Source organism: Providencia alcalifaciens (assembly GCF_020271745.1).
GTDB lineage: Bacteria > Pseudomonadota > Gammaproteobacteria > Enterobacterales > Enterobacteriaceae > Providencia > Providencia alcalifaciens_B.
Genome location: NZ_CP084296.1, coordinates 575,173 through 632,843 on the forward strand (window position 1 = coordinate 575,173; position 57,671 = coordinate 632,843).

Below are 57,671 nucleotides of genomic sequence, written 5' to 3' on the forward strand. Positions count from 1 at the left end.
CAATAGCCAGTATTACCCCAATAATTTTACCCCAATAGTGCATATATCCCTCAATTCTTCAATGCTCAGAATGCAATTTTGCATTATCATACTATCCATTCTGCTTTTGTGCATAACGATAAAGAGCCTAACAAGTTGCTAACCACGTTTATGCCAGTTTTGATATTATACTGGCGAAAACAGGTTGGCTAAGATAGTCTTTGAGCGTTTGCCGACTGTGCCCATTTGACGGACTCCCTATTTAATGATGAAGAAAAGTTATCCCACAATAATCGCCACCATGGTATGGGCGGCTATTTATAGCCAGCAAGCACATGCTGATCTTGCAGCACAATGTATGCTTGGGGTGCCTGTTTATGACAAACCTATTATCTCTGGCGATCCAAATAGCTTACCAATTGAGATTCAAGCTGACGACGTCGTAGGGGAATACCCTAATTTTGTCGAATATACTGGTAACGTTGATATTCAGCAGGGCAACCAGACTCTCACAGCAGATAACGTTAAACTGACACAAACCCAAAAAGAGGGTGAAGAACCAGTTCGTGAAGTGACGGCGACGGGGAATGTTCATTACGATGACCCTCAAATTATCCTGAAAGGCCCTTCCGCGTGGTCAAACTTAGATAATAAAAATACTGACGTTGATGACGGTAACTACATGATGGTAGGTCGTCAAGGTCGCGGTGACGCGAAAAAAATGAAAATGCGCGGCCAAAACCGCTATTCCATCATGGAAAACGGGACTTTCACCAGTTGCTTACCGGGCAGTAATACATGGAGCGTTGCAGGCTCTGAAGTGATTATTGACCGTGAAGAAGAAGTCGCAGAAATTTGGCATGCTCGTTTCCGTATCGCAGATGTACCTGTGTTCTATAGCCCATATATGCAGTTGCCGATTGGTAGCAAACGCCGTTCTGGTTTCTTAATCCCAATGGGAAGCTATTCAAGCAATGACGGGTTAGAGTTTACGCTACCGTATTATTGGAACATCGCGCCAAATTACGATGCGACGATTACGCCACAATTTATGACCCACCGAGGCGTTAAATTAAACAACGAATTCCGTTATTTAATCACCCCTGGTACGGGCACTATGGCATTTGACTTTATTAACCACGATCGTGCTTATATTAAAGATAAAGAAAATGGTAAGCGTGATGCTCGTGACAGCGATGACCGTTGGTTATTCTACTGGCGTCATTCAGGTACCTTTGCTCAGCACTGGAACTTTGGTGCCGACTACACCAAGGTAAGTGACCGCCAATATTTTACTGACTTTAGCTCTCAGTACGGTAGTACCACTGATGGTTATGCTACCCAGAAATTTAACGTCGGCTATTCTGATACCAATTGGAACATGAAAGTATCTCACAAACAGTTCCAAATCTTTGTTGATGACCCGAACCGTCGTGCTTATAAAGCTGAACCACAAATCGATTTTAACTATTACCAAAATAACATTGGTATGTTGGATTTCCATACCTACGCACAAGCCGCCCGTTTTACCAGCGTTGGCGAGAATAACCCAGATGCGACCCGTTTGCATATTGAGCCAGAAGTCAGCATGCCGCTGTCTAACGGTTGGGCGCAAATGAACAATAGCATCAAGCTGATGGCGACGCATTACGACCAAGATATTCCTGATGTAAAACAAAATAGTGGCTTAGATAAAAATGTCACCCGCGTGCTACCAATGTTTAAGAGCGATGCGAAAGTGGTATTTGAGCGCGACTTATTCCAAGGCAGTGATTTTGTTCAAACATTAGAGCCGCGAGTTCAGTATTTATATATTCCATATAAAGATCAGGACAATATCAATAACTACGACTCATCATTATTACAATCTGATTATACTGGTCTATTCCGCGACCGTATTTACAGTGGGTTAGACCGTATCGCTTCGGCGAACCAGTTCACAACCGGTTTAACCACCCGTATTTATGATGATAATTTAGCTGAGCGCTTCAATTTCTCCGTCGGACAAATTTACTATTTTGAGCGCCCACGTGCGGGTAACTCAAACCTGAAAATCGATGATAAGAGTGATACAGGCTCATTAATGTGGGCAACCGATGCCATGTGGCACATTGATGAAAACTGGGGTGTTCGCGGTGGATTACAATATGACCGTCGCCTAGGTAGTGTCACCATGGGGAATGCGGTTACTGAATATCGCTTTGATGCGGATAGACTGATTCAACTGAATTACCGTTTTGTTGACCGTGACTATATTCAAGCAACATTCCGCCGCGAAGATACTGCTGGTGGTTATACCTACACATTACCAGAGTACCAACAAGGTATTTCACAAGTAGGTACCGTAGTAAGTTGGCCATTAAGTGATAACTGGGGCTTTGTCGGCTCGTATTATTACGATACCAAACAGCAACAATCCGCCAGCCAGCTTGTCGGATTACAGTACAATGCCTGCTGTTGGGCGGTGAATTTAGGGTATGAACGTAAGATTGTGGGTTGGCAAAAAGAGAAGTTCAACAGCGAATATGACAATAAATGGTCTATCAACGTGGAACTTAGAGGCCTAAATAACAATCATAGTTTAGGTAGTCAGGAGATGTTGAAACAGGGTATTATTCCTTATCAACGTGCTTTCTGATAACAAACAACATAACGATCACGATTAGCCCGCATATGCGGAATAAAAGTCAATTTTATAGGACCATTATGAAGAATTGGAGAACGCTTATTCTGGGACTGATGTTCGCAAGCTCTGCAAGTTTAGCTGCGCCACAGCAAATGGATAAAGTGGCTGCGGTTGTCAACAACGGAGTTGTACTTGAAAGCGACGTCCAGAATATGATCAATACAGTGAAGTTGAATGCACGTAATGCAAATCAACAAGTTCCTGATGATCAAACCCTGCGCCAGCAAATCATCGACCGTTTGGTTATGGATAACATCATGTTGCAGATGGCTAACCAAATGCAGATTAATATCCCTGAAGAAGCCGTGAATGCGACTATCGCGGATATTGCTAGCCAAAACAATTTAACCTTACCGCAGATGGAAAAACGCCTGACTGCGGATGGCATCAATATGGGTAAATATCGCAGCGAAATCCGTAAGGAAATGCTGTTAGCGGAAGTGCGTAACAACGAAGTTCGCCGCCGTATCACCATTTTGCCTCAAGAAGTTGATGCATTAGCTGAGCAAATGGATTCGCAAATGAGCGCTCAAAAAGGCGTAAATTTAAGCCATATTCTGATCCCACTTCCAGAGAACCCAACGCCAGAACAGCTATCAAAAGCAGAATCGTTAGTTGATAAAATCTTAACTGACCTGAAAAAAGGCTCTGATTTCGGTAAATTAGCAATTGCTTACTCTGCTGACCCTCAAGCACTGAAAGGTGGAAACATGGGTTGGTCACGTCTACAAGAGCTGCCAGTGGTCTTTTCTGACCAACTGAAAAACTCGAAGAAAGGCGATATCGTTGGTCCAATTCGTTCTGGTGTAGGCTTCCATATTTTACGTGTCAATGACGTTACTGGTGATACTCACCAGCCAATTTCCGTCACCGAAGTGAAAGCGCGTCATATCTTACTGAAATCATCACCAATTATGGATGATACAACAGCAAGACAAAAACTGACTCAACTTGCTCAAGAGATCCGTAACGGCCGAATTTCATTTGAAGAAGCCGCTAAAGAGAACTCCGAAGATCCAGGTAGCGCATTAAAAGGTGGGGAATTAGGCTGGAATATGCCTGATGTTTACGACCCAGCATTCCGTGATGCTCTGATGAAACTGAAAAAAGGTGAAATCAGCCAACCTGTGCCTTCAAGTTTCGGCTGGCACTTAATTCAGTTAGAAGATACTCGCAGTGTCGATAAAACTGATGCCGCGAAGAAAGATCAAGCGTACCGTTTACTGTTCAATCGTAAGTTTAACGAAGAAGCGCAGACTTGGATGCAAGAACAACGCGCTGCCGCTTATGTGAATATCGTTGATGGTCACCAAAGCCAATCTAATGATGAACAAGCAAAATAAGCCAATCGTCATCACCCCCGGCGAACCTGCCGGGGTAGGTCCAGATCTTCTGATCCAACTTGCTCAGCAGGCATGGCCTGTCGAGCTTGTGGCTTGCGCAGATCCAGACCTGCTGCTTCAACGCGCTAAAACACTCAATTTACCGCTAACATTACGTGAATATGATGCAAACCAGCCACAGACGTCTGTGGCTGGACAATTATCGATTGTTCCCGTTTCACTAAGTGCATCGGTAGAAGCAGGAAAACTCGATGTCCGTAATGGTGAATATGTTACCGAAACGTTAGCACGCGCTTGTGATGGCTGTTTGAATGGTGAATTTTCTGCCATCGTAACGGGGCCTGTTCACAAAGGCATTATTAATGACGCAGGTATTCCATTTAGTGGACATACCGAATTTTTCGCAGATAGAAGCCACTGCGACCGCGTTGTGATGATGCTCGCAACACAAGAATTGCGTGTCGCTTTAGCGACTACCCACCTGCCGCTAAAAGATGTCTCTGAGGCAATTACCCAACAAAGCTTGCATGAAGTGATCACCATTTTGCATCATGACCTGCAAACCAAGTTTGGTATTGAAAACCCGCACATTTATGTTTGTGGGCTTAACCCTCATGCCGGAGAAGGCGGACATATGGGAATGGAAGAGATTGAAACCATCATTCCAGCCCTAGAAACCTTGCGTAAACAAGGCATTACCTTAATCGGTCCTTTACCCGCAGACACGCTTTTCCAACCTAAGTATTTAACCGATGCAGACGCAGTATTAGCGATGTATCACGATCAGGGGCTACCTGTGTTAAAATACCAAGGTTTCGGCAGAGCGGTAAATATTACCCTTGGTCTGCCATTTATCCGTACTTCCGTCGATCACGGCACAGCGCTTGAATTAGCAGGTACGGGTCAAGCCGATGCGGGCAGTTTCATCACCGCATTGAAATTAGCTATCCAAATGACACAAAAGAATTCATGAATAATCGAGTCCATCAGGGGCACCTTGCCCGCAAACGTTTCGGGCAGAACTTTTTAACTGACCAATTTATTATCGACAGTATTGTAGATGCAATGCACCCACAACCAGGACAAGCCATTGTAGAAATTGGTCCGGGTCTTGGTGCATTAACTGAACCTGTTGGTAGCCGCATGGATAAAATGACGGTTGTCGAACTTGACCGCGACCTTGCCGCTCGTCTGCATGTCCATCCACAACTGAAAGACAAACTGACCATCATCCAGCAAGATGCGATGACTGTCGATTTTGGTGAGCTGGCAAAACAAGCTGGACAGCCAATACGCGTATTTGGTAATTTGCCTTATAACATCTCAACACCGTTGATGTTCCACCTGTTTACATTCACCAACCAAATTTCTGACATGAATTTCATGTTGCAAAAAGAGGTCGTTAATCGGTTAGTGGCAGGTCCTGGAAGCAAAGCTTTCGGTCGTTTAAGCGTAATGGCGCAATATTACTGCAATGTTGTTCCTGTGCTTGAAGTTCCCCCTACTGCCTTTGCGCCACCACCAAAAGTGGACTCTGCGGTAGTAAGATTGATCCCTCACAAGGAAAATCCATACCCAGTGAAGGATATTAAAGTATTGAGCCGTATTACGACTCAAGCATTTAACCAACGTCGTAAAACTATCCGCAATAGTCTTGGGGATCTATTCAGCGTTGAGCAGTTAACCGAACTGGGTATCGACCCGGGAACGCGCGCTGAAAATATCTCTGTTGAGCACTATTGTAAGATGGCAAACTATCTGTGTAATTTATCGGAATAGAGAATCTGAGGAGGCACTATGTTGAATGATCCCAATGTGAGCATCCAAGTTCAAAGTGTCTACATAGAAAGCCAATCCCAGCCCGACATTGCCCGTTTTGTCTTTGCATATACTATTTGTATCCGCAATTTAGGGCGAATTCCTATACAGCTAATGAGCCGTTACTGGCTCATTACCAATAGTGATGGCCGTAAAACTGAAGTGCAAGGTGAAGGCGTGGTGGGTGAACAGCCCGTGATCCTACCAGGCAAAGAATATCGCTATACCAGTGGTGCTATCTTAGAAACACCAATGGGTACGATGGAAGGCTATTACGTTATGCTGAGCGATCAAGGAAATCACTTTCATGTTGATATTCCTGCATTTCGTCTCGCTATCCCAACACTGATTAATTAATTATGTCCACATATATTGTAGGTGATATACACGGTTGTTATCGTGAGCTGCGGGAACTTCTCGATAGCGTGAATTTCGATCCACAGCAAGATACATTGTGGCTAACGGGTGACCTTGTTGCTCGTGGACCCGATTCATTGAAAGTCTTACGCTATGTGAAAAGTTTAGGCTCATCAGCACGCTTAGTGTTAGGCAACCATGACCTACATTTGATTGGGATCTACTGCAAAATCAGTCGCAATAAGCCTAAAGACCATCTTGATGAGCTACTCAATGCGCCCGATATCGATGAGCTAATCAATTGGTTACGTCGTCAGCCTCTTTTGCAAGTCGATGAAGAGCAAAAAATGGTCATGGCCCACGCCGGTATTACGCCGCAGTGGGATCTAGAAACTGCAAAAATGTGCGCTCGCGAAGTGGAAGCTGTGCTTTCTAGCGATGCATACCCACTGTTTATTGACTCTATGTATGGCGACATGCCAAACAATTGGTCTGAAAGTTTGATGGGGCTGGCGCGTTTACGCTACAGTACTAATGCCCTCACCCGACTGCGTTATTGTTTTCCAAATGGGCAACTGGATATGATCTGCAAAGAGAGCCCAGCTAAAGCCCCTGCACCACTGAAACCATGGTTTTCTCTGCCAAGTCAATTCCCTGAAGATTACGCCATTTTCTTTGGTCATTGGGCATCACTGGAAGGCAAATTTACACCAGAACATGTGTATGCGATGGATACGGGTTGCTGCTGGGGAGGGGATTTAACACTACTTCACTGGGAAACTAAAACATTCCATAGACAGAAATCTCACCAGAAACATCGTAAAGAGTGAGCGTTTTCTCTAGACACCCGTGATAGATAGCAAAATGGCACCTAACAGTGCCATTTTTATTGACTAGACCAATGACGGTTAAACGCGACGGGTCAGAACTTCAATGCAGAAACCGTGGCTATTCGCTTCGTCTGCTTCATGATATTCAGTGAAAATAGAGTCCCATTCATCAGGCTCATAAGCTGGGAAATGTGTATCCCCAATCACTTCGGCATCCACGTGGGTCAAATAGAGTTTATTCGCGATTGGTAGGAATTGTTGGTAAACCTTTCCACCACCAATTACCATAATCTCATCAGCACCTTCAACTGCCTTCGCGGCTTCTAATGCTTCTTCGACTGATTTAACCCAGATAACGCCAGTTTCTGTGCCTGCTTGGCTGCTTAGAACAATGTTGACACGCTGTGGTAAAGGACGACCTAAAGATTCATAAGTCACGCGCCCCATAATCACAGGTTTATTCAATGTTTGACGCTTAAACCACGCTAAATCACCTGGTAAATTCCAAGGCATCGCATTTTCCATGCCGATAACCTGATCGAACGCCATTGCTGCGATTAAGCTAATATTCATCTAACCACCTTAGAAACGAAATATAAAAATTGTGCACACTATACGGAAACAGACATACTTCGTCGACTAAATTTAATCTTCCTTAAATACCACTCAATCCCTTATACTCAAACGACTCAAGTCAATACACTAAACGATGTTAACAACGCTTTTAGTCCCTTATTACTCAGTTTAGTTCAACCTAAAATAAAGAGATTATATTATGTATCAGACCAGTATCATGGTCGCGACGATTGCCGCTCTTGGCATGATCTCACCGGGTCCAGATTTCTTTTTGATTATCAAGAATGCAACACGTTACCAACGTTCCGCAGCCATGATGACCGCCTTCGGTATTATCGTTGCTATCGCCCTCCATATGTCTTACTGCGTGGCAGGACTCGCCGTGTTGATCACCACAACCCCATGGTTATTTAATATTCTCAAGTATGCAGGGGCTGCTTATTTAATCTGGATTGGCTTGAAAAGCCTAATGCCGCAAAAGGCTAAGAGTATTGATTTAATGAACAATCAACATGAACATGTCACGTTCAAACAAGCGTTCATGCAAGGTTTCTTATGTAACGTCTTAAATCCTAAGGCAACTTTATTCTTCTTAGCGATTTTTACTCAAGTGCTTAATGTGGATTCAACATTTTCCGAAAAACTCTGGTTCGCCTTTATTATTTGGGGTCTTGCGGTGATTTACTGGCCAATTTTAGTGTGCTTAATTCAAAGTGCGCCCGTTAGAAAAGGGCTCGCGAAAGTACAAAAATATGTGGATAAAATCCTTGGCGTAGTGCTAGTGGCATTCGGTATACGCGTAGCGTTAAGCTAGTCTTTAAAGTAAAAAAGCCCGCTAATTGCGGGCTTTTCTCAAACTTTCAATTAGTTACTACTATCTTCAGGTGTAATAACCAACTGTCCCGCCGAGCCTAAATCTGCTTTTTCGAGGTTTTGACTATAAAACAGGAATGGGAAATGGTTGTAAGACGGTTGCAGCATCTGCACAAGTAGCTCACAACGCCCATCAATCCAAACGGTGTCTTTCCATCCAAAGTTATCTGGCTGAGCTGGCTGCCCATTACAGTTGATCACTTTGAAGCGAACACCTTCAATGTGGAAAGATTGAGGCTGTTCGCTGCTCACATTCCAACGCTCCCAACTACCTTGACGAGAAGTAATATCCACACGCCCCGTGTCCAATTTCACACCATTGATACCAACAGGGTCATTTAGCTGGATATCACGGTTCGTAATCGAGGAGGTAATTTGTGTGGTATCCAAAGCTAATTGTTTTGGGACATCATCCGTCACCAGTGACATTAATCCCGTCGCTTTGATGGTTAGCACGTTGGTAGAAATTAAGTTATTCGACGGTTCAAACAACCCTTTAACGCGATCCATCAACGAGGCCGACTCCCCTGCTGTAATGGTCAGTTCAGCAGTTTTCGCCATATCAATCAGAACTTCACGACGTTCTCCCGGCGCAAGTGAAAGTTCTTGAACGCTGGCAGGCACCGTGAGCAATCCTTGGTCTGACGCTATCATCACGAAAGGACGCCCATCACTGATTTTCATCACATAGCGTCTGGAGTTAGAAGCGTTTAGTAATCTTAAACGAACCCAACCGCGAGAAACTTCGATATAGGGATCTTGTACTCCGTTAACCACTAATGTATCCCCGAGGAATCCATTCTCATCCGTGTGATATTCAGGTACACCAAAGTTATCTAAACGTTTGTCTTGAATAATAATCGGGAAATCATCTACGCCGTAATGTTTTGGCAAACGTAACTCTTTTGTGGAATCATCATCAATGATCCACATTCCCAGTAAACCATTGTAGATTTGCTCCCCCATCTTGCCTTGGGTATTCGCGTGATACCAAAGCGTTGCCGCATTTTGGCGAATAGGGATCACGGGTGACCAATCTGCGTTTGGCGAAATTTGTCTCGCTGCACCGCCAATTTGTGTGCCGGGGATCTGCAACCCGCTAATCGTCATTGAAACGGCATCAGGTAATCTATTGCTATAGATTAGTTTGAGATCATCTCCATTTTTTACGCGAATAGTGGGTCCTGGGTAAAAACCATTAATCCCTAAAACTTCTGCAGAATATTTACCATCAAAAGACCAATGGATTTTTTGTAATGTTAAAAAGAGTGGCTGTCCCGAACGGGATTCTAGTAAGGGTGGAACAGGGAGTGCGGTCGTTCCTTCTGCACTCGCATAAGTTGATACCTGTAATAAGCACACAGCCAACCCGCTAATCAGCAATGATCGGCAACGACTGAATAACATAGATTCTCCGCTAAATAAAAAACCAGCAAATTATTTTAATAAATCATTATAAATTAGTGATTTATACGAGTATTTTTAGGTATATGCTGGTGATACCACTATTGGGAATTCAATAATTTATCTTGCGACAAATTTGCGAGCCATCATATCGCGAAAGGACACGGAATTCTAAAAATATATGTATCAATAATTGAAATATAATAATATTTGAACGGTAATAATTATGGATGGGATTAAATAATCCGCGGGAATAGCGTAGTAAATGCCTCACCGTGAAAATGTCATAGCCAAAATAACACAGTGGGAAGTTTTGAATGAACTTCCCACTGTCGATACCAATTAACTTAGTAAAATCATTGAACTTAGTAAAATTATTGAGATTAACGTTTATTCAACTCTTCAACTTCTTTATCTAACTCTTTGATTTTATTTTCCATCAAGTCATGACAATATTCCGCCAGCTCACGAACCTGATCTTTAGAGTATTTCGAGGTATCAATCGGCTCTAACATCTCAATGATCACATGACCATTATTCCAACGGTTCAAGCTGATTTTGTTCTGTGTGGTAGATACACACACAGGTACAATTGGCACACCAGCAGCAATCGCAGCATGGAATGCGCCCGTTTTAAATGGCAGTAAGCCACGACCACGGCTACGTGTTCCTTCAGGAAACATCCAAACTGAAATCTTACGAGATTTAATCTGCTCGGCAACTTGGGAAATGGTGTTATGCGCTTTCGAACGGTTACCACGGTCAATTAAAATATTTCCCGTGATCCAATACAAGAAACCAAAGAATGGGATCAAAACAAGGCTCTTTTTACCCACAGTAACGGTTCTTGGCTGAACACCATTCGACATAGTGACCATGTCATAGTTATTTTGGTGGTTACCGATATAAATACTTGGACCGTAATCCTTAGCTTTTGCCGGAACGCGGTCAATCATTTTAATACCGAGCACATGAGACAAGCGCCCAAACATATGGCCAAACGTCATCACATGTCTTGGATTACGTGGGCTAAATAGGCAATAGATACTGCCGCCTATACACACAAAAATCGTAAATATGATCACAATGATAGCTCTAATTAGCGCTAGCATAATATTCCTTAGCTTATGAAAAGGGCTTTAACCAAGCCCTTGAATTATTGTTATTTTTACTCTATACCCGCAGAATCAACATCAATACGCTCAATGTTATGTAAACCACGCGGTAACGATGTTCCTTTACGTCCACGCTCTGCACGGTATTTCTGTAAGTCTTCTGATTTAAATTTCAGTTTACGCTTACCGAAATAGAGTGTGATCGAGGCTTGCGGTGGGATCACCATTAACCAAACCAGTAAGTCTTCACCACTTGCGGCTTGCGCCCCTGTGATGTTAATGATTTTATTCCCCTTCCCTTTGGATAATTGAGGGAGGTCAGACACTGGGAATAATAACATGCGACCGGCTTTCGTGATGGCTAATAACAAATCTTCTTTTTCGTTATTTAGCTCAATCGGTGCCATTACTTTTGCATTTTCAGGTAACGATATCAACGCCTTACCGGTTTTATTTTTTGTCACCAAATCATTAAAGGTACAAATAAAACCATAACCCGCATCAGATGCCATTAAGTATTTCTGCTCTTCCGGCGCCATCAGCACATGCTCAATAGTCGCACCCGGTGGAAGTGTTAATTTCCCCGTTAACGGCTCGCCTTGGCTACGTGCAGAAGGTAACTCCAGCGGGTCGACAGAATAGCTACGTCCAGTGGTATCAAGGAATACCGCCGCTTGATTAGACTTACCACGGGCGGCGCCTTTGAAACTATCTCCCGCTTTGTAGCTCAGATTACTTGGCTCGATATCATGCCCTTTCGCACTACGCACCCAACCCATGTCAGACAAGACGACAGTAATCGGCTCCGATGGCAGAATTTCATGCTCGCTAAGTGCTTTGGCTTCTTCACGCTCTTGCAGCGGCGAACGGCGCTCGTCACCATAAGCTTTAGCATCCGCCTGAATCTCTTTTTTAATCAAGGTATTCAGACGAGCTTCAGAACCTAAAATCGCTTGTAACTCATCACGCTCTTTGGCTAATTCATCCTGTTCACCACGAATTTTCATCTCTTCGAGTTTCGCTAAGTGACGCAGTTTTAATTCTAAAATCGCTTCAGCTTGGGTATCGCTAATATTAAAGCGTGACATTAAGACGGCCTTTGGCTCATCTTCATTACGAATGATTTCAATAACTTCATCGATATTCAAATAAGCGATGAGTAAGCCATCCAAAATATGCAGGCGTCTTAATACTTTTTCTAAACGGTGGTTTAAGCGATTACGTACCGTTTGACGACGATACGTAATCCACTCAGTGAGGATCTCTACCAGCCCTTTCACTGCCGGACGGTTATCTAAGCCAATCATGTTTAAGTTAACACGGTAGCTTCTTTCAAGATCTGTCGTTGCAAACAAGTGGGTCATCACTTGATCAAGATCCACGCGGTTGCTGCGCGGAACGATCACTAAGCGCGTTGGGTTTTCATGATCCGATTCATCACGTAGATCTTCCACCATTGGCAGCTTTTTCGCGCGCATCTGGTTCGCAATTTGCTCAAGGATTTTAGCGCCGGAAACCTGATGAGGTAGCGCAGTAATAACCGCATTACCATCTTCTTTTTCCCATACCGCACGCATACGCACTGAGCCACGACCGTTTTGGTAAACCTTACGGATATCTTCCGGTGACGAGATAATTTCAGCTTCCGTTGGGTAATCGGGTCCCGGAATAAACTGCATGATCTCATCAAGATTTAACTTTGGTTTTTCCAGTAGCGCCACCAGCGCACTTGCCACTTCGCGGGCATTGTGTGGTGGAATATCGGTCGCCATACCTACGGCGATCCCGGTGGTACCATTTAATAAAATATTTGGCAGACGGGCAGGCAACATTTTCGGTTCATTTAATGTACCGTCAAAGTTAGGTACCCAATCAACGGTACCGTGACCTAATTCGCTAAGTAGAACTTCTGCATATTTTGATAAACGAGATTCGGTATAACGCATCGCAGCGAAGGATTTCGGATCATCCGGAGCCCCCCAGTTTCCTTGACCATCAACCAAAGGATAACGGTAGGAGAATGGCTGCGCCATCAACACCATCGCTTCATAACAGGCGCTATCACCGTGCGGATGATATTTACCTAATACGTCACCGACGGTTCTGGCTGATTTTTTATATTTGGCCGTGTTGCTCAGCCCCAATTCGGACATGGCATACACAATTCGGCGCTGAACTGGTTTAAGTCCATCACCGATAAATGGCAACGCCCTATCCATGATGACGTACATCGAGTAGTTCAGATAGGCGTTTTCAGTAAAGGCATGAAGCGGTAAACGCTCCACACCGTCATGAGTAATTTCACTCATTCAATACGTTCCTTACTCTTATTCATCCGATTATGATCAGACATCAATTTCTGCCGTATCGCCTTTTTCTTGCAGCCAGTTACGACGATCTTCTGAGCGTTTTTTAGCCAGAAGCATGTCCATCTTCGACATGGTTTCTGTGTAATTATCATCATCGATAGTTAACTGAACGAGGCGGCGAGTATTTGGATCTAACGTCGTTTCACGCAGTTGTGGCGGGTTCATTTCGCCCAATCCTTTAAAGCGCTGGACGTTTGGTTTGCCTTTTTTACGGCTTAATCTTTCCAATACCGCATTTTTTTCACTTTCGTCTAATGCGTAGTAAGTCTCTTTGCCTAAATCGATACGATACAGTGGCGGCATTGCCATATAGACATGCCCTTCTTTGACCAATTTAGGGAAATGGCGCACAAACAAAGCGCACAGCAATGTGGCAATGTGCAGACCATCGGAGTCCGCATCCGCGAGGATACAGACTTTCCCGTATCGTAGCTGAGAAATATCTTCGCTATCAGGATCCATACCAATCGCGACAGAAATATCGTGAACTTCTTGGGAAGCTAAAACTTCGTCAGAAGAGACTTCCCATGTATTGAGGATCTTACCGCGCAGCGGCATGATGGCTTGGTATTCACGATCACGTGCTTGTTTTGCCGATCCACCTGCCGAGTCCCCTTCCACTAAGAACAGTTCCGTCATGGAGAGATCTTGAGAGCTACAATCCGCTAATTTACCTGGTAATGCTGGACCACTCGTGAGTTTCTTACGCACCACTTTTTTCGCCGCACGCAAGCGACGCTGAGCGCTAGAAATCGCCATTTCAGCCAGTTGCTCAGCGACTTGAACATTCTGGTTTAGCCATAAGCTAAAGGCATCTTTCACCACGCCAGAAACGAAAGCCGCACATTGACGAGAAGAGAGACGCTCTTTAGTTTGTCCTGCAAATTGCGGATCTTGCATTTTAACAGATAAAACATAGGCGCAGCGATCCCAAATATCATCCGCAGATAACTTCACTCCGCGCGGCAAAATATTACGGAATTCACAGAATTCACGCATCGCATCGAGTAAGCCTTGGCGTAACCCATTAACATGAGTACCGCCCTGCGCTGTTGGGATCAAGTTAACATAGCTTTCCGTCAGTAGCTCGCCACCTTCTGGCAACCATAATAGCGCCCATTGAGCGGCTTCAACTTCCGCAGAGAATTCACCCGTAAACGGCTTGGCAGGCAGTGCTTCAAAGCCATCCACTGATTCCATTAAGTAGTCGGTTAACCCATCGCTATAGCACCAGCTTTGCTCAGTTTCATTGAGCAGATCCTTAAACGTAATTTGTACGCCAGGGCATAAAACAGCTTTTGCTTTTAAGTTATGCATTAAACGTGAAACGGAGAAACGCGGGCTATCAAAATAGCTTTCATCAGGCCAGAAGTGGACACTGGTTCCGGTGTTGCGCTTGCCACAAGTACCAATGACTTGTAAATCTTCGACTTTTTCACCATTTTCAAACGCAATTTGATAAACCTGACCATCACGGCGCACTGTGACTTCAATACGTTTTGATAACGCATTGACCACGGAGATACCAACACCGTGCAAACCACCCGAAAATTGATAGTTTTTATTGGAGAATTTTCCCCCAGCATGCAGTTGCCCTAAAATCAGCTCAACCGCGGAGACTTTCATTTCTGGGTGGATATCAACAGGCATACCACGCCCATCATCAATCACTTCGAGGGATTGATCGGGGTATAAAATCACTTGGATGTGTCCGGCATGTCCAGCTAAGGCTTCATCGACACTGTTATCAATTACTTCTTGAGCCAAATGGTTCGGTCGGCTGGTGTCGGTATACATGCCAGGACGACGGCGAACAGGCTCCAAACCACTGAGAACTTCAATGTCCTCTGCGTTATAACTAGATTGAGTCATGTTGTCATTCTGCGGTAATAGATGATTAATTGAACTATACCCTAAATAATTCAAGAAGATTGGGTATATTCAATCAGTGAATTACTGTTGATAATAACAGTGTATTGGCGTTTTCGCACTATTTCTCTGCGCTATCAGCCAGAGACAAAAAGCGAATGATCTGCGGGAAATAACGTTCAAACCCAACAAATGCATGATCCCCATCCGGTTCCACCGTTTGCTTACACTCTGAAAGATAGGCAACGGCTTGACGATAATCAAGTACCTCATCCCCCATTTGCTGCAATAACCAAAGTAAGTTTGGTGAGCGTACCTTTTCGAGATGCAGAGCCTTCAATTCATACATATGTTTGGGTTCTAACACATACGTTTCATGGGTATATGGATTGGTATTTTCCCCAAGATAATCACTGAGTAAATCAAACGGACGTACCGCAGGGTTCACTAATACGGCAGGAATTTGGTAGCGCTCAGAAAAATAAATGGAAAAATATCCCCCCAATGAGGAACCTACTAAACCGATTGTTTCGTGCTGATGTTCGGCAAGGATATCATCGAGTAATTTTGTCGCTTGCTGTGGAAAATTAGGCAATTGCGGAACAATCATGTTGATCTGAGGATAATGCACTGCCAACCACTGTTTCAGATTATTCGCTTTCTCAGACAGTGGAGAACTATTAAACCCGTGAATATACAGTAACGTTGCCATTAGTAACCATCTGAATCAAAGTCAGGGCTAAATTCCTGAGTATTTAAACGATAAACTTGGGTTTCAATCACTCTTTCCCCTTGCTCATTCACCGTTAGTTCCAGATAGCGCCAGCCCGGGGCAACCGTATCTAAAGCAAAGTTGGTGCAGTGTGGCTTGAACTGTACACAGGTTGATGGCGTTGCTAACAGGCGGATACCGTGCCAGTTTTCATCCATCTCTTGGTGAATATGCCCGCATAGCATTGCTTTCACATTGGGATAGCTTTTAAGATAGTCCGCCAAAATATGTGAATTTCGTAAACTGTGCTGATCTAGCCAAGTGCAGCCAGAAGGTAATGGATGATGATGCAACATAATCAGTGTCGTGCGTGTCGGCTGCTCGTCTAAACACTGTTTCATCCATTCCAGTTGCTGCTCAGAAAGCTCACCGTGAGCAACATCTTGTAATTGGCTATCTAACATTAAAATTTGCCAGTCATCACCGATAAAGACCTGCTTCGCACTCGAAATACCCGCAATTTTTAAGGTACCTACCATCGCGGGAGGATAATCGTGATTTCCCGGTAGCCAAACGCAAGGTGCAGGAATACGCGCAATCCCAGCCGCAAAATGTTGATAAGCTTTAGGTGATTGGTCTTGAACGAGATCCCCTGTGGCGACAATTAAATCGACAGGTAAGTTTTGTTCTACAATCGCATCAAGTACCGCCTGATAGCTTCGGTAAGTATTGATCCCTAAAAGGGTGTTTTCCGTATCAGCAAAAAGATGCGTATCAGTAACTTGTAATATTCTAATAACTTTAGGGTTATTAGCAGTCACTTTAAGCTGGCTGTCCAAAGTTTTCCTTTTTCCTTAAAAATAGCGCTAAGTATTATCGCCTAAACTGTGAAGTGCGTAGGTCACTGATTTTAACCTAACTATCCATTCAATATCTGCTAATCAGCACACACTTCACTAGATTAATGGTTATTTAAATCAGTTTCACCCATTTTTCATGCAGCTTTTGGTGATTCAGTTGTAGCCATTGAATGGCAATCACGGTTGCCGCATTATCAATTTTACCCTCTTCAACCCATTGATAAGCTTGCTCTCGACTCACTACATGCACTCGAATATCTTCATTTTCCGAGGCCAAGCCATGAATACCTTTTGCCAATGAGCTATCGACCTCACCAACAAAAACATGAATCCGCTCGCTGGTGCCTCCAGGGCTTGATAAATAGCTAATCGATTTTTCTAAACGTCCAATGGTGAGACCTGCCTCTTCCGTTGATTCGCGACGAACCACCTCTTCAGGGGATTCATTCTCTTCTATCATTCCCGCTACTATCTCTAACAACCATGGCGTTTGGCTTGATTCAAAAGCAGGAAATCGAATTTGCTCGATTAACACGACATTATCGGTTTGTGGATCATAAGGCAGTATTGCTCCCGCATGCCCTCTTTCAAACACTTCGCGAACAATTTCTTTACTCCATCCGCCTTCAAATAATCGATGTTTAAATCGATATTCAACCATTTGAAAAAAACCGTTAAATAATTTACGCTTAGATATAATTTCAATATCATTTTTACTGTATTTAATCGGATTTTCGATTTTATTATTCATTGATAGTCTCCTAATCCTTTCATTTTTATACTAACAAAGATGAAAGGATTAAATCAGTTTTTAAGGTTTTTTAACCTTAGATGAGGTAATGTTTAAATAATTGAGACTAAATGGCACAAAAGGCTACCGTTTTCAGTGCCACACCTCTGTTACAATATGTGCCATTATTCAAATTTATGAGCAACAATAGGGTCTGTTTTGAGAACGGTCTCTCTTTTCAGAGTTCCAACAGCCTATCATCATCCATAACATGATAAGTTTTAGACAACAGGCTCCATATAATTTGCTGTTTAATCAAGGAATCCAAATGAAGAAACTGCTTCCCCTTTTTATTGCGATGAGTTTTGTGGGTCTCAGTGCTAATAGTTACGCAGAAGATTTACTTCAGGTTTACCAAAAATCTAAAGACAGTAACCCGGAACTCAGAAAATCATTTGCTGAACGTAATCAAGCTTTTGAGAAAATCAACGAAGCACGTAGCCCGCTATTACCGCAATTAGGTTTAGGCGCTGGAGCAACCTATGGCAGTGGTTATCGAGATGCAAGCAACACAGAAAGCACCGGTCTTAATGCATCATTAAAATTGACCCAGACTGTATTTGACATGTCAAAATGGCGCCAACTGGATCTTCAAGAAAAAACCGCAGGAATTTCTGATGTTACCTATCAGACAAGCCAACAACAGCTTATTTTAGATACCGCAACGGCTTATTTTAACGTATTGAAAGCTATTGATGCGTTATCTTACATCCAAGCCAACAAAGAAGCGGTTTACCGCCAGTTAGACCAAACAACTCAACGTTTTAACGTTGGCTTAGTCGCAATCACTGACGTGCAAAACGCCCGTGCAAATTATGATAGCGTAATTGCACAAGAAGTCGCTGGTCGCAATGATTTAGTTAACGCGGTTGAAAAACTTCGCCAAGTTAGCGGTGTTTACTATAGCCAGTTAGCCTCTTTAAATATCGACCGTTTCAAAACCGCTAATCCAGACGATGTTGAATCTATCTTAAAAGAAGCAGAGCAACGTAACCTGAGCTTACTGAGTGCCCGTTTAGCGCAAGACGTTTCTCGTGAAAACATCCGTTTAGCAGAAACTGGTCATATGCCGACCGTGGGCTTAGATGCATCCACTAGCGTTGCAAACTCTTACCAACATGGTAGTGGTTATGATCGTTCTGGCGGTGCAAGCAACAGCTACAATGGCCAAAATAGTATTGGTTTAACATTGAGCCTGCCTTTATATTCTGGCGGAGCAGTAAGTTCACAAGTTGAACAAGCACAATACGGTTTCCAAAGTGCTAGCGAACAGCTGGAAAGCGTTTACCGCAACGTAATTCAATTGGTTCGTTCATCATATAACAACGTGACATCATCAATCAGTAGCATCAACGCTTATAAACAAGTGGTTGTTTCAGCACAGAGCTCATTAGATGCAATGGAAGCTGGCTACCAAGTGGGAACTCGTACTATCGTTGACGTGTTAACAGCAACAACTGCGCTGTATCAAGCGAAGCAAAACCTGTCTAACGCCCGTTACGATTATATGATCAACCAACTGAACATCGAATTTGCACGTGGTACGTTAAACGAAGAAGATATTGCTCGTTTAAATGCCAGCTTAGGTAAAGAGATCCAAACTTCACCTGACAGCATTATTCGCAACTCGACTGCACCAAAAATTAAATAATCATTTAATTTAGTCGATGAAAATAGCTCGCTCAAATGGCGGGCTATTTTTTTAGCTCTATCATCCAAACGCTTATTTTAAAATAACGCGAATTTGTCTGTTCTCTAAATAATGAATAACTTACCGCATTATTTATTCACCTAATTTTTAAAATTCAGTCAATTCTGACTTAGGTTAATTGCAACTATAGTCAAAAAATCATCATAATTAATTTATTGATATCAAAGAAAAATAGGAATTACTCGGCATTAGATTTCACCAACAACACGTAAAAATGGAATCAATTTCGCTAAATCCATCATTTCCCATTATTTGTGCAGCATTTGTACTTTAATTTTTATCCTATATCCCCTATTCTAAGGGCAACATCTCGAACCTCTTACTTATTATTTATTCAAGGTAATTACCATGACCATGAAGCGTACCAAAAATATTAATCAGAACGCCTTCCGTAAGTCTTGGCGCTCATACCGTTTAGCCCCTGTCGCTGTTGCGGTCAGTGCTGTATTTATGCTGTCTGCGTGTGAAGAGAGCGATGAAACCGTGTCTCTGTACACTAATGCGCAAGACTGTAGCCAAGCAAATCCATCTCAAGCAGACCAATGCACCCTTGCGTATAACAACGCATTGAATGAAGCCGCTAAAACGGCGCCAAAATACGCAACTCAAGAAGATTGTGTAGCGGAATTTGGTGAAGCAATGTGTACTCAAGCACCAGCTCAAGCAGGCATCGCAGGTACAAGCACACCAGCAGCAGGCGAGCCTGCCGCTCAACCACAAAGTAGTGGCAGCATGTGGATGCCATTAATGATGGGCTACATGATGGGTCGTATGATGGGCGGTAGCGCACCATCTCAACCACTGTTTAGCTCTAAAAACCCAGCAAGCCCAGCAAATGGTAAATTTGTTGATTCAACGGGTAAAAGTTATGGTCCAGCTGTTGCGGGCGGTCGTTCAATGAGCGTACCAAAAACCGCTATGGCACCAAAACCTGCCACCACCTCCACCATTACTCGTGGCGGTTTCGGTGACACAGTCAACAAACAAGCGACAGCACAACGTTCATCTTCGTCCGCGAAATCCAGCTCATCCTCTTCCCGTTCAATGGGTGGTTGATAAGTAATGAAACGTGTTCCTATTGTAGAGCGTCCTAACTGGCGCGAAAAAGCGGATGAGTTTGGTTTTCACTTCCACACTATGTACGGCGAACCGTACTGGTCTGAAGATGCCTATTACCAATTCACGCTAGCGCAAGTTGAAGAAATTGAAGAAGCTACCGCTGAAATTCACCAAATGTGTTTAAAAGTGGTTGAGCGCGTTGTTGAAAGCGATGAGTTACTCGCTCGCTTTCAAATTCCTAAACACTGTTGGGAATTTGTTCGTAGTTCGTGGAAAAGTGAGCAACCTTCATTATATTCCCGCCTCGACTTAGCTTACGATGGCGTAAATCCACCTAAGTTACTGGAAAATAATGCAGATACACCAACGTCACTGTATGAGTCAGCGTTCTTCCAATGGATTTGGCTAGAAGACCAAATCGAAGCTGGAAAACTGCCAGAAAATGCTGACCAGTTTAACAGTATTCAAGAGCAACTGATTGAGCGCTTTGGTGAGCTGAAAGATCAATACGGTTTCCGCTTGCTACATATGGCTTGCTGCCAAGATACTGAAGAAGATCGTGGCACTGTCCAATATCTGCAAGATTGTGCGAACGAAGCTGGCGTAGCGACCGAATTCCTGTATATGGATGAAATCGGGCTAGGTGAAAAAGGTGAATTCACCGATACACAAGATCAGGTTATCAGTAACCTGTTCAAACTGTATCCATGGGAATTTATGCTCAGAGAAATCTTCTCAACCAAACTGCAAGATGCAGGTGTGCGTTGGTTAGAGCCAGCTTGGAAAAGTATTATTTCCAACAAGGCGTTGCTACCAATGTTATGGGAAATGTTCCCTGACCATCCAAACTTGTTACCAGCCTACTTTGCTGATGGTAACAAACCAGAGCTTGAAAGCTATGTGATTAAACCGCTATTTTCTCGTGAAGGTGCGAATATTCGTGTTATCGAAAATGGCAAAGAAATCGCCTCTGCGGATGGTCCTTATGGTGAAGAAGGGATGATTATCCAGCAATTCCATTCACTGCCAAAATTTGATGGCAGCTACACATTAGTGGGAAGCTGGTTAGTTAACGACCAACCTTCAGGCATCTGCATTCGCGAAGATAAAGAATTGATTACTCAGGATTTATCTCGTTTTTACCCACATATTATCATCGACTAATATTTCGTAGTTTGATAAAAATAGGGTGTCTGATAAAAAAAGCGGCAACGAACTATTTCGTGCCGCTTTCTTATTTTTTGTTCTCAGTATTAACCAATTTGAAAGCATTAATCGATTTGAAAATATTAACCGATTTGCACTGACAACATGCTCAGTGATGCGGAAACAATACCTTCCACAGGCGTGCTTATCCCTTCATCACCATCCCAAGTTCCTAAAATAGGTAAGATAGGTAAAAAGTGTTCCGGTGATGGATTCGATAATTTACCATCTTCACGATCTAACCCTTTAGTGAGTGGATGCGGCTGCTCGTGACTGCGTAAATTGTCATACACAAACTGCTCAAAAGAGGTTGCCCAAGGATAAGGCGCTGCATTTGCATTTTGCCAGTCCATCGCTCTTAAATTATGAACCACGTTGCCGCTGCCCATAATCAATACCCCTTCATTTCGTAATACCGCCAATTTTTTTCCTAGCTCATAATGCCAAGTAGCTGGTTTCGTACCATCAATACTGAGCTGAACAACAGGAATATCCGCTTGAGGATACATACGGACTAAAATTTCCCATGTACCGTGATCAAGTCCCCACTCCTCTTTATCTTGATAAATTGGCTCTGGAGACAGTAATTCAGCTACCTGTTTAGCCAGCTCTGGAGAGCCCGGTGCTGGGTATTCAATTTGGTATAAAGCTTCGGGGAAGCCACCAAAATCATGGATAGTTTTCGGTTTAACCATCGCCGTGATCGCCGTTCCACGGGTATACCAGTGTGCTGAGATCACCAAAATCGCACGCGGTCTAGGCAAGGTTTTACCCAGATTTTCCCACGCTTGCGTGTACGAATTATGGTTAATCGCGTTCATCGGGCTACCATGACCGATAAATACCGCAGGCATTCGATGGGTTAAGTGTTGGTTATTTGTCGACATGATGACCTCAATTCCACGAAAAGGATAATGAATATCAGCATACCCTTTTTTAGAAAAAACACAGTGGGGGAATTATGAGAATGATCATCAAAAAATTTGAAGAGGCCACAAAGGTGTGCAACTTTGTGGCCGATGACTCTATAAGCAAAACGTTTTAAAAACCTAGCAAATTAGCTGGCTTTTTTTTCCAACTGAAGGCGGTAGTTCACTAAATCTTCGATAGTCACAACAGTCATGTTGTGCTCGCGAGCAAACTTCACCACATCTGGTGCACGCGCCATGCTACCATCATCGTTGGTTAACTCACACAGTACTCCAGCGGGTTTGAAACCTGCCAGTACAGCTAAGTCAATTGTCGCTTCGGTATGACCACGGCGAGTTAATACACCGCCCTCACGAGCGCGCAGAGGGAATACGTGACCTGGACGGTTAATATCCGCAGGTACCGCATTATCCGCAATTGCGGTTTTAATCGTCGTAATACGGTCAGCCGCAGAAACGCCTGTCGTTACGCCTTTTGCCGCTTCGATAGTGACCGTAAACCCTGTTTGGTTTTGGCTGGTGTTTTTTTCCACCATCATCGGGATATCAAGCTGCTTACGGCGTTCATCCGTAATACACAAGCAAACAATGCCGCTGCTATAGCGAATGGTCATTGCCATTTGCTCTGTGGTCATGGTTTCTGCTGCAAACACTAAGTCACCTTCATTCTCACGATCTTCGTCATCGAGAACTAAGATACCTTTGCCTTGGCGCAGGGCTTCAATTGCATTTTCAACACGCTCGGTTGGATTACCGAATTCGGAAAGTAGCGTCTGATTCATGGTAAAAACCTTCTTAAATTAACAATATTTGAGTTACCAGAACCAGGGCAGTCTTAGGAGTACGAGAAATGAATAAACACAACGACTAACAGCCGTTTCGCCATTCAATATGTAGAACAATATTGCACCCAATAGGTACAAGCATGCAGATACAGTGATTCTCTCCCATCCGGACTATAACCGTCGGCTCCAGATTCACACTGGATCTGCTGACCTTTCCTATCCATGACAATAATGCCAAAGATAACAAAGCGCTCGCGGGCTTCATGCGCGATGCATGTTACCGCCGGTGGGGACTTTCACCCCGCCCTGAGATTACGCAATTAATATAACTCCAATAATTCAATGGTGCAACGAACAAACGATAAACTGGAAACTTACTCACACTTTTCGTCAATAAAAACAAGATGAAAAGCTGGTTTTTTATAATAATGTCAGAAGGTGGTTTATTCATAACGCCGCAGGTATTACACTACCCCACATGATTTATCTTGAAACTGACGCTATCTTAAAGCAGACGTTATATTGAAACTGAAGGACCCGCGAATGCTCGATCCGAAAAAAATTGAACAAGTTGCCCGCCAAATTCAAGGTGCATTACCAAAAGGTGTGCGTGACTTAGGTGAAGACTTTGATAAAAAGCTTCGTTCACTGCTGCAATCTCAGCTTGGCAAATTAGATTTAGTTAGCCGTGAAGAGTTTGATATTCAAACACAAGTTTTGCTGCGCACTCGTGAAAAACTGATGAAAATGGAGCAGCGCGTCAGCGCCCTTGAAGCCCGTTTTTCTGATGAAAAAGTGATTGAAGAAAAACAAGAAGATTGATTCAAAAATTACAGTGCCCTGAATGTTTTAATTAAATTTCAGGGCACGTTTACCTTGCAAATATATTTTTACTTCGAAATAAGCTCACGTTCTAATAATTGAACAATATATTGATTTTTAGATAAATTATTAGCGGTTGCTATTGCATCTAGACGTGGCTCCAAATGGCTGGGATAGCGCAAAGTAAAAGACCTAATCGTCTCTTGGTCTTTAAAGGGTTTAATTTCCTCTTCCTGACAAGTCAGTACATATTCCCCCAGTGAAATTTTCGCTTCTTGTATTAATCCCTCGATACTATCAGAGACAAAATCACAATAGCCTGTTACATCTAAAAACTTACCTCTAAATGCTTTAATTTCAGATTCATAAGCGACAGATGCAGGATGCCCGTCGATTATCATGACATTGCTTCCTTTAATCATATTTCACTCCAATTACATTCTCAAACCACTCACGTAAACCACTAATAGCACCTTTATCCATTACATTACCTGGATGGGGTTCATGCGTCTGAAACAAAGAGCCGAACAAAATAAATTTTCGTCGTGAACCATTACCATTTTTAACTTTTCCACCCAAATTACAAATTAGGCTTAAGACATCATCCCATTTAATTCCAGATTTGGGCGGTATAGTGAGTATATCCACCATTGTCTTACGGTGCTTAGAAGACAGTTCCATCATTTTTATCATCATCTATCCTATGACATCCAATCTAGTGGTTATAGAATAAATGATGATAGAGTGACGTCAAATATTGACGTCACAATAAGCTAACATTTAAGACAAACTATCACAAACAAAAAAGCCTAACTTCTGTACGCATGTAAATGCAAACAAAAAGCTAGGCTTTTGCTAAAACCAATTAAAATCTAATTATTTGGTTTTCATAATATTTTTGATGATATTGGTGGTTGAAATACCATCTTCGAAATTCAGAACCATCACTTGCCCACCAGCAGCCCACACTTCCTTGCTACCAGCAATCTCATCTGGTTGATAATCCCCACCCTTTACTAAGATGTCAGGCAGAATCTCTGAGATCAAACGCTGCGGTGTATCTTCCTCAAATGGCACAACCCAATCCACGGCACCCAATGCGCCCAATACAATCATACGTTGGTCTAATGGATTAACTGGGCGAGTTTCCCCTTTTAAGCGACGAGTCGATGCGTCACTGTTTACCGCAACAATCAGGCGATCACCCAATTTACGTGCATTGGCCAAATAGGAAACATGTCCTGCATGCAGAATATCGAAACAACCATTGGTCATTACCACGCGCTCACCACGAGCTCGAGCATCGGATACTGCTTGCTTAAGCTGGCTCTCGGTCATTACGCCGAAACCATTTTCTGCGCGGCCACGGATCGCATTTTCTAATTCGATAGGGGAGACCGTTGAAGTTCCTAATTTGCCAACCACAACCCCCGCCGCTGCATTCGCTAATGCACACGCTTCATGTAATGGACGACCGGATGCAATTGATGCCGCCAATACGCCAATGACCGTATCGCCAGCCCCTGTCACATCAAAGACTTCTTGCGCTTCAGTCGGTAAATGTAAAGGGGCCTCATTACGGCGAATCAGGCTCATGCCTTGCTCTGAACGAGTAATCAACAGTGCTGATAACTCTAAAGATTCCAGGAGCTGCATCCCTTTTTCTTCAACATCTTTATTATCTTTGCAACGACCTACAATCGCTTCAAATTCAGACATATTTGGCGTTAACAACGTCGCTCCGCGATAACGCTCGAAATTGTTGCCTTTCGGGTCAATAAGAACAGGTACGCCCGCTTTATTCGCCAGTGCGATCATCTTCTCAACTTCGGTTAATGCACCTTTCGCATAGTCAGACAGCACCAACGCGCCAATATGTGGCAGGGCTTGCTCGATACGCTCTAGCATTGGCTGCGCATCCACATTTTCGAACCCTTCTTCGAAATCAAGGCGAATCAGCTGCTGGTTACGGGATAAAACACGTAACTTAGTGATAGTTGGATGCGTGGGAATTGCCACAAAATCACAGCGTACATTCACGCCATTCAGGTTCTCGGTCAGCGCTTTAGCCGCGTCATCAATCCCCGTTAAACCTACTAGGCGAGAATTTGCGCCCAGTGACGCGATGTTCATTGCCACGTTTGCAGCGCCGCCAGGACGCTCTTCCACCATAGTCACTTTAACAACCGGAACCGGTGCTTCAGGCGAAATACGATTCGTAGGTCCATGCCAGTAACGATCTAACATGACATCACCAACAACCAACACACCTGCTTGCTTATAATCAGGAAGGGTTACTTTCATCCCGCACTCCAGTTATGAAAAGAAAATCTGAAATTAATTGCCGCTAATACTAGCATACTGCGCGATATCGCCTAAATAATTTGCTAGCTAATCAATTACTCAAGCCATTTTTTCCAGCTGGCAAGCACCAAAGCTCGTTGAGCTGAAAATTGTTGACTGTCCACGCGGCTTGGTAAAGATTGTAGCGCTAAATGATGCAACTCATTACGCATCGAGACATACGCCTGCGTTAGGCCATACGCCTCTTCTTCTGACATAAAATCATACTGCGCCATTAACTCAAAAATACGTACATTATCAGACCAGCGAGTCAGCGCTGGGTTATCAATAGCAAAACGCAGCACTAAATATTGAGCAATAAATTCAATGTCCGTGATCCCGCCCGGATCGGCTTTTAAATCAAACTCATTTTCCTGATGGCTTCCCAAATGCCGATGCATTTTCAGGCGCATATCCCGCACCTGCTCACGCAGTACACCCGGCTCTCGTGGCAGACATAAGGTTTCATGACGAATTTGCGTGAATTTTTGTTGCAGTGAACCGTCACCAAATACCATGCGAGCGCGGATCAGCGCTTGATGCTCCCATGTCCACGCATCATTTTTTTGGTAATCATCGAAAGATTGGATTGTGCTGACCAACATGCCCGATTCACCAGAAGGTCTTAGGCGCGCATCCACTTCGTACAATACCCCTGAAGCCGTGCGGGTGCTAAAAAGATGAATAATACGCTGCGCAACACGCAGATAAAATTGACGAGCCTCGATGGAACGATCCCCTGTTGTCACCGCATTCATCGGACAATCAAACAGAAAAACCAAATCTAAATCTGAGCTATAACCCAACTCCCAGCCGCCTAATTTACCATAACCCAGTACTGCAAATCCGTACTGTTTTTCATCAAACTGAGCTAAGTGTTCAGGCTCTCCATAGCGCTTAACCATCATTTGCCACGCTTGGTGCACTACGGCATCAATAATCGCTTCAGCCAAATAAGTTAAGTGGTCACTCACTTTCATCACGGGGAGCACCCCCGAAATATCCTCTGCGGCAATACGTAATAATTGCGCCTGTTTAAATTGGCGGAGCGCTTCTAGCTGCTGCTCTTCGTCATCTTCAGGCACGCGCATTAAATATTGGCGCAATTCATCACGGTAGGCGGTAAGCGGTAATGGCTGATACAAGGATTGCGGGTCGAGTAATTCATCCAACAAAAGTGGGTGGCGAGCTAATTGCTCAGCAATCATTGGCGAAGCCGCGCATAAGCGAATAACGTGAGTCAGCACTTCGTCAAATTCGAGCATTAACTCTAAGTAGGTTGTTCTGCTAACAATGCTCAGCAGTAATGGCGTGATACGTTCAATCACTCGCCCTGCATCTTCGCGCTCGCCCACTTTTGCCAACAATTTTGGCATTAATTCATCAAGAACATCACGACCCCGAGGGCCAATAGTGCGCTTATTCAGATCATGACGGAACAAGTTAATTCCGTGGATCATTTTTTCTGCGACGAGTTCATCTTTTGACGGTAAATAACTTGCCAGCTCCTCTTTGGAAAGCTCGCTTTGCCAGAGCGTAATGTACGCTTCATGGCACTCTTCCACTTGGTCTTCCTCGTCATCGCTACCAATTTGTTCTGCGAAGATTTGGTGTACCGTTGCCATTTTCGCACTCAGTTGCTGATAAAAATCAGCCCAGTTTGCAAACCCCATCCCCCACGCTAAACGCGCCTGATTTAAAGCATCATCGGGTAATGTTTGAGTTTGTTGGTCATCGATACTTTGCAGTAAATTCTCTAATCGGCGCAGAAAGATATAGCTATCTTGCAATTGAGTAACTTGCTGCGCTGGTAATAATGTAAGTTCTTCAATGCCTTGTAATGCAGTAAATAAAGACTGTGACTGTAACGCAGGTTCTCGCCCACCTCGGATCAGCTGGAAAACTTGGGAAATAAACTCAATTTCACGAATGCCTCCCGCGCCTAATTTGATGTTGTTGACCAACCCACGGCGGCGAACTTCCCGTTCAATCATGTTTTTCATATTACGTAGGGATTGGATGACACTGAAATCAATATAGCGACGATAAACAAACGGGCGCAATAACTTGCGTAGCGTATCCGCATAGTGAACGCTGTCAGGCCCCATGATGCGAGCTTTGACCATGGCATAACGTTCCCAGTCACGTCCCTGTTCTTGGTAGTAATCTTCCAAAGCAGAAAAACTGAAGACCAATGGGCCGCTATCGCCAAATGGGCGTAAACGCATATCAACGCGGTACACAAAACCATGAATGGTGACTTGGTCAAGAACGCGGATCAACTTCTGCCCTAGACGGGTAAAAAACTGTGCGTTATCCAGCTCTTTACGCCCACCTTGAGTAACCCCATTTTCGGGATAAGCAAAAATCAGGTCGATATCAGACGAGAAATTTAACTCCCTGCCACCGAGTTTCCCCATCCCAAGCACTAATAATGGCTGTGGGTTTCCAGCACGATCGCACGGCGTTCCCCATAAGAGGCAATAGGTTTTGTATAGCCAGTCTCGCGCTGCAACAATCAGTACCTCAGCCAGTTCGCTAAGTTGCACAATGGTATCGCGCTGAGTACATAATTCTAAAGTTTGCATCCAAGCAATGCGCACTAACATATGATGGCGAAAAGTGCGTAAAACCTGCATCAAATGATCTTCATCAGTCACCGATGCTAGCGCTTCCTTCAGCCATTCCCCATAGCGAGCCCATTCATCACCTACTGGCGGCAGTGCTCGAATATGCTGTAAAAATTGGGAATGGGCGAGAACCTGTTTCAACGCAAAATCACTGAATGAGAGGAAATTTAGTTCAGATTCATTTAGCGGAAGCAACTCAGAAGATTGCTCCGTAAACTGCTGAATAATACGTTGGTGTTGGTTCTGCAAAAGTTCGGAAGAAAGCGGCATAGATTCAGTACCTATTCGACATCGGTATATGTTAAGGCGGTTAACCACTGAATAAAGGCTAATTTGCATTTTAGCCATTGGCTACTGTAACAAAAACCTTCTGCACTGACCGTCTCATCAGTCACATTCAAACGTAATTGCTCCAGAGGGAGATCATGAACAAAATGCGGTGCAGAGTTTTGGTAATGCACTAAGAAAGCCTGAACAAAGCGTAAGAACTCACTGAGTCCATGGCGTGCATGCTCACCATCTGCTAGCCAATACTGTTCATGCTGCTGACAAAGTTGCTGCATGTGCAACAGTGACTTCTCAATCGGTTGTTCTTCATAATCAAACACAGACTCAGGACGCACTAGAGGGACCGGCTCACTCGCCAGCAATGAGTAGCCTCGCGCCGCTTTACTCAGGGAGGATAGATTCAGACCATCGATATCTGCAAATTTCTTCGCTAAATTCAGTACGTCCGCCACAAAGCCTTGTTTTAGTTCCAGTTCAAATTCTTGAATCGGTAAATCTTTCGCACCCGCAGAGACTTCCCCTTGGTCGAAGACAATTTCAATTTCACTATCTTCGAATTTCACCAACCATGTTTCGCGGGTGAAATTGGTGCTAAACAGAACTTCCAACTCATCCTCAAGTTGCGCGATATCCGTTCCTTCTGGCCAGATTTCTGCTGGAAATGCCGCGAGATTGATTTCAGGGGAATCAATTTCTACGTTGAACTCTGGACGCTGGTGTAATCCGCTAATCACTTGCCCAGCCGTTTTCATCGTCATCTCATAACGACCATCACAGCCCCGAATACGCAACCCCATATCCCATTGGCGTAATTGTCTTTGCGCCGTATCAAAGTAGATATTAGTCAGCTTGCGAGGAGCAGAATATTGTGGTGAAAGCGTCGAAATACACTGGCGAACAGCATCAATAGCAGAACTCTGAGCCGCTAACTTGAGTTCAACTTCTATGTGGTTCATACATTTCCTTATTTAATAATTTTACTGCATCCATATTACCCCAATCCCTGAAAGCAGAGAAAAGGAAACCGCACGGAAACCAAAAATTCTACAAACATAATCTCCCTTAGAGGGTTATTTCAATAACATGCTTAAAAATTGTATTATCCAGTGAGTTAGGAAGGTTCTCATTCTCATTCAACATTTACACAACTCTATGCTTTAACGTTTGCACCAATAGGCTTTACTTATTAATATTTAATTAATACGACACTCATTCACCGTAAAAAGATAAAAACACTATGCGAAAAATTCCACTTCTACTTGTTTCAATCATGGGGTTAGGCCTTTCAATCACAGCAAACGCTGAAACACGCTACGTTTCTGAAGATTTATCGACTTATGTCCGTAGTGGCCCAGGCACCAACTACCGTATTGTTGGCTCGCTAAACGCAGGTGAATCCGTTGAACTCATTTCTGTGGATAATAAATTTGCTCAGATTAAAGATGGCAAAGGTCGCACCGTTTGGTTACCAACGGATCAGCTTAGCGACATCCCAAGTATGAAAAGCCGAATTCCACAGTTAGAAGCTGAAAATCAAAAGCTCCGTCAACAATTAGATAACATTGATAATACGTGGAATACCCGCACCGCAGACATGCAGCAAAAAGTAGCCGATAATGATAGCGAAGTGCGTCAACTCAAAGCAGAAAATGAAAAACTGAAAAACGAGCTTATCAAAGCGGGTAAAAAGTTAGACATTGCTGAAGTGAATCTGGATGATCGCCGCCGTGAGTTAATTTTACAGTGGTTTATGTATGGTGGTGGCGTGGCGGGTGCTGGCTTAATTTTAGGATTACTTCTGCCTCACATTATTCCACGCCGTAAAAAACGCAATGATGGTTGGATGTAAGAGAGCCTAAATGAAAGTCTATCTCGTCGGCGGAGCGGTACGTGACAAATTACTTGGATTACCCATCTCAGATAGAGATTATGTGGTGGTGGGTACCACGCCAGAGGCGATGCTAGCCCAAGGCTTTCAGCAGGTAGGCAAAGATTTTCCGGTCTTTTTGCACCCAAAAACTCACGAAGAGTATGCCCTTGCCAGAACTGAACGAAAAATCGGTTCTGGCTACACTGGATTTAGCTGTTATAGCGCACCAGACGTTACCATCGAGGATGACTTACTGCGCCGAGATTTAACTATAAACGCCATCGCACAAAGCGATACAGGGGAGTTGGTCGACCCTCATCATGGTGTGCGTGATCTCAAAAATCGCGTTCTGCGTCATGTCTCAGATGCTTTTTTGGAAGACCCATTGCGCGTATTGCGTGTGGCGCGTTTTGCCGCTCGCTATTATGAACAAGGTTTTCGAATTGCCCCAGAAACCATGGCGTTGATGCAATCAATGTCGGAGTCAGGAGAACTATCCCATCTCACCCCTGAGCGCGTATGGACAGAAACGCACAAAGCACTGATGTCCAATTCACCACAAGTTTATTTTGAAGTTTTACGTGAATGCGGCGCACTTGCCATCCTATTTCCTGAAATTGATAACCTATTCGGCGTACCAGCCCCTGAGAAATGGCATCCAGAAGTGGATACTGGGATCCATATTTTGATGGTAATGCGCGTGATAGCAACATTATCGAAAGATATTGATGTGCGCTTTGCTGCGTTATGCCATGACTTAGGTAAAGGGCTTACGCCTAAAACAGTCTGGCCGAGTCATCCACAGCATGGGGAAGCAGGGATCCCACTGATCATCGGCTTATGTGAGCGTTATAAGATCCCAACCAGCACCAAAGATCTCGCCTGCCTTGCTGCAAAATATCACGATATGATCCATGTGATTAACAAGCTCAGCGCTGCCGATATTGTGGGGATCTTTGATGGATTAGATAGCTGGCGTAAACCTGAGCGTATTTTTCAGCTTAGTTTAGTGAGTGAAGCTGATGCTAGAGGCCGTGGAGGGTTAGAAAACCAAGCCTATCCTCAAGGAACATTTTTACGCCAAGCCTATGAGATAGCTAAAGCGGTCGCTGTAAAATCGATTATTGAGCAGGGCTTCCAAGGCGCAAAAATCCGAGAAGAATTGACTAATCAGCGTATTCAAGCTGTTGAAAAGTGGCTAAAAATACAAAAAGTAATGCAGTGCTATATTCGATAGAAATATTATTCGATAGAAACATTATTTGATAGAAACATTGGCGGCACTTCAACCGCCAATATCCACGAGACAATCCCCATTAACTGGTTTTTGTACCACGCTCAATCAGTACGCCCATATTGGCAGCACGAGCAACCGCCCCTGGCTTAGACACTCTCAGTCTCACCCATGGCGTCTTAAATGTGCTCATCAGTAATTGAGTGACCTCTTCTGCAACTCGCTCCACTAATGCAAATTTGTTATTCTCAAGATGTCCGACAATGCATTGGGTCACTTTTTCGTAATCTAAACAAAACTCAACATTATCGCTCATCGCGGCCTGTTTATTGTCCCATCCCATTTCGATATCGAGCAAAAGTTTTTGTTCAATATCTTGTTCCCAGTCATATACACCAATGGTGGTGATGACTGATAATTGTTCAATAAATACGATATCCATCACGTCATTTTCTCGTTTATGTGCTGAATTGATACCACTTCAGGAAAAATATGCGTATTATCCAAGACTGAAGTGAATTATTTATAAATAGCCTAAACCGTTTTTGGAGTTAGTTATGAGTGCTATCGCGCTTGGCATGATAATCTTCGCCTATCTTTGCGGATCAATATCGAGTGCTATTTTGATCTGCCGTCTGGCAAGATTACCCGACCCTCGTCAACACGGCTCTGGTAACCCCGGTGCAACTAACGTCTTACGCGTCGGTGGTAAAGCCGCCGCTGCCTCAGTACTGATCTGTGACGTACTGAAAGGGATGATCCCTGTATGGCTTGCTTATTATTTAAATGTGCAACCATTCTATCTTGGCTTGGTCGCGATTGCAGCCTGCCTTGGGCATATTTATCCGGTTTTCTTCCACTTTAAAGGTGGAAAAGGCGTTGCCACCGCATTTGGATCCATCGCAGCAATCGGCTGGGATCTTTCAGGCCTAGTAGCAGGCACTTGGCTGCTCACCGTATTGCTCAGTGGCTACTCATCCCTTGGGGCGATTGTCAGCGCACTACTAGCACCATTTTATGTGTGGTGGTTTAAGCCTGAGTTCACCTTCCCTGTTGCCATGCTGTCATGCTTAGTACTTGTTCGCCATCATGGCAACATTCAGCGTTTATGGCGCGGACAAGAAAGCCGAATTTGGCAAAAGTTGAAAAATAAAAAGCAAAAAACAACCAAAGAGATAGCTCAAGAGCAACGTGACGATAACAACGATTAACTCTCTTCACAAATCATTCCTCTAATAAGTCATTACTTTGATAAGCAATAAAGGCTGAATTTCAGCCTTTTTTGTATCTGTTATCTTCACTGCCTATTCAATCATCCCTTTCTATGCCATCAAAAGCTTTCCCTATTTTTTACTGCATTGACTCACATTTACACCACTAATTTTATTACGTATTTACACTTATTCACAATGCAGCGCACACTTTTAAAAAATAGTTAAAACATTGCAAATTTATTACTAATGAATAATTAAAAATTGTCGACTATATAAAAGAAAACTTAACTATAAAAGTGAATAAAAAATGAGCGGAAATCCATATATAACCCAAAATGAGTATATCTTAGATGAAGATATCACCTTGATGACCACAAGCGACCTTCAAGGGAATATTATTCATGCTAATGATTTTTTTGTGCAGGTCAGTGGGTATGATCTCGATGAGTTAATGGGTCAGCCCCACAGTACTATTCGTCATCCTGATATGCCAAAAGCAGCCTTTGCAGATATGTGGCACACCTTAAAAATGGGAGAACCGTGGACTGGGATCATCAAAAATCGCCGTAAAAATGGCGATCATTATTGGGTTCGTGCCAATGTCATCCCCATGCAGAGAAAAGGTGTCATCACTGGTTATATGTCCATTCGCCTACGAGCTACCCGAGAGGAAATCGCCGCAGTTGAGCCGCTGTATAAAGCCCTAGCCGAAAATCGTAGCAATCGCCGACTTTATAAGGGAATAGTGCTACCAAAACGCCGTCGATTCTCACTTTCAACACTGTCTGTTCGCTGGCGTTGCCGTTTAATTTCCAGCAGTTTATTTGTCTTGTGGATGGCGATGGCGGGTTTATCGGGCCTATCCGGTAATACATTGCTACTGACCAGCTTATTCACCTTGATAACCCTACTGCTCGGCAATGTGGCATTAGAGCGTAATTTTGCGAAGCCACTTGAAAATATTATGTTTCAAGCATTAAACGTTGCGCGAGGTAACCGTAATAGCATTGACCACATGAGTCGTGTTGATGAAATTGGGCAGATCCTGCGCTCCATTGGTCAGCTAGGCTTAGTGTGCCGTTGGCTGATTAACGATGTCTCTGATCAAGTAGATAACGTTCGTAAAGACAGCCAATCGTTAGTGAGTGATTGTGGTGAATTAGATAGCCATACTCAGCGTACAGTAGGCTATATGCAGCAAACCGCCGCTACCATGAACCAAATGGCAGTCTCCGTTAAAATGAATGCGGACAACACCCACAAAGCCGATGTGCTCTCCAATGAAACGAGTGAAACAGCGGTGAATGGTGGAGCGATGATGGATGCGGTGGTCATCACTATGGACGAAATAGTACACAGCACCAGTAAAATCAATTCGATCACCGATGTGATTAAAGATATCGCATTCCAAACCAATATCTTGGCGCTAAATGCCGCCGTGGAAGCCGCTAGAGCCGGTGAACAAGGTAAAGGTTTTGCCGTCGTCGCCAATGAAGTTCGTAGCTTAGCTAGCCGCAGTGCCAGCGCAGTGAACGATATTCGCGCGCTTATCAATAACTGTGAAAAGAAAGTGAGTTCCGGTAAAGACCAAGTCTACGCGGCGGGGAACACAATGAAAGAGATTGTGGATCAAGTGCAGAACGTAACGCAGCTAATTACCCATATTAGTCATGCCACAACGGAGCAAGCTTCTGGGATTTCCGATATCTCACAAGCCGTCAGTGAACTAGAATCCATCACTCAACAAAGTAGCTTACTCGTTGAGCAGAGCACCGAGACTGCAAATCACGTCAAAGATCGTTCCATTCGCTTAGAAGATGCAGTGACTATCTTGCACTAAAAAATGGGGGCTAACGTAATACGCTAGTCCCCCGCTATTATTATGTTCAAACCATAATAAATTAATTATTTAACAGTACCTTCATCTAACGGTGGCAACTCAGCAAGTGGCCAGCGAGGACGAACATTCACGCCTAAATCTGCATTTGCTCCGCCTTTTAAGCGAATTAAGCCAGCTAGAGCGATCATTGCGCCATTGTCGGTGCAAAACTCAGGACGTGCGTAAAATGCTTCGCCGCCACGCTGCTTCAAAACTTCTTCCATTTTGGCGCGTAAAGTACGGTTGGCGCTCACGCCACCGGCCATCACTAAACGTTTAAAGCCAGTTTGCTCAAGCGCACGTTTACATTTAATAGCGAGTGTATCCACAACCGCATCTTCAAAAGCACGAGCGATATCTGCCCGGGTTTGAGGATCATCTGGATTATCACGAATAGTATTTGCCGCAAAAGTTTTCAAGCCTGAAAAACTAAAATCTAACCCTGGGCGGTCAGTCATCGGGCGAGGGAAAACAAAACGCCCAGCAACACCTTGCTGCGCCATACGAGACAACACGGGTCCACCCGGATAATCTAAACCAAGTAATTTAGCCGTTTTATCGAATGCTTCGCCTGCTGCATCATCGATAGACTCGCCAAGAAGTTCGTATTCACCGATGCCCGTCACGCTAATCAATTGGGTATGACCACCAGACACTAACAGCGCCACAAACGGGAACTCAGGGCTTTTTTCTTCCAGCATAGGGGCGAGTAAATGCCCTTCCATATGATGTACGGCAACTGCAGGTACATCCCACGCAAATGCCAGTGCACGCCCCACTGTCGCTCCCACCATCAATGCACCCACTAAACCGGGGCCTGCGGTGTACGCAACGGCATCAATATCTTCACGGGTTAAATTGGCTTCTTTGAGCGCCGCTTGAATTAGCGGTACCGTTTTGCGGATATGATCACGAGAGGCTAATTCGGGTACGACGCCGCCGTAATCAGCATGAACTTTAATTTGGCTGTATAACTGGTTCGCAAGTAAACCCAGTTTATCATCATAGATTGCGATTCCAGTTTCATCGCAAGATGTTTCGATACCTAAAACACGCATTGCACTACCCTTGTTTGTTGCATGAGGGCAAGTCTACCACTAAATTTGCGTCATCGCGCCTAAATTTGCGTCATTGCGCAAATAAATGTCATGAAAAACCGCAATTAATCCCAGCAAAAGGCTGACTTTCCTAGTTGTATAGTCTATAATCAGCCCCCTGTAATAAAAATTTCGTGTGGCTAATTCTCATTATTATCTGGTTTTTCTCACTTTATTGAATAAAGCTGAGGTGAAACAGGTGATCTTGCGTGATTCAATTTTATACGGCACTTTACAAACCCGTACTCATTGAAGTAAAATTCCGCACCATTTTAAATGACGGCTGGTGAACAAAAACCAGCAACAAACCGATTTCTATTGAGGTGAGAGGCACATGCCGGTAATTAAAGTACGTGAAAACGAGCCATTCGACGTAGCACTGCGTCGTTTCAAACGTTCTTGTGAAAAAGCAGGAGTTTTAGCAGAAGTTCGTCGTCGTGAATTCTATGAAAAACCAACGACTGAACGTAAACGCGCTAAAGCATCAGCTGTAAAGCGTCACGCTAAAAAACTGGCTCGCGAAAACGCACGCCGTACTCGTCTGTACTAATTGATTGCGATTTCAATCGCAACCAACACAGACAAGTAAGTAGTTAGCAGTTAAAGGCCGTGCTTTCCTAACGGAAGCGCGGCTTATTATCGTTCATCAACAGGCGAAAAAGAGGCTTATGGCTGGACGAATTCCGCGTTCATTTATCAATGACTTACTCGCTCGTACCGATATCATTGATTTAGTCGATGCAAAAGTCCCGTTAAAAAAACAGGGTAAGAACCATCACGCTTGCTGTCCTTTTCATAACGAAAAAACACCATCATTTACTGTTAATGGTGAGAGACAGTTTTACTATTGTTTTGGTTGTGGTGCCCATGGCAACGCCATTGATTTTCTGATGAATTACGACAAATTAGATTTTGTCGAAGCGATAGAAGAATTATCCGCATTACATGGTCTGGATGTGCCTTACGAAAAAGGAACTGGAACCAGCCAAATTGAACTCCATCAACGTCAAAATTTGTACCAATTGATGGAAAAAATAAATCAGTTTTACTGCGCTGCCTTAAATCATCCATCGGCCAATAAAGCCAAAGATTATTTAAGCCAACGTGGTTTAAGTGCAGACATTATCTCGCATTTTTCGATTGGTTTTGCGCCCGCTGGCTGGGACAACCTTCTCAAGAAATTTGCTGTGAATCCAGAAAGCCGTCAGCAACTTGATGAAGCGGGCATGCTGGTCACTAATGATAATGGTCGCATTTATGACCGCTTTAGAGAGCGAATCATGTTCCCGATTCGGGATCGTCGCGGTCGTGTAATTGCATTTGGTGGACGGGTGTTAGGCGATGCGTTGCCGAAATATTTAAACTCCCCAGAAACCGATATATTCCATAAAGGTCGCCAACTTTTCGGCCTTTATGAAGCCACACAAAATAGTAGTGAGCTTGCAAAATTACTTGTTGTTGAAGGCTATATGGACGTTGTAGCACTCGCACAGTATGACATCCGCTATGCGGTTGCATCACTTGGCACCTCTACAACCTCAGAGCATATTCAATTGCTCTATCGCTCAACAGACACGGTAATTTGCTGTTATGACGGAGATAGAGCAGGAAGAGAAGCCGCTTGGCGTGCACTTGAAAACGCCCTTCCCTATCTTACCGATGGTCGCCAACTCCGTTTTATGTTTTTGCCTGATGGCGAAGACCCTGATTCATTGGTACGCAAAGAAGGAAAAGACGCCTTTGAGCAACGCATGGAAAATGCGCAAAGTCTTTCCGCGTTTTTATTTGACTCTCTCGTTCCCCAGGTGGACTTAAAAACCCAAGAGGGTCGAGCAAAAATTAGTAAACTTGCTATCCCATTGATAAAACAGATACCGGGTGAAACTCTGCGTCTTTATATGGCACAAGAGCTAGGAAATTTCATTGGGATACCGGATATTTCCCAAGTTCTTGCTATGATTGATAGAGAGAGTACTGAACCAGTTAACTATCAGGCGCCCAAACTGAAACCAACAACAATGCGCATACTTATCGCGTTGTTGGTGCAAAATCCGAACTTTTCGGAGCTTGTTCCCTCGCTAGAGGGAATTGCCCATATCCAAATGCCGGGGCTTTCTCTATTTCAGGAATTGGTTGAAGTTTGCCGTTCCACCCCGGGAATGACTACTGGGCAGTTGCTAGAACGTTATCGCGATAATAATTTCGCGAAACAACTTGAAAAACTCGCAACATGGAACGATATAGAAATAGAGGAAATAGCGGAAAATACCTTTATAGATGCTCTAAATCATCTATTTAATAGCGCCCTCGATGAGCGTTTCGACTATTTGATAGCGAAAGAACGAACACAAAGGCTGACACCTGAAGAGCGCGAAGAAGTCCGTCTAATCACTCTTTCACGAGTGAAAACTTAAAGCATCCAAAAAATAGTATACAAAACGGCTTAAGTGCCGCAAATAACAAGGCAAATGCCTGTAAATGCTACGAAATATAAAGGGCGTAGCGCGTAGTCAAATGTCCCTTTAAATGTTCTTGTTGGCCGTTTGTTTCGCCGACCGACACCAATTTAAATACTCAGAAGTGTGGATACCGTCTTATGGAGCAAAACCCGCAGTCACAGCTTAAGCTACTCGTCACCAAGGGTAAAGAGCAAGGTTATTTAACCTATGCTGAGGTAAACGACCATCTGCCGGAAGATATCGTCGATTCAGATCAGATTGAAGATATCATCCAGATGATTAATGACATGGGCATCCAGGTCATGGAAGAAGCACCTGATGCTGATGATTTAATTTTGGCTGAAAATACTTCCGACACGGATGAAGATGCGGCTGAAGCTGCAGCTCAAGTATTATCCAGTGTTGAAAGTGAAATCGGCCGTACCACTGACCCAGTGCGCATGTATATGCGTGAAATGGGGACTGTCGAACTTCTTACCCGTGAAGGTGAGATCGACATTGCAAAACGTATCGAAGATGGTATCAATCAGGTTCAGTGCTCTGTTGCTGAATACCCTGAGGCTATCACCTACTTACTTGAACAATATGACCGCGTCGAAGCTGGCGAAAGCCGCTTATCTGACCTTATCACAGGGTTCGTTGACCCTAATGCGGAAGAAGATTTAGCCCCTACTGCAACCCACGTAGGTTCTGAACTTCCACAAGAAGAGTTAGATAAAGACGACGAAGACGAAGAAGATGAAGACGGCGATGACAGCGATAGCGATGACGATAACAGCATCGATCCTGAATTAGCACGTCAAAAATTCTCTGATCTTCGTGAGCAGTATGAAAAAACTCGTACTCATATTAAACAATATGGTCGTAGCGATGCGAAAACTGCAGCAGCTATCGAGCAATTATCCGAAGTTTTCAAAGAGTTCCGCTTAGTACCTAAGCAGTTTGACTATCTGGTCAACAACATGCGTGAAATGATGGACCGCGTTCGTATGCAAGAGCGTACCATCATGAAACTGTGTGTTGAACAGTGCAAAATGCCTAAAAAGAACTTCATTACATTATTCAGTGGCAATGAAACCAGCGAAACTTGGTTAACCGCAGCCAAAGCAATGAACAAGCCGTGGTCTGAAAAACTGCTGGAAGTGGAAGAAGAAGTTCTGCGTTGCCTGCAAAGACTGCGTCAAATCGAAGAAGAAACTGGCCTGACAATCGAACAGGTTAAAGACATCAACCGTCGTATGTCTATCGGTGAAGCTAAGGCTCGTCGTGCGAAGAAAGAGATGGTTGAAGCAAACTTACGTCTGGTTATTTCTATCGCGAAGAAATACACCAACCGTGGTCTGCAATTCCTTGATTTGATTCAAGAAGGTAACATCGGTCTGATGAAAGCGGTTGATAAGTTTGAATACCGCCGTGGTTATAAGTTCTCAACTTATGCAACATGGTGGATCCGTCAGGCTATTACCCGTTCTATCGCTGACCAAGCACGTACAATCCGTATTCCGGTTCACATGATTGAGACCATCAACAAACTGAACCGTATCTCTCGTCAAATGCTGCAAGAGATGGGCCGTGAACCATCGCCAGAAGAACTGGCAGAACGCATGCTTATGCCGGAAGATAAAATCCGTAAAGTACTGAAGATTGCGAAAGAGCCAATCTCCATGGAAACGCCAATCGGTGATGATGAAGATTCACATTTAGGCGATTTCATTGAAGATACCACATTAGAGTTACCGTTAGATTCTGCAACGTCAGAAAGCTTACGTTCAGCAACTCATGAGGTTCTGGCTGGTTTAACCGCGCGTGAAGCGAAAGTACTGCGTATGCGTTTCGGTATCGACATGAACACTGACCACACCTTAGAGGAAGTGGGCAAACAGTTTGATGTTACCCGTGAGCGTATCCGTCAGATTGAAGCTAAAGCGCTGCGTAAATTACGTCACCCTAGCCGCTCAGAAGTTCTGCGCAGCTTCTTAGACGAATAAACCACAACGTCTTCATGTCTACAAAATCAAACACCTGCTTCGGCAGGTGTTTTTTTATCAACGCATGTTCGCTCGCTATCTAGCTTCGTTTTACCATCACCATCAATCCCAGCACATATAAATCAATAACGATCTAAGAATAAACAGAAATAGTCTAATGACCATTTTCATGTTTCACTAAGTCATTATTTTACTGGGATTTCATGAAGATATTGCCAATCGCATTTTCCAGCTTCTATTTTGATACCTACTGTTGATGTCCGTAAAGAATCTACTCCTTCAACTGTTTGAGATTCTTGATATTGCACCCAAAACAAGTTGTCTCCGGACTCAAATAGAGGCTCATATTTTGTTGAACTTGCAGGATAGCCAATACCTTTTACAGAGCCGTCATGGAGAAAAGTTTGAGTTACCGCTATTAAACATCCACTATGAGTCTAATTTCGCAGACGTTATCCGCTAGATGACATTAGTATCACTCGCTGCGGCTATTTGCCCAGCATGGTTAGTTGAAGAGGATTTAAAGGCTCATCGATTAGTACGCTTATTACCTGAGTTCGGCAGACCGAAACAAAATATCCTATTGCTCTACCCGAATACCCAAACTCTGCCTGCCAAAACACGGGGATTTATTGAGTTTTTGGTCGATGGAATACCGTTATGACTAAATGCATGCCGCCGTCCACACTTTGGTACACACTTTTTCCAACAACGCTTTATTGTGGCTAAAAACAATCATCGCGAGGGGGCGTTGCTGTGAAATACGAATCAAATGCTGCCAAACCTCTTTTTGCAGATGGGCGTCTAGCTGGGCGGTGATCTCATCAGCAATCAGCACTTTCGTGCGAGGGTCTAAAGCTCTTAATAATGCAATGCGCGCAAGTTCACCACCGGATAGCTCACTTGGACGTCTGTCTAACCATTGCGGTTTAATAGAAAGATAATCTAACCATTGGGCATCCGGAGCCCACGCATCACAAACACTGGAACCCACGGTACGATAAGGATTAAAGCTTTTTTCTGGGTGCTGCGGGACTAGCTGAATAGGGCAATAACCACGATGAGGAACAGGCTCACCATTAAATAAAACTTGCCCACCAGTGGGCTTTTGCCACTGACCCAATACACGTCCTAGCGTCGTTTTTCCAAATCCACTGGGAGCAGAAATACCCAGTCGTTCATTGTCTGCCAATGACAAATTCAGGTTATCCCACAATATCCTACCGGCCTGTTCAATACGCAGATTTTGAATCTCTAGCATCTGGCTACCTCCACTCATCCAGCATCATAAACTGATGCTCAGGCAGGGCATTCCATAGAGATTGGATCCATTGCCCGCCACCACCTTGTTTGAGTTTTTGGCTGCTCAGAACTTCTTCTAATGCGCCATTGCGTAATAATGCGACGCGATCCGCAAAGCGTACCGCCATAGACAAGTCATGGGTTACCCACAACACACCTCGACCATCACGACATAAGGATTTGATATTATCAAGCAGTTGCACCGCATGTTCATCATCCAGCCATGAAGAGATCTCATCGGCGAGAATATATTCCGCGCGAGAAAGTGTGGCGCTGCTCGCCAGCACCCTTTTAGCCATTCCCCCTGAGAGCTGACTTGGGTAGTGATTCACCAGGCTCGATTGCAAACTGTATTCTTGTAGATGTCGTGCCACATCGTGCATTTTTATATGCTGCCCGCTGAGTACTGCGGCACGTTCTAGCTGAGGGCCAATCTGAATTAATGGATTCAGCGCACTCACCCCTTGAGGCACATAGCACAACGAATTTCCGCGATACTGGGATTTGGTTTTCTCCGTTAGGGCTTGACCATTCAGTTCAATATTCCCTTTGCAGCGCATATTCTTTGGCAATAATCCTAATGCGCTTTGTAGTAATAAGCTTTTACCTTCACCACTGCTGCCAATCAGCGCCACCATTTCACCCGGTTGAATATCTAGTGAAATATCTTGCAGTAATGGAGACCATTGCTTTTTGCCCAACCAACGGTATTGCGCCACATCAATGGTCAGATTTTCAAATTTCAGCATGTTGCTCCCCTTAACCACAATTGTTGAGCCGATTTCGCAAATTGGTCAAATAGCAAAACTAACCCCATCAATGCCGCACCGGGAAAAACCACCATCCACCAAGCACCGGTACTCAAGTAGCGTAACGCTTCAGAAAGTAAAATACCCAGCGATGGCTCATGAGGTGCTAGCCCAAATCCGAGGAAACTTAATGCAGCACTGTGTAGCACTGAGTGCGGAAACATCAATAATGTTCCGACCATCCATTGAGGAAGCAACATCGGTAAATAATGGTAGCGTAAACGCTGGAATGCACTGTTACCTATACGATGGGATAGCATGATGTAATCAGTTTGCTGAACCCGCAGCAGTTCTGAACGCAAGATTAATGTCAGTTTAGGCCAATGAGTTAATGCCACAGCCCAAATCACCCCCATCTTTCCGCCACCCAACGTAAAGCAGATCAGTACCAATAACAGTAAATGTGGTAGAGCAAGCAGCGCATCAATAATGCCGCGCACTATATAATCCATACTTTTATTGAGCGAAGATAACCCCGCCATCACCAAGGCGATAATACCGCTGCTCATCGACGCAATTAAACCGATTTGCAAGCTGGTAGCAAGCCCTTGAAATGTTCGCTCAAATAAATCGCGTCCTAAATTGTCCGTACCAAATAAATGCAACCATGACGGCGCTTGTCGTCTGTCGAGTAAGTTCATTTCAATATCAGACGAAAGAAGCCAAAACGCATAACCACCTAATAAAATCAGGCAACTTAATGAAAGGAGTAGTTTGATCAGAGCGCGATTCGGATTATAAGTCATGACTCTCTTATCACTCCCTTATTCACCCGTTTTAATAGCAAATCTGCCATGGTATTACTGACGAAAATCAGCACGGCGCAGAGCATCACTATTCCCATTAACAGCGGCACATCTCCGCGCAACCCAGCATCAATAGTGGCTTGCCCTAACCCCGGGTACGCAAACACTTTTTCCGCTAATAATGCCCCACTAAATAGCTCCCCCACAGAGGCAAACTGTAAGCAAATCGCAGGCGTAATAGCGTGTTTAAGCACATGGAAGCCCATCATTGACCAGCCTTTATCCCCCTGAGCTTGTGCATAATGAATAAATTCGCTATTCATCACTTCAGCCACTTTTGCGCGGGTATGCAAAGCAATGGTGCCGACCCCCAGCATTCCGAGGGCTATCACTGGTAAAATTAAATGCTGAATTTTTTGTGAGAATGTGGCGGTCTGTTCATCTAAGCCTATCGGCCACGCACAGCAAATTGGCGCCCACTTTAAAGAAACCGCAAACAGGGAAAGCAGCAATAAACCTATCCAAAAGACGGGGATTGAGGCGAGTAAATAACAAAGCGCCGATATAATTTTGTCAGGCCAGCGGTTTAAGTAACGCCCAGCGACTAACCCAAGCCCAAACCCGACCACACCGGAAAATACCCACGCACTGCCGAGCAATGCCAGTGAAGGAACAATACGGTCAGAAATCACTTGTAAAACAGGGGTATTGTACAGCATCGAATACCCCAAATCCCCTTGAAGCATTTGTGAAAACCAGCGCCAGAACTGCATCCAGAGCGGTTGATCAAGCCCCCAACGCGCCGCAATCAGCGGGTATTGCTCCGGGGGCACATGCATCAAGTCATTACCTATATAGGCTTTGATCGGATCAATCGGCGAGTAACTTAGTAGGATAAAAATTCCCAGTGCGGTTACCGTTAATAAGCAGATAAATCGCAATAAAAGCCCAAAGGTCGCTCGCATTACTTACAAGTCCACTTCCATTCATCGACATTGTTTAGCACAGACCAAGAGCCGTGAATTTCAGGTGCACTTTTGCCTAAATCAACACATTGATTTGATAAGTAAATATGCTGAACATTCATCAACCAAGCCCATGCAGCATCCCCTTGGATACCAACACCCACTTTGCCATTCCAGTCCACTTGTTGCCATAACGGGATAGCGGCATCTTGGTCTGGCTGACGCAATGCTTCTTCGATAATGTCATCCACTGCTGGGTTTTTATAATAACCCGCATTGTAGAAACCGACACCCGCGGCTTTACTGCTGTAGTTATGGACTAACTCCATTGGGTCGAGGCTGCCCCAACCAAACAGTGTAGGGTTGGCATGCATATGCAGCTCAACCGTTTCCCAACTACCTGATTTCAAATCCATTTCAATACCGAGCGGTTTTAAGCTTGAGCGAATGGCTTGCGCTAAGTCACGGCGAGTGGTGTCACCGCTGGCATACCACAAAGTTAATTTCGCTACTTTGCCATTTTTCTCTCTCAAACCGTCTTTATTCAGCTTCCAGCCGGCCTCTTCCAAAATGGTTTTAGCTTTGTCTAAATCCCCATCTTTGAATGACGCTTTAGGGTTATTCCAAGGTAACCCAGCTACGCCGGTATAAGCCGGAACAGCAAAGCCTTCAAGAACGGATTCCGCCAACAGCTTGCGATCTAATGCGTAGTTAATGGCTTTACGAATCGCCACATCAGAGGTGATGTCGTTACCAATTGGGTTGCCCTGAGCATCTTTTTCGCCAGCAGGTGGAATTGGGAATGAAATCCCGCGGTTTTCCACGCTGTAACGCTCAATCAGCTTCATGTTAGGAACATTATTTGCACTGCTTGCTACGGCAGGAGGAATGCGTACAACTTCAAGCTGAGCGCTTTGGGCGGCAGCAAATGCGGCATCTTCATCAAGGAACACAAACACCATTTTGCCATAATCATTTTTAGGACCAGCATAGTATGGGTTTTGCTCAACAATCAGTTGTTGACCCGGTTGGAAAGCCACCAAACGGTATGGACCTGCTCCAATCGGCTTATGCGCGTAAGTTTTTGCATCGTACTTATCCGCAGAGACGATCCCTAATGATCCCAACACATTGATAAACGTACTTTGCGGGGAAGATAACGTGATTTTCACGGTCAGCGGGTCGATTTCCTCTGCCTTAGCGAAGTTACCCATATCCACTTTACCGCCGCTTGCCGCCGCATTGTTGTAGCTAAATACCACATCTTTTGCGGTTAATGGCGAGCCATCCGAGAATTTCAAATCCTTTTTCAAGGTCAGTGTCCATTCTTTACCATCCGCATTATGTACGTAGCTTTCGAGCATATAACTGTGCCAAGAAAGATCCGCTTTTTGCTTTAAGAGTGGACTATGCAGGAGCAGGTAACTGCCGTGGCTCCAACCCAACATTGGGTCAAAACCTTCAGTGGGTTCTGCACCAATGGCAAGTCGTAAAGTGTGTGTAGATGATGTGGGCTCAGCCGCTTGTGCTTGCAGGGTTAACCCCATTAAACACATGGCAACCGCTAATTTTTTAATCATATATCCCTCTAATCGGTGATTTTTTCATTTCGGTACCGTTTTATTCGGGTGCAAATAACTAACAAATTCGAGGTAATGGCTCGCTATGCGGCAAATCTAATAGTCGGGAAGCACCAAAAATACCCACCAGCTTCACCTGTTTATTCTCTGTCACACAACCAATGGTTTTGGCATTAATACCTAATGGATGTTGATGTAATGCGGCTAAAACTTGCTGTTCAGCGTCAGGTTTCACCACAATCACTAATTTGCCTTCGTTGGCAAAATTAAGGGGTTCTAAACCTAATAATTCGCACACGCCACGAACGGCTGAAGATACGGGTAAATCCCCTTCATTGATGGAAATGCCGCAGTCACTGGCCTGCGCAAACTCATGCAAAATAGCATTTACACCGCCACGAGTTGCGTCACGCAGAGCGCGTACACCATCAATATCACGTAAAGGCTCAATAATCGGGGTCAAAACCGCGCAATCACTACTGAGCTGGCCTTCCAAACCTAGCTGTTCACGCAAGTTTAAAATGGTCGCACCATGATCACCCAGCGTTCCACTGACAATCACTTTATCCCCTGCTTGAATTTGCTGAGCGCCCCAATGGATTTCAGTTGGGATCACGCCAATACCCGCGGTATTGATAAACACTTTATCCGCCGCGCCACGCTGTACAACCTTGGTATCCCCTGTCACGATCTGCACTCCCGCCGCTTTAGCGGTTGCCGCCATGGACTCCACAATGGTTTGCAAATCTGACAGTGGTAAACCCTCTTCAAGGATAAAACCACAAGAGAGGTATTTGGGAATAGCACCGCTAACCGCCACGTCATTCACTGTACCGCAAACTGCCAGTTTCCCAATATTGCCACCGGGGAAAAAAATAGGGTCAATCACGTAGCTATCGGTACTGAATGCTAAACGGTCACCTAATGCGGTCATTTCTGCTAGAGAAAGCCGTGCTTGATCTTCACGTTCATCGAGAGCTTGGTTAGCAAAAGCCTGTAAAAACAGCTGCTCAATCAGCTGCTGCATGGCGAGACCTCCACTACCATGAGCCATAGTGACCACGTTTTTAGTATCCGAGCTCATTTTACGCCTCCCGACGATATTGGTAATACGCAGCGCAGGCTCCTTCAGAAGAAACCATCAACGCGCCAAATGCGGTTTGTGGTGTACAACGTTGTCCAAACAATGGGCATTCATTCGGTTTACAGCGCCCCGTTAGCACATCACCACAACGTGCTTGAGGGTCATCCGATACTTGATGAGGTTGGATATTAAAACGCAGCTCCGCATCAAATGTTTGATAATCAAGGGTTAACTGCACACCTGAACCCGCAATTTCACCCAATCCACGCCACTCACTAGTCGCTTTCAATTCAAACACATCATCCAAGGCTTTTAGCGCCAACAGGTTACCTTCATCCGCCACAATACGCTTATATTGGTTTTCCACCTCACAGCGACCATCCGCAATTTGATCCACCAGCATGGCAAGAGCTTGCAAAATATCGAGGGGTTCAAACCCTGTGACTACCAATGGTTTATGGAATTCTTGGGTAATAAACTGATAAGGATGAGCCCCGATCACCATGCTGACATGACCCGGTGCAAGGAAGCCATCAATTCGCACATCAGGCTGTTCAAGCAGGCTTCGAAGGGTTGGGATAATGGTGATATGTTGGCAAAATACCGAAAAGTTTTTCACTTGGCGTAAACGCGCTTGTTGTAGTGTCAGCGCGGTACTCGGCATAGTAGTTTCAAACCCTAAACCGAAAAACACCACTTCACGTTCAGGGTTTTGCTGAGCAAGATTTAACGCATCTAATGGTGAATAAACAATCCGCACATCCGCACCACGGCGTTTCGCATCCAGCAAAGAGCCATTTTTACCCGGCACACGCATCGCATCGCCATAGGTGCAAAAAATCACTTCAGGACGTTCAGCAATTTCAATGCAGCCATCAATTCGTCCCATTGGCAATACACAGACAGGGCAACCCGGTCCGTGCACAAATTCAATCTCTGGAGGAAGAAGCTGGTCAATACCAAACTTGAAGATGGCGTGGGTGTGGCCACCACACACTTCCATTAACTGTAATGGGCGCTGCTTGGCTCTTGGGATATCCGCAATACGCTTGCGGATATGCGCCAATAAGGCTTTTGCCAAGGCAGGGTCGCGAAACTCATCGACGTACTGCATCTGTTGCTCCCGAATTTAGCCCTGTAAAGTCCCCCACTTCATGGTCTAACTGGCTCATCGCCGTTAGCGCATCAAGGGTGGCTTGAGCTTCTTCTTCGTTAATCACACTCATCGCGAAGCCAACGTGTACCAAGACCCATTGACCTAACAGGTCTGCGGTATCCCCTTCACAAATTAGCCCAATATTCACGTCGCGTTTCACACCACAGACATCAACTTGCGCCAATTGGTGGACATCTTCGCCCACCGCGACGATTTTGCCCGGTATTCCTAAGCACATAGCTGAGTCTCCAGCCATGCTAACCAAGCATCCATCCCTTCACCGCTAGTGGCAGAGACTTTGATCACTTGGATATTCGGGTTCACCCGTTTTGCATTCTCAATGCAGGCTTCTACATCAAAATGCAGGTACGGCAGTAAGTCGATTTTATTGAGGATCATAATGTCTGACGCTGCAAACATATGCGGGTATTTCAAGGGTTTGTCTTCACCTTCAGTGACAGACAGCACCGCAACTTTATGACGTTCCCCCAAATCAAAACTTGCTGGACAGACTAAGTTTCCTACGTTTTCAATAAATAGCAGGCTGTTCTCATCCAAACCTAAACGGTCAACCGCATCATGCACCATTTGCGCATCTAAGTGGCAGCCTTTACCTGTGTTCACTTGAATCGCTGGCACGCCCGTTTCACGAATACGCTGAGCATCATTGGTGGTCTGCTGATCTCCTTCAATCACCGCGCAGTTCAATTTGTCACGTAGACGTAACAGGGTTTCCGTCAGCAAGGTGGTTTTACCGGAGCCAGGGCTTGAAACGAGGTTCAATGCCAAAATATTTTTTGCCGTAAAATCTTCACGATTGTGCTCGGCTAGATGGTTGTTTTTATCCAGAACATCCATCTCAATTTGTAACATACGTTTTTGGCTAATACCCGGTGCATGGGTTCCCGCTTCACCTTGACCATAATCGAGGTCATGGTGGTCACCTGCGGGGGCAAAAGTGGATTCCGCTTCATGGTTATGATCATGAGCATGATCATGGGAATGCGGATGCTCATGCTTATGTTTATGCTTATGTTTTTCAATCTTCACGCCACAGGTTTCGGGCTCAGATTGATAGTAGTGGTTCACATCACCTTGGTGGTAATAGTGATGATGAATAATCACCGTTTTACCACTATGTTCTGCGGCATGACTGTGGTCATGGTGATGATGGTCGTGGTCATGATGATCATGGTCATGCCCATGAGAATGTTGATCGTGGTGATGATCATGGTCATGAGAATGAGGATGATGGTGATCATGTCCATGGTGATGTTGATGCTCATCACCTTCAATTCTGCGCTCTCCCGAAGCACAGCCACAAGTACTACACATAATGATTACTCCATAAGTGAGTGATAAAGTTAGCTTAGTGCAACATCAGAAAAATAGGTTGATTCACCGCAAGGTCAATTCATAATTTTCGCTCTAAATCACACAAAAGGTTCTTAGATCAAAAATCTATTCGATTTCTAATTCTTTGATTCGCAGACTGTCGCCGTTCTCAACTTTAAGGTTAAAACCGTGACATTTAGGGCAAGCGGCGTCGTGAGTGTGGACATCAACACTTTCACTACAATCCCAACACCATGCTTGAGCTGGACGATACAGGATATGCAATTGACTACCATGTGCCACGGTACCGCGGCACGCGATATCAAAACAAAAACGAAGAGCACTCTCTTCAATGCAAGAGAGTGCGCCAATTTCCAACCAAACGCCGGTCACCTTTTTCACCTGATGCTGCCTTGCTTGCTGTTCAATGATCTCGACAGCACTTTGGCATAAAGAGACTTCATGCATTATTGGTCTCCCAGATAACGCGCGAACACAGCGCGACGTTCCGGCGATTTAGGGACATTAGGATCCGTCACAGGTAAAGAGAGCAACATCCGCGCGCAGTCATCAGTCAGATGCTCACCCTGCGTTGCAGTTAGCTTTCTGTCTAATGGCGACATTAATGAACACGCCAAATATTGAGTTAGCCCTTCCAGTTCCCCAACGGTGTAAGTCATTTCGCCGTAAGGAAGAATCAAACCGAGTTTCTCCCCAACAACACGATGCTCCCAGTATTGATCAGGACCCGGCAGGATGATCGCACTCAACATCCAAGGGGTGATAACCGCCCCTACCCATTGATTTTCAAATAACGAAAATGCACTGGCATAGATGCCCATCGTCGGATGCAAGAAGGACAAATCATGCATCGATTGCTGAGCAACTCGTTCAAAAGCAGCCTGAACTAACGGCTGCGGATTTTGAGAGTAACCTTGGATCTCTTTTGGCATTGATTCATTAGGCATGGAGACACTCTTCTTTTGCGATAATCTCTAACCCTTCACTGCGTAGCACTTCGATCACTTTTTGCAGTGCAGGCTCTAATGCGGCTTGCCCCGTCGCCGTTAAACCGATATTTGGTTCTAACGACTCAGGCACAATCCCCACCAGTGTCAGACGCTTTGGAAACTCATCGGTTAGGTGCAGCGCCGATAACACATCGGAAAGCCCTAACTGATGGGGTGAGATTTTACGGGTAAACAGCGCAGGTACTTCGGCATCGCGCAGCACTAAAATGCTGCCAGGCTGCTGACTCGACAGCACCACATCCGCAATAATCAGATGGTCACGATCCGCCATGGCGCCAATCAGCTCCATGCCTGCCGTTCCACCATCCAATACCTCAACACATTCTGGTAAGTGATAACGTTCTTCGAGTGCTTCAACAATGCGCACACCGATACCTTCATCACTCAACAAAATATTACCAACACCTAAGACTAATATACGCATTACAGTACCTTCACCTTAGTCACTTCGGAACCTTCTGTATCGACGATATGCACCGCACAAGACATGCATGGGTCGAAGGAGTGGATCGTTCTGACGACTTCCAATGGTTTAGATGGGTCAGCCACCGTAGTTCCCACAAGCGCTTGCTCGTATGGGCCTGGTTCATCATTGAAATTACGAGGGCCTGAGTTCCATGTAGATGGAACAACCGCTTGATAGTTTTCAATTTTACCGTCTTTTACCACCACCCAGTGGGATAACAGACCGCGAGGAACCTCACCAAAACCAACCCCTTTGATCACCGTATCTTGTGGGAAGTTTGGCTTGATAAAGGTGGTGTGATCGCCTTTACCGATGTTATCTACCAGTGCTTGCCATTGAATAGACAAGGTTTCGTTTAATACACAGCAACGAACAGTACGACCGATAATGCGACCTAATGTTGATTCTAGCTGGTCTTTGGTGATCGTGTTGCCCGTTAAGGTTTGGTATAAACCGACGACATCATTAAAGTGTTTTTCAGTTGGTTCATGTTTCGCTGCCAGTTTGCACAGCAAGTCAGCTAATGGGCCCACTTCCACGGTTTTATCATAGAAAGTTGGTGCTTTAACCCAAGAGTATTTACCATCATCATCCCAGCCAGTGTAGTCTGGAATTGTAGTGCCTTCCCAAGGGGCTTGCGGCTCGTTATCTTTGTACCATGCGTGTTTGCTGCTCTCTTTAATACCGTTAATCAGGTATTCATCCGTATGGCTAGTGATTGGGCGATAAGTACTGAAATCCCCATTTTCTAGATAACCACCTGGTAGCAAGAAGCTGCCATTTTTGTTGTCCATTGGCATTTCAGGCACACACATATAATGTTTGGCACCTTTACCCATTTCTAACCATTCTGGATAACCCGATGCGATCACTGCCGCGTCGATTTTGTACACTTGCTCGATAAAATCCCCTAAACGGTCAATAAAGGATTTCACATACATTAAGCGCTCAAGGTTAAGTACCCCAATACCATCAAGGTTGATTGGGTTAGCAACACCGCCCACCGCGAGGTTTTGAATATGCGGTGTTTTACCCCCTAGCAGTGCCACGATACGGTTAGCATCACGCTGGCATTCCAGCGCTTGCAGGTAGTGAGCCACCGCAATTAAGTTCACTTCTGGCGACAGTTTCATCGCAGGGTGGCCCCAATAGCCGTTAGCAAAAATACCTAACTGACCACTGGCGACTAAATCTTTAATTTTGTTTTGAACGCGGGTGAACTCTTCAGGGCTGTTTAATGACCATGTAGAGACCCCTTTGAGCATATTCGCCGCTTTGGTTGGGTCTGCTTGTAATGCGGATGTAATATCTACCCAATCCAGAGCTGACAGTTGATAAAAATGCACAATATGGTCTTGGATAGTGTGCGCGGCCAAAATCATATTACGGATATATTGCGCGTTAACAGGCACTTCAAGGTTAAGTGCACTTTCAATGGTACGCACAGAAATAATTCCGTGAACCGTGGTACATACCCCACAAATACGCTGCATGATCATCCATGCATCACGGGCATCTTTCCCTTTTACGATCTCTTCCATGCCACGCCACATGGTGCCGGATGCCCACGCTTTGGTGACTTTTCCATCTTCGATTTCGCAATCAATGCGTAAGTGACCTTCGATACGAGTTACCGGGTCGATAGTTATACGTTGGCTCATGCTTTACCTCGGGCCTGAGAAGGACTTGAATTAGATTTTTTTATTGCTGGAATAATCGGTAATAGGCGAACTAACAAGATGTATGCACACACCTCGATGGCCACAAAACCGATGGAAATTAATATCTCTTCTGCGGTTGGGAAATAGTCATACCCACCGCCAGGATTGAAGGCGATCAGTGAGTAGCTCATACGCCATAGCGCAGAACCCAGTAACATGCTTAATCCACTGATATATAACCATCTTGAGTCAGTACGCAAAGATGGCATCCGGAAGATAATCAGCGGGATCACCATTAATGCAGTCTCAATCCAGAACATCATGGCGTAGAAATCCATCGCCATCACATAGTGCATCTTGCCGCGGTAAATCAACTCACCGAAACGGCAAACCAAGAACAGCACTAAGAACACTTGAAGGATATTGGTTAACTTAACGAACAGAGGTCGTTCATCAGCCCCTTGCCCTTTTAACGCTGACTGCAATAAGGAGCCTTCAAATATCACAATGGAGAACCCCATAATGAAGGCGGTCAGTAGCGATAATAACGGCAACATTTCATAGCTTTGCCAAATCGGATGAACCTTGTGCCCTGCGGCAATCATCAGTGAACCCATGGAAGATTGGTGCATCATTGGCAGTAACGCACCCAATGCGATGATAAAAAACATCACTTTATTCAAGCGTTTTAATGACACTTTCCAATTAAAGCGTTCACAAATTGCAGGGGCAAACTCCAGCGCCATCACACCGATGTAGATAGTCATACACACCGCGGTTTCAAACAGCACGGAGTTAGTATTAAAGTACCCCGGAATATAGAAATAAGGCAGGTTCCAGTAGCGACCCACGTCGATGGTGATAGACAAACCACCGAGAGAGTAACCAAATAGACTCGCCAACAGAGCAGGACGCACTAAAGGGTGATATTCACCGCGGTTAAAGACATACACCGCCCACGCTAACGCCCATCCACCACAGGCAAAACCGGTACCAATCAGTAAGTCAAAGGCAATCCAAATCCCCCATGGGTATCCACCGTTCAGGTCAGAGACTGAACTCAGACCAAACACTAAACGTTTTACAATCAAAATCAGGCACAGGATGACAAACGGTCCGAAGACAATCACTGGCCAACTGACTAAACGCCCACCTAGCGGCTGTTCTTTATCATGCGTTGCCATTAGAGTCGCCCCCCTTGTCCTTATGATTTTGGTCGTCATGATTTTGGTTGTCATGCGTTTTATGGCCATGAGATTTGTCATCATGAGAATCATGATTCTTAGTATTGCGATACACTAAGAAACTCAGTCCCGCTAATGCCGCGAGAGGTAGAACCATGCCTTTGTACAAGGTGTGCTGAACATTTTCAGAACGTGCGCCAGTTGACAGTTCATCTAACTCTGGCAGTCCCAAATTTTGATATGGTACGCCAGAAAGCACCATGACCTGAGTACCACCACCTTCCAATTCACCGTAAATATGTTGCTGGTATTTCGGTGCAGGCATCACGTTCGGGTCATTGTGATGAACAGTTTGGCGAGGGAAGCCGTACTCTTCGCCTACTTTCAGCGATAAACGTTTTTTCGCTTCGGCGAGAAGCTCTTCTCGGGTACCAAAAATCACCGCCCCCGTAGGGCACACTTCAACACAACCTGGTAAACCACCTTTATCTAAGCGTTCTACACCTTTTTGGTTACACAGTTCACATTTATGGATGGCACCAAATTTGTCGTCATAAGCATATTTAGGAATGTTGAATGGGCAACCCACCATGCAATAACGGCAACCTGTACAGATATCAGGATCGTAATGCACGATACCTGTTTTTGGGTCTTTGGTGAGCGCAGAAACAGGACAAACAGAGACGCAGTTAGGATCAACACAGTGCATACACTGTTTTTTAATGTAGGCGTATCCGTCTTTTTCCTGATCTTTATGTAAGCCTGAGCCATCGCTCCAAACTTGAATCACGTTGTTGGTGTATGGCGTCAGTTTGTCATTGTTTGACCATGTTTGAGGTCCTACAGGGTTGCGCTCAGGATGGTTAATATCCTGACACTTGGTGACGCACGCCTGACACCCAACACAGAGTGTCGAGTCATACAACATACCCAGCGCATTCGGAATTGGCGGCCTATTTTCCGCTCCCGCCAAGCTCGGCGAAGTGGTGCTAGCAAGTAGCGCTCCCCCAGCTGAGAGCTTAAGGAAATTTCGTCTATCCACGGTTATTCTCCCCGTGAGTTGGTATCATTTTGACGTTTTTGACGCCCTAACTCACGTACAGCCATCACACTGACACCCGCCACCAGACCAACTACACCACCGATTAAGCCCACGGCAGTTGCAGAAACTTGTCCACCTTCTTTGTTATTCAAATCCGGTTTTTCGGAACGTGGTGTTTGGTTTTCCACATTCGCTAATTGGTGGATACCTTTGTGGAAGCCCACATTTTCTTCGTTACAGCCGTAGCATGGATGCCCGATTGCCACTGGCCACACACCGCCAACGTCACAAAATTGCAAGGTAGAACAGTTGCCGTAAGTTTCTGGCCCTTTACAGCCTAAATGGTATAAACACCAACCTTCACGGTGACCAGCATCGCCAAACTCTTTTGCGAAGCGCCCCGCATCAAAGTGTGGACGTCGTTCACAGTGTTCATGAATTAATCGACCGTACGCGAACATTGGACGATTTTTACTATCCAACGCTGGTGGACGGTTATAAGTGATCAGGTGGGCAACCGTTGCTAAGAAGTTATGTGGGTTTGGCGGGCAACCCGGAATGTTAATCACGGTTTTATCTTTGATGACTTCATTTAAGCCAACCGCACCTGTAGGGTTATCCCCTGCCGCAGCAACCCCGCCCCAAGAAGCGCAAGAGCCGATAGCAATAATCGCAGCCGCACCTTCAGCAGCCATACGGATATGCTCAACGATAGGTTTTCCTGCCACCATGCAGTAGATGCCATCATCTTTCAGTGGAATCGAACCATCCACCACTAAAACATACTTACCTTTATATTTTTCAATAGCATTGTGCTTGTTCTCTTCAACCTGCTCGCCAAAAGCCGCAGAGAGAACTTCGTGATATTCGAGAGAAATGGTATCGAGAATTAAATTTTCGAGAGTTGGGTGAGTCGCACACAGCAACGATTCTGTACATCCAGTACACTCTTGAGCACCAATCCAAATGACGGGTGGACGTTCTGGATCACTCACTGCATCAGCCATTTGAGCGGCGGCTTTTCCACTTAACCCCATTGTCGCAGCAAGCGCTGTACACAACTTCATAAAGTCACGGCGATTAATGCCATGGGGAGAAAGAATAGAGTTATCTCCTGCCATTTCTATTTCCTATTATGAGTGGCTTAGAGCCTATTTATTAGGCTATTTCTCTTTACGATTTTGCATTCAAAAAATAAATAAAATCCGCCACATATTAAAAATATGCATAGGAATTTAGGTATTATTTGTATTCAAAATCGCTTCACCAATTACACCTAATAAGCTGAGGTCTTATTAGAATTACCTGATGTGTAAATATAAATGAGATCCTAGTCCTACCGCTTTTTAATCACTTGATCTTCATCAAGAGCCAATAAGAAATTTGGTTTTTTTTAAATTTATGATAGAAAAATCGATTCAGCGATGAGTTAAAAGATTATTTAACTTTTCATGCTATTATCAATTTGTTTAAAAAAATGAGAGCTAAAATGTTAAAAAAATATAACAAAACGTTGTTATATCATGATGTTAAAATATAAAATCATCTATGAGGTCTTATGGATAAGTATAATTAAACGAATTTAGAGTAACGTTTTATTTCAGTAACGGTCATTTTTGTAAAAACAAATAAGAATTAATATCAATTATTTTAAATAAGAATTAATATCATAAATAAATAAAGATAAATTTATTTGTTTATTTATATCTAATAAAAACAAATAAAGCCTGACTATTATTCTCAGTTATTTTTCTTCAATATTGCGGCAGCGATCGCAACTTGCCCCAATGCAAGTCCACCATCTCCCATCGGTAATTGACGGGCATGCAACACCTCAAGAGGCTGTAAATTCTCTATTAGCAAATGACGCAATAATTGGTTATGCAGAACACCACCAGACAGCACCACTTGTTGAATGCCATGCTGTTTCGCTTGTTGCAAGGCTAAATCCGCAAATCCTTGCGCCAAAGCTTGATGAAAAGCATGGGCTCGTTCGGCTCTCGGTGCATCATAAGCCAACCACTCATGCCAAAAGGTGCTTAAATCCAATTGATTATCCACCACCGGCATTGTGACAGGATGCTGCTGAGCTGAACTTTGCAATGCTAACGCTTCTAACTGGCAAGCCCCCTCACCTTCCCAACTGGTTTGCTCAGGACAGATCCTTAATGCTGCTGCGATAGCATCAAATAATCGTCCTGTCGACGAAGCGGTT

At 44.4% G+C, this 57,671-nt stretch carries 54 protein-coding genes and 1 riboswitch (2 of these 55 only partly in view); of the genes, 19 read left to right on the forward strand and 35 right to left on the reverse strand.

Going from position 1 to position 57,671, the window contains the following annotated elements; translation table 11 throughout:
• A protein-coding gene (gene djlA / locus LDO51_RS02525) for a co-chaperone DjlA (protein ID WP_154627675.1) crosses the window boundary here: on the reverse strand, positions 1-43 show its 5' end (the start). 773 nt of this gene lie to the left of the window's left edge; the window shows 43 of its 816 coding nt (coding positions 1-43); it begins with the start codon at positions 41-43; the stop codon falls past the left edge of the window.
• 204 nt (positions 44-247) lie between these two features.
• Here djlA and lptD point away from each other — a divergent pair, with 204 nt between their 5' ends.
• The 6 genes from lptD to apaH all read left to right on the forward strand — a co-directional run bounded on the left by lptD (position 248) and on the right by apaH (position 7,013).
• Entirely contained in the window at positions 248-2,617 is a 2,370-nt protein-coding gene (gene lptD / locus LDO51_RS02530) for an LPS assembly protein LptD (RefSeq protein WP_225577201.1), read from the forward strand.
• A gap of 68 nt (positions 2,618-2,685) precedes the next feature.
• Positions 2,686-4,008: a peptidylprolyl isomerase SurA gene (surA, locus tag LDO51_RS02535; RefSeq protein ID WP_225576223.1), complete on the forward strand. Its 1,323-nt coding sequence runs from the start codon at positions 2,686-2,688 to the stop codon at positions 4,006-4,008.
• Positions 3,989-4,981 (forward strand): 4-hydroxythreonine-4-phosphate dehydrogenase PdxA, encoded by a 993-nt coding sequence (gene pdxA / locus LDO51_RS02540; protein WP_225576224.1) that lies wholly within the window; start codon positions 3,989-3,991, stop codon positions 4,979-4,981. The genes surA and pdxA overlap by 20 nt, the downstream gene beginning before the upstream one ends.
• Positions 4,978-5,787 (forward strand): 16S rRNA (adenine(1518)-N(6)/adenine(1519)-N(6))-dimethyltransferase RsmA, encoded by an 810-nt coding sequence (gene rsmA / locus LDO51_RS02545; protein WP_036956293.1) that lies wholly within the window; start codon positions 4,978-4,980, stop codon positions 5,785-5,787. The genes pdxA and rsmA overlap by 4 nt, the downstream gene beginning before the upstream one ends.
• A gap of 18 nt (positions 5,788-5,805) precedes the next feature.
• Positions 5,806-6,183, forward strand: a complete 378-nt coding sequence (gene apaG / locus LDO51_RS02550) for a Co2+/Mg2+ efflux protein ApaG (RefSeq protein ID WP_036956291.1) — start codon at positions 5,806-5,808, stop codon at positions 6,181-6,183.
• Between the two features lie 2 nt (positions 6,184-6,185).
• Positions 6,186-7,013, forward strand: coding sequence for a bis(5'-nucleosyl)-tetraphosphatase (symmetrical) ApaH (apaH, locus tag LDO51_RS02555; RefSeq protein WP_225576225.1), 828 nt, complete (start codon positions 6,186-6,188; stop codon positions 7,011-7,013).
• Between the two features lie 78 nt (positions 7,014-7,091).
• Here apaH and folA read toward each other — a convergent pair whose 3' ends face one another.
• Positions 7,092-7,586, reverse strand: a complete 495-nt coding sequence (folA, locus tag LDO51_RS02560; RefSeq protein WP_225576226.1) for a type 3 dihydrofolate reductase — start codon at positions 7,584-7,586, stop codon at positions 7,092-7,094.
• Between the two features lie 202 nt (positions 7,587-7,788).
• Between folA and LDO51_RS02565 the strand changes: the two genes are divergently transcribed.
• Positions 7,789-8,403 (forward strand): LysE family translocator, encoded by a 615-nt coding sequence (locus LDO51_RS02565; RefSeq protein WP_225576227.1) that lies wholly within the window; start codon positions 7,789-7,791, stop codon positions 8,401-8,403.
• A gap of 50 nt (positions 8,404-8,453) precedes the next feature.
• On the opposite strand, the gene ftsP is transcribed toward LDO51_RS02565, so the two are convergent.
• From ftsP to nudF, 7 genes are all read right to left on the reverse strand, one after another.
• Positions 8,454-9,869: a cell division protein FtsP gene (gene ftsP, locus LDO51_RS02570; RefSeq protein WP_225576228.1), complete on the reverse strand. Its 1,416-nt coding sequence runs from the start codon at positions 9,867-9,869 to the stop codon at positions 8,454-8,456.
• Between the two features lie 380 nt (positions 9,870-10,249).
• Positions 10,250-10,978, reverse strand: a complete 729-nt coding sequence (locus LDO51_RS02575) for a 1-acylglycerol-3-phosphate O-acyltransferase (RefSeq protein WP_225576229.1) — start codon at positions 10,976-10,978, stop codon at positions 10,250-10,252.
• A gap of 56 nt (positions 10,979-11,034) precedes the next feature.
• The gene (gene parC, locus LDO51_RS02580; RefSeq protein WP_225576230.1) at positions 11,035-13,290 is read right to left on the reverse strand and encodes a DNA topoisomerase IV subunit A; all 2,256 of its coding nucleotides are present in this window, start codon (positions 13,288-13,290) and stop codon (positions 11,035-11,037) included.
• Positions 13,291-13,326: 36 nt separating this feature from the next.
• Positions 13,327-15,222: a DNA topoisomerase IV subunit B gene (gene parE, locus LDO51_RS02585; protein ID WP_225576231.1), complete on the reverse strand. Its 1,896-nt coding sequence runs from the start codon at positions 15,220-15,222 to the stop codon at positions 13,327-13,329.
• 118 nt (positions 15,223-15,340) lie between these two features.
• Entirely contained in the window at positions 15,341-15,931 is a 591-nt protein-coding gene (gene yqiA / locus LDO51_RS02590) for an esterase YqiA (protein WP_225576232.1), read from the reverse strand.
• On the reverse strand, positions 15,931-16,770 hold the full coding sequence (gene cpdA / locus LDO51_RS02595; protein WP_225576233.1) for a 3',5'-cyclic-AMP phosphodiesterase: 840 nt from the start codon (positions 16,768-16,770) through the stop codon (positions 15,931-15,933). Before cpdA ends, yqiA begins: the two co-directional genes overlap by 1 nt.
• A gap of 133 nt (positions 16,771-16,903) precedes the next feature.
• Entirely contained in the window at positions 16,904-17,542 is a 639-nt protein-coding gene (gene nudF / locus LDO51_RS02600) for an ADP-ribose diphosphatase (RefSeq protein ID WP_225576234.1), read from the reverse strand.
• 307 nt (positions 17,543-17,849) lie between these two features.
• Here nudF and tolC point away from each other — a divergent pair, with 307 nt between their 5' ends.
• The 3 genes from tolC (at position 17,850) to LDO51_RS02615 (ending at position 21,515) form a co-directional block, all read left to right on the forward strand.
• Entirely contained in the window at positions 17,850-19,232 is a 1,383-nt protein-coding gene (gene tolC, locus LDO51_RS02605) for an outer membrane channel protein TolC (RefSeq protein ID WP_225576235.1), read from the forward strand.
• A gap of 408 nt (positions 19,233-19,640) precedes the next feature.
• Positions 19,641-20,348, forward strand: a complete 708-nt coding sequence (locus tag LDO51_RS02610; RefSeq protein WP_225576236.1) for a DUF1190 family protein — start codon at positions 19,641-19,643, stop codon at positions 20,346-20,348.
• A 6-nt stretch (positions 20,349-20,354) separates the two neighbouring features.
• Positions 20,355-21,515 carry a glutathionylspermidine synthase family protein gene (locus LDO51_RS02615; protein WP_225576237.1) on the forward strand — a complete coding sequence of 387 codons (1,161 nt, stop codon included), beginning with the start codon at positions 20,355-20,357 and terminating at the stop codon, positions 21,513-21,515.
• A 125-nt stretch (positions 21,516-21,640) separates the two neighbouring features.
• Here the strand turns inward: LDO51_RS02615 and ygiD are convergent, their stop codons facing one another.
• Positions 21,641-22,444 (reverse strand): 4,5-DOPA dioxygenase extradiol, encoded by an 804-nt coding sequence (ygiD, locus tag LDO51_RS02620; protein ID WP_225576238.1) that lies wholly within the window; start codon positions 22,442-22,444, stop codon positions 21,641-21,643.
• 170 nt (positions 22,445-22,614) lie between these two features.
• Positions 22,615-23,268, reverse strand: coding sequence for a 3,4-dihydroxy-2-butanone-4-phosphate synthase (gene ribB / locus LDO51_RS02625; RefSeq protein ID WP_225576239.1), 654 nt, complete (start codon positions 23,266-23,268; stop codon positions 22,615-22,617).
• A gap of 153 nt (positions 23,269-23,421) precedes the next feature.
• Positions 23,422-23,589: riboswitch (FMN riboswitch) on the reverse strand.
• A gap of 225 nt (positions 23,590-23,814) precedes the next feature.
• Here ribB and ubiK point away from each other — a divergent pair.
• The gene (gene ubiK, locus LDO51_RS02630; RefSeq protein WP_006662951.1) at positions 23,815-24,093 is read left to right on the forward strand and encodes a ubiquinone biosynthesis accessory factor UbiK; all 279 of its coding nucleotides are present in this window, start codon (positions 23,815-23,817) and stop codon (positions 24,091-24,093) included.
• A gap of 68 nt (positions 24,094-24,161) precedes the next feature.
• Here the strand turns inward: ubiK and LDO51_RS02635 are convergent, their stop codons facing one another.
• The 5 genes from LDO51_RS02635 to LDO51_RS02655 all read right to left on the reverse strand — a co-directional run bounded on the left by LDO51_RS02635 (position 24,162) and on the right by LDO51_RS02655 (position 30,310).
• Positions 24,162-24,515: a type II toxin-antitoxin system HicB family antitoxin gene (locus LDO51_RS02635; protein WP_225576240.1), complete on the reverse strand. Its 354-nt coding sequence runs from the start codon at positions 24,513-24,515 to the stop codon at positions 24,162-24,164.
• Entirely contained in the window at positions 24,508-24,786 is a 279-nt protein-coding gene (locus tag LDO51_RS02640; RefSeq protein ID WP_036956265.1) for a type II toxin-antitoxin system HicA family toxin, read from the reverse strand. Before LDO51_RS02640 ends, LDO51_RS02635 begins: the two co-directional genes overlap by 8 nt.
• Before the next feature lie 183 nt (positions 24,787-24,969).
• The gene (gene hldE / locus LDO51_RS02645) at positions 24,970-26,397 is read right to left on the reverse strand and encodes a bifunctional D-glycero-beta-D-manno-heptose-7-phosphate kinase/D-glycero-beta-D-manno-heptose 1-phosphate adenylyltransferase HldE (protein WP_225576241.1); all 1,428 of its coding nucleotides are present in this window, start codon (positions 26,395-26,397) and stop codon (positions 24,970-24,972) included.
• Between the two features lie 95 nt (positions 26,398-26,492).
• Entirely contained in the window at positions 26,493-29,336 is a 2,844-nt protein-coding gene (gene glnE / locus LDO51_RS02650; protein ID WP_225576242.1) for a bifunctional [glutamate--ammonia ligase]-adenylyl-L-tyrosine phosphorylase/[glutamate--ammonia-ligase] adenylyltransferase, read from the reverse strand.
• Positions 29,337-29,347: 11 nt separating this feature from the next.
• A complete protein-coding gene (locus tag LDO51_RS02655) occupies positions 29,348-30,310 on the reverse strand; it encodes an inorganic triphosphatase (protein WP_225576243.1) in 963 nt (320 codons plus the stop codon).
• A gap of 281 nt (positions 30,311-30,591) precedes the next feature.
• Between LDO51_RS02655 and LDO51_RS02660 the strand changes: the two genes are divergently transcribed.
• Both LDO51_RS02660 and LDO51_RS02665 read left to right on the forward strand, forming a co-directional pair.
• The gene (locus LDO51_RS02660; RefSeq protein WP_036956260.1) at positions 30,592-31,203 is read left to right on the forward strand and encodes a TIGR04211 family SH3 domain-containing protein; all 612 of its coding nucleotides are present in this window, start codon (positions 30,592-30,594) and stop codon (positions 31,201-31,203) included.
• A 10-nt stretch (positions 31,204-31,213) separates the two neighbouring features.
• A complete protein-coding gene (locus LDO51_RS02665; protein WP_225576244.1) occupies positions 31,214-32,461 on the forward strand; it encodes a multifunctional CCA addition/repair protein in 1,248 nt (415 codons plus the stop codon).
• Between the two features lie 79 nt (positions 32,462-32,540).
• On the opposite strand, the gene folB is transcribed toward LDO51_RS02665, so the two are convergent.
• A complete protein-coding gene (folB, locus tag LDO51_RS02670) occupies positions 32,541-32,900 on the reverse strand; it encodes a bifunctional dihydroneopterin aldolase/7,8-dihydroneopterin epimerase (protein WP_225577202.1) in 360 nt (119 codons plus the stop codon).
• Positions 32,901-33,015: 115 nt separating this feature from the next.
• Between folB and plsY the strand changes: the two genes are divergently transcribed.
• Both plsY and LDO51_RS02680 read left to right on the forward strand, forming a co-directional pair.
• Positions 33,016-33,669: a glycerol-3-phosphate 1-O-acyltransferase PlsY gene (gene plsY / locus LDO51_RS02675; RefSeq protein WP_225576245.1), complete on the forward strand. Its 654-nt coding sequence runs from the start codon at positions 33,016-33,018 to the stop codon at positions 33,667-33,669.
• Positions 33,670-33,979: 310 nt separating this feature from the next.
• Positions 33,980-35,512 carry a methyl-accepting chemotaxis protein gene (locus tag LDO51_RS02680; protein ID WP_225576246.1) on the forward strand — a complete coding sequence of 511 codons (1,533 nt, stop codon included), beginning with the start codon at positions 33,980-33,982 and terminating at the stop codon, positions 35,510-35,512.
• Positions 35,513-35,577: 65 nt separating this feature from the next.
• On the opposite strand, the gene tsaD is transcribed toward LDO51_RS02680, so the two are convergent.
• Complete coding sequence (tsaD, locus tag LDO51_RS02685; RefSeq protein ID WP_225576247.1) at positions 35,578-36,609, reverse strand: tRNA (adenosine(37)-N6)-threonylcarbamoyltransferase complex transferase subunit TsaD; 1,032 nt, start codon at positions 36,607-36,609, stop codon at positions 35,578-35,580.
• A 373-nt stretch (positions 36,610-36,982) separates the two neighbouring features.
• Here tsaD and rpsU point away from each other — a divergent pair, with 373 nt between their 5' ends.
• From rpsU to LDO51_RS02705, 4 genes are all read left to right on the forward strand, one after another.
• Entirely contained in the window at positions 36,983-37,198 is a 216-nt protein-coding gene (rpsU, locus tag LDO51_RS02690; RefSeq protein WP_001144069.1) for a 30S ribosomal protein S21, read from the forward strand.
• 118 nt (positions 37,199-37,316) lie between these two features.
• Entirely contained in the window at positions 37,317-39,062 is a 1,746-nt protein-coding gene (gene dnaG / locus LDO51_RS02695) for a DNA primase (protein WP_225576248.1), read from the forward strand.
• A 182-nt stretch (positions 39,063-39,244) separates the two neighbouring features.
• Positions 39,245-41,095 (forward strand): RNA polymerase sigma factor RpoD, encoded by a 1,851-nt coding sequence (gene rpoD / locus LDO51_RS02700; protein WP_036956252.1) that lies wholly within the window; start codon positions 39,245-39,247, stop codon positions 41,093-41,095.
• 463 nt (positions 41,096-41,558) lie between these two features.
• The gene (locus LDO51_RS02705) at positions 41,559-41,759 is read left to right on the forward strand and encodes a LysR substrate-binding domain-containing protein (protein ID WP_225576249.1); all 201 of its coding nucleotides are present in this window, start codon (positions 41,559-41,561) and stop codon (positions 41,757-41,759) included.
• Here LDO51_RS02705 and LDO51_RS02710 read toward each other — a convergent pair whose 3' ends face one another.
• The 17 genes from LDO51_RS02710 to hypF form a co-directional block, all read right to left on the reverse strand.
• Positions 41,760-42,356 (reverse strand): ATP-binding cassette domain-containing protein, encoded by a 597-nt coding sequence (locus LDO51_RS02710; RefSeq protein WP_225576250.1) that lies wholly within the window; start codon positions 42,354-42,356, stop codon positions 41,760-41,762.
• Between the two features lie 4 nt (positions 42,357-42,360).
• Positions 42,361-43,146: an ATP-binding cassette domain-containing protein gene (locus LDO51_RS02715; protein ID WP_225576251.1), complete on the reverse strand. Its 786-nt coding sequence runs from the start codon at positions 43,144-43,146 to the stop codon at positions 42,361-42,363.
• Entirely contained in the window at positions 43,140-43,952 is an 813-nt protein-coding gene (locus tag LDO51_RS02720) for an ABC transporter permease (protein ID WP_225576252.1), read from the reverse strand. The genes LDO51_RS02715 and LDO51_RS02720 overlap by 7 nt, the downstream gene beginning before the upstream one ends.
• Positions 43,949-44,917 carry an ABC transporter permease gene (locus LDO51_RS02725; RefSeq protein ID WP_225576253.1) on the reverse strand — a complete coding sequence of 323 codons (969 nt, stop codon included), beginning with the start codon at positions 44,915-44,917 and terminating at the stop codon, positions 43,949-43,951. The genes LDO51_RS02720 and LDO51_RS02725 overlap by 4 nt, the downstream gene beginning before the upstream one ends.
• The gene (locus tag LDO51_RS02730; protein WP_225576254.1) at positions 44,917-46,497 is read right to left on the reverse strand and encodes an ABC transporter substrate-binding protein; all 1,581 of its coding nucleotides are present in this window, start codon (positions 46,495-46,497) and stop codon (positions 44,917-44,919) included. Before LDO51_RS02730 ends, LDO51_RS02725 begins: the two co-directional genes overlap by 1 nt.
• Before the next feature lie 58 nt (positions 46,498-46,555).
• The gene (gene hypE / locus LDO51_RS02735) at positions 46,556-47,581 is read right to left on the reverse strand and encodes a hydrogenase expression/formation protein HypE (protein WP_225576255.1); all 1,026 of its coding nucleotides are present in this window, start codon (positions 47,579-47,581) and stop codon (positions 46,556-46,558) included.
• Position 47,582: 1 nt separating this feature from the next.
• On the reverse strand, positions 47,583-48,695 hold the full coding sequence (gene hypD, locus LDO51_RS02740) for a hydrogenase formation protein HypD (protein WP_225576256.1): 1,113 nt from the start codon (positions 48,693-48,695) through the stop codon (positions 47,583-47,585).
• Entirely contained in the window at positions 48,679-48,975 is a 297-nt protein-coding gene (hybG, locus tag LDO51_RS02745; protein ID WP_036956233.1) for a hydrogenase maturation factor HybG, read from the reverse strand. Before hybG ends, hypD begins: the two co-directional genes overlap by 17 nt.
• Positions 48,966-50,072, reverse strand: coding sequence for a hydrogenase nickel incorporation protein HypB (gene hypB / locus LDO51_RS02750; protein WP_225576257.1), 1,107 nt, complete (start codon positions 50,070-50,072; stop codon positions 48,966-48,968). The genes hybG and hypB overlap by 10 nt, the downstream gene beginning before the upstream one ends.
• Positions 50,073-50,198: 126 nt before the next feature.
• The gene (gene hypA / locus LDO51_RS02755) at positions 50,199-50,540 is read right to left on the reverse strand and encodes a hydrogenase maturation nickel metallochaperone HypA (RefSeq protein WP_006659165.1); all 342 of its coding nucleotides are present in this window, start codon (positions 50,538-50,540) and stop codon (positions 50,199-50,201) included.
• Entirely contained in the window at positions 50,540-51,025 is a 486-nt protein-coding gene (gene hybE / locus LDO51_RS02760) for a hydrogenase-2 assembly chaperone (RefSeq protein WP_225577203.1), read from the reverse strand. The genes hypA and hybE overlap by 1 nt, the downstream gene beginning before the upstream one ends.
• A 7-nt stretch (positions 51,026-51,032) precedes the next feature.
• Complete coding sequence (locus LDO51_RS02765; protein ID WP_154627706.1) at positions 51,033-51,527, reverse strand: HyaD/HybD family hydrogenase maturation endopeptidase; 495 nt, start codon at positions 51,525-51,527, stop codon at positions 51,033-51,035.
• Positions 51,527-53,230: a hydrogenase 2 large subunit gene (gene hybC / locus LDO51_RS02770; RefSeq protein ID WP_225576258.1), complete on the reverse strand. Its 1,704-nt coding sequence runs from the start codon at positions 53,228-53,230 to the stop codon at positions 51,527-51,529. The genes LDO51_RS02765 and hybC overlap by 1 nt, the downstream gene beginning before the upstream one ends.
• A complete protein-coding gene (hybB, locus tag LDO51_RS02775) occupies positions 53,227-54,414 on the reverse strand; it encodes a Ni/Fe-hydrogenase cytochrome b subunit (RefSeq protein WP_225576259.1) in 1,188 nt (395 codons plus the stop codon). The genes hybC and hybB overlap by 4 nt, the downstream gene beginning before the upstream one ends.
• Positions 54,401-55,456 carry a hydrogenase 2 operon protein HybA gene (gene hybA, locus LDO51_RS02780; protein WP_225576260.1) on the reverse strand — a complete coding sequence of 352 codons (1,056 nt, stop codon included), beginning with the start codon at positions 55,454-55,456 and terminating at the stop codon, positions 54,401-54,403. The genes hybB and hybA overlap by 14 nt, the downstream gene beginning before the upstream one ends.
• A 2-nt stretch (positions 55,457-55,458) precedes the next feature.
• Entirely contained in the window at positions 55,459-56,577 is a 1,119-nt protein-coding gene (gene hybO / locus LDO51_RS02785; protein WP_036956217.1) for a hydrogenase 2 small subunit, read from the reverse strand.
• 619 nt (positions 56,578-57,196) lie between these two features.
• Positions 57,197-57,671, reverse strand: the 3' end of a protein-coding gene (gene hypF, locus LDO51_RS02790; protein ID WP_225576261.1) for a carbamoyltransferase HypF. Its footprint extends 1,808 nt past the window's final position; only the last 475 of its 2,283 coding nucleotides appear in the window; its start codon lies off the right edge, out of view — the gene reads right to left on this strand; the stop codon is at positions 57,197-57,199.

Excerpts from the sequence above, each read along its gene's own strand:
- hybC (WP_225576258.1), bottom strand. The coding sequence starts at position 53,230 with ATGAGCCAACGTATAACTATCGACCCGGTAACTCGTATCGAAGGTCAC.
- LDO51_RS02640 (WP_036956265.1), bottom strand. The coding sequence starts at position 24,786 with ATGATAAAAATGATGGAACTGTCTTCTAAGCACCGTAAGACAATGGTG.
- rpoD (WP_036956252.1), top strand. The coding sequence starts at position 39,245 with ATGGAGCAAAACCCGCAGTCACAGCTTAAGCTACTCGTCACCAAGGGT.
- LDO51_RS02610 (WP_225576236.1), top strand. The coding sequence starts at position 19,641 with ATGACCATGAAGCGTACCAAAAATATTAATCAGAACGCCTTCCGTAAG.
- dnaG (WP_225576248.1), top strand. The coding sequence starts at position 37,317 with ATGGCTGGACGAATTCCGCGTTCATTTATCAATGACTTACTCGCTCGT.
- folB (WP_225577202.1), bottom strand. The coding sequence starts at position 32,900 with ATGGATATCGTATTTATTGAACAATTATCAGTCATCACCACCATTGGT.
- hybO (WP_036956217.1), bottom strand. The coding sequence starts at position 56,577 with ATGGCAGGAGATAACTCTATTCTTTCTCCCCATGGCATTAATCGCCGT.
- LDO51_RS02575 (WP_225576229.1), bottom strand. The coding sequence starts at position 10,978 with ATGCTAGCGCTAATTAGAGCTATCATTGTGATCATATTTACGATTTTT.
- LDO51_RS02635 (WP_225576240.1), bottom strand. The coding sequence starts at position 24,515 with ATGATTAAAGGAAGCAATGTCATGATAATCGACGGGCATCCTGCATCT.
- hypE (WP_225576255.1), bottom strand. The coding sequence starts at position 47,581 with ATGAGCTCGGATACTAAAAACGTGGTCACTATGGCTCATGGTAGTGGA.
- LDO51_RS02665 (WP_225576244.1), top strand. The coding sequence starts at position 31,214 with ATGAAAGTCTATCTCGTCGGCGGAGCGGTACGTGACAAATTACTTGGA.
- LDO51_RS02720 (WP_225576252.1), bottom strand. The coding sequence starts at position 43,952 with ATGACTTATAATCCGAATCGCGCTCTGATCAAACTACTCCTTTCATTA.
- surA (WP_225576223.1), top strand. The coding sequence starts at position 2,686 with ATGAAGAATTGGAGAACGCTTATTCTGGGACTGATGTTCGCAAGCTCT.
- pdxA (WP_225576224.1), top strand. The coding sequence starts at position 3,989 with ATGATGAACAAGCAAAATAAGCCAATCGTCATCACCCCCGGCGAACCT.
- parC (WP_225576230.1), bottom strand. The coding sequence starts at position 13,290 with ATGAGTGAAATTACTCATGACGGTGTGGAGCGTTTACCGCTTCATGCC.
- LDO51_RS02655 (WP_225576243.1), bottom strand. The coding sequence starts at position 30,310 with ATGAACCACATAGAAGTTGAACTCAAGTTAGCGGCTCAGAGTTCTGCT.
- ygiD (WP_225576238.1), bottom strand. The coding sequence starts at position 22,444 with ATGTCGACAAATAACCAACACTTAACCCATCGAATGCCTGCGGTATTT.
- hybE (WP_225577203.1), bottom strand. The coding sequence starts at position 51,025 with ATGCCAAAAGAGATCCAAGGTTACTCTCAAAATCCGCAGCCGTTAGTT.
- LDO51_RS02730 (WP_225576254.1), bottom strand. The coding sequence starts at position 46,497 with ATGATTAAAAAATTAGCGGTTGCCATGTGTTTAATGGGGTTAACCCTG.
- rsmA (WP_036956293.1), top strand. The coding sequence starts at position 4,978 with ATGAATAATCGAGTCCATCAGGGGCACCTTGCCCGCAAACGTTTCGGG.
- apaG (WP_036956291.1), top strand. The coding sequence starts at position 5,806 with ATGTTGAATGATCCCAATGTGAGCATCCAAGTTCAAAGTGTCTACATA.
- parE (WP_225576231.1), bottom strand. The coding sequence starts at position 15,222 with ATGACTCAATCTAGTTATAACGCAGAGGACATTGAAGTTCTCAGTGGT.
- ftsP (WP_225576228.1), bottom strand. The coding sequence starts at position 9,869 with ATGTTATTCAGTCGTTGCCGATCATTGCTGATTAGCGGGTTGGCTGTG.
- tolC (WP_225576235.1), top strand. The coding sequence starts at position 17,850 with ATGAAGAAACTGCTTCCCCTTTTTATTGCGATGAGTTTTGTGGGTCTC.
- LDO51_RS02680 (WP_225576246.1), top strand. The coding sequence starts at position 33,980 with ATGAGCGGAAATCCATATATAACCCAAAATGAGTATATCTTAGATGAA.
- LDO51_RS02660 (WP_036956260.1), top strand. The coding sequence starts at position 30,592 with ATGCGAAAAATTCCACTTCTACTTGTTTCAATCATGGGGTTAGGCCTT.
- folA (WP_225576226.1), bottom strand. The coding sequence starts at position 7,586 with ATGAATATTAGCTTAATCGCAGCAATGGCGTTCGATCAGGTTATCGGC.
- hypD (WP_225576256.1), bottom strand. The coding sequence starts at position 48,695 with ATGCAGTACGTCGATGAGTTTCGCGACCCTGCCTTGGCAAAAGCCTTA.
- LDO51_RS02765 (WP_154627706.1), bottom strand. The coding sequence starts at position 51,527 with ATGCGTATATTAGTCTTAGGTGTTGGTAATATTTTGTTGAGTGATGAA.
- apaH (WP_225576225.1), top strand. The coding sequence starts at position 6,186 with ATGTCCACATATATTGTAGGTGATATACACGGTTGTTATCGTGAGCTG.
- ribB (WP_225576239.1), bottom strand. The coding sequence starts at position 23,268 with ATGAATCAGACGCTACTTTCCGAATTCGGTAATCCAACCGAGCGTGTT.
- plsY (WP_225576245.1), top strand. The coding sequence starts at position 33,016 with ATGAGTGCTATCGCGCTTGGCATGATAATCTTCGCCTATCTTTGCGGA.
- hypA (WP_006659165.1), bottom strand. The coding sequence starts at position 50,540 with ATGCATGAAGTCTCTTTATGCCAAAGTGCTGTCGAGATCATTGAACAG.
- nudF (WP_225576234.1), bottom strand. The coding sequence starts at position 17,542 with ATGAATAATAAAATCGAAAATCCGATTAAATACAGTAAAAATGATATT.
- tsaD (WP_225576247.1), bottom strand. The coding sequence starts at position 36,609 with ATGCGTGTTTTAGGTATCGAAACATCTTGCGATGAAACTGGAATCGCA.
- LDO51_RS02615 (WP_225576237.1), top strand. The coding sequence starts at position 20,355 with ATGAAACGTGTTCCTATTGTAGAGCGTCCTAACTGGCGCGAAAAAGCG.
- hypB (WP_225576257.1), bottom strand. The coding sequence starts at position 50,072 with ATGTGTAGTACTTGTGGCTGTGCTTCGGGAGAGCGCAGAATTGAAGGT.
- LDO51_RS02710 (WP_225576250.1), bottom strand. The coding sequence starts at position 42,356 with ATGCTAGAGATTCAAAATCTGCGTATTGAACAGGCCGGTAGGATATTG.
- glnE (WP_225576242.1), bottom strand. The coding sequence starts at position 29,336 with ATGCCGCTTTCTTCCGAACTTTTGCAGAACCAACACCAACGTATTATT.
- hybB (WP_225576259.1), bottom strand. The coding sequence starts at position 54,414 with ATGGCAACGCATGATAAAGAACAGCCGCTAGGTGGGCGTTTAGTCAGT.
- hybG (WP_036956233.1), bottom strand. The coding sequence starts at position 48,975 with ATGTGCTTAGGAATACCGGGCAAAATCGTCGCGGTGGGCGAAGATGTC.
- ubiK (WP_006662951.1), top strand. The coding sequence starts at position 23,815 with ATGCTCGATCCGAAAAAAATTGAACAAGTTGCCCGCCAAATTCAAGGT.
- LDO51_RS02725 (WP_225576253.1), bottom strand. The coding sequence starts at position 44,917 with ATGCGAGCGACCTTTGGGCTTTTATTGCGATTTATCTGCTTATTAACG.
- LDO51_RS02715 (WP_225576251.1), bottom strand. The coding sequence starts at position 43,146 with ATGCTGAAATTTGAAAATCTGACCATTGATGTGGCGCAATACCGTTGG.
- yqiA (WP_225576232.1), bottom strand. The coding sequence starts at position 15,931 with ATGGCAACGTTACTGTATATTCACGGGTTTAATAGTTCTCCACTGTCT.
- LDO51_RS02565 (WP_225576227.1), top strand. The coding sequence starts at position 7,789 with ATGTATCAGACCAGTATCATGGTCGCGACGATTGCCGCTCTTGGCATG.
- hldE (WP_225576241.1), bottom strand. The coding sequence starts at position 26,397 with ATGAAAGTAACCCTTCCTGATTATAAGCAAGCAGGTGTGTTGGTTGTT.
- LDO51_RS02705 (WP_225576249.1), top strand. The coding sequence starts at position 41,559 with ATGACATTAGTATCACTCGCTGCGGCTATTTGCCCAGCATGGTTAGTT.
- rpsU (WP_001144069.1), top strand. The coding sequence starts at position 36,983 with ATGCCGGTAATTAAAGTACGTGAAAACGAGCCATTCGACGTAGCACTG.
- lptD (WP_225577201.1), top strand. The coding sequence starts at position 248 with ATGAAGAAAAGTTATCCCACAATAATCGCCACCATGGTATGGGCGGCT.